Here is a 56,174-nt window from a genome sequence, read left to right as displayed (position 1 = left end):
TTTCGGGAGTGGGGGCGGGCGGGGGCACTACGGCGGTAGCAACCGAGTTGCTGGTAGGGCGCTCTTTTTCGGTGGTGGCGGTGGCGCAGCTAGTGGCAAAAGCTAGCCCGGCCAAAGCGGCGGGTGCTAAATAAGGAAGAAGTGATTTCATCAACGTAAATAAGGAGAACGGTATAAGTGCCGGTAAAGATAAAAGCCAGCGTCTTTTACGGCGCAAGCCCGAACGGTGGTTGCCAGCTCGTTGTTAAGAGATAGTTAGCGGGGCGCCCCGCTGGGCCCTAGACCGGTTCCGGGGCTAGCACCTGCGCCGCCGGTTGGCCTATCTTTGCAAGCCCGGCCTGGCCGGTAGTTCTCTTTCTGTTTATTTCCCGACGTTTTTCTCATGGCATTGCAATTTGACCTGGTAGTAATTGGTTCAGGGCCCGGTGGTTACGTGGCTGCTATTCGCGCCGCGCAGCTTGGGCTGAAAGTGGGCGTAGTGGAGCGCGAGTCGCTGGGTGGCATCTGCCTCAACTGGGGCTGCATTCCCACCAAGGCTCTGCTCAAGAGCGCTCAGGTGTATGAGTACCTCCAGCACGCTCAGGACTACGGCCTGACGGTAAAGGAAGCTGGTTTCGACTTTCCCGCCGTGATTAAGCGCAGCCGGGGCGTGGCCGATGGCATGAGCAAGGGCATCAACTTCTTGTTCAAGAAGAATAAAATTGAGGTTGTAAACGGCACCGGTAAGCTCCTGGCTCCCGGCAAAGTAGAAGTGACCAAGGCCGACGGCACCAAGGAAACCGTGGAGGCCAAGAGCATCATCCTGGCCACCGGCGCCCGCGCCCGCCAGCTGCCCAACCTACCCATCGACGACCAGAAAATCATCGGCTACCGCAAGGCCATGACCCCCGACAGCCTGCCCAAGAGTATGGTCATCGTGGGCTCGGGCGCCATCGGCGTCGAGTTCGCGTACTTCTACCGCTCCATGGGTACCGAGGTCACCATCGTGGAGTTTCTGCCCCGCATCGTGCCGGTGGAAGACGAGGAGATTTCGCGCCAGATGGAGAAATCCTACAAAAAGCTGGGCATCAACATTCTCACCAATGCCGAAGTAACCAAAGTAGACACCAGCGGCACGGGCTGCACCGTGTTTATCAAAACCCAGAAGGACGAGCAGCAGATTGCCTGCGACGTGGTACTGAGCGCCGTGGGCGTGCAAACCAACCTCGAAAACATCGGCCTTGAAGAGCTCGGTATCAAAACTGAGCGCGGCCGCGTGCTGGTCGATGACTTCTACCAGACCAATGTGCCCGGCATTTTCGCCATCGGCGACATCATTCCGGGCCCGGCGCTGGCGCACGTGGCGTCGGCTGAAGGCATCATCTGCGTGGAGAAAATCACGGGCCACAACCCCGAGCCGCTCAACTACACCAACATCCCCGGCTGCACCTACGCCCAACCCGAAATTGCCAGCGTCGGCTACACCGAGGCGGAGGCCAAGGCCAAAGGCTACGAAATCCGGGTGGGCAAATTTCCGTTCTCGGCCTCAGGCAAAGCGGCCGCAGGCGGCGTGAAGGACGGCTTCGTCAAAGTAATTTTCGACGCCAAATACGGCGAGTGGCTCGGCGCCCACATGATTGGGGCCAACGTGACCGAGATGATTGCCGAAGTGGTAGTAGCGCGCAAGCTCGAAACCACCGGCCACGAGATTATCAAGTCGGTGCACCCCCACCCCACCATGAGCGAAGCCATCATGGAAGCCGCCGCAGCGGCCTACGATGAGGTGATTCACCTATAAGATATAAACTTTAGCTGAAAAGCCGACCTAGCTGCTAGGTCGGCTTTTTTCGTGCTCTATATTTGACCGCACTTATTCATTAACTTATCATTTTTACATGAAACAACAAATTACTCGTTCGTTAGCGGCTTTTCTCACGGGCTGCACTTTACTAGGCAGCGGCTGCGCGGGTTCTTATACCCCTATCCGTCCTGACCGCATCGCCACCTACCAATCCTCACCGGCGGGGGCACCGCTTCAGCTTGGCTATCAGTTTGATGCGCTGCGCACTCACGGCCGCAACAAGAAGTACGTCAAGAAGGAGCAGAAGAAAGGCTACCACGTAGTTGCCGTCCAAATTAAGAATAATACCGGCGCCGAAATCAACTTCTCGCGCGACGCCGTTTTGTACTATGGCGACCGCCCTATTGTACCCGTGTCGGCCGCCATCGCCGCCCAAGACATGAAGCAGGGCGTGGCTATTTACCTGCTCTACGTGCTGCTCAATTTCAACGTGGGGGCTACTACTACCACTACCAACGGCTACGTTACCTCCACCTCATCGGGTACTTTCATCCCGACTGGGCCTTTCATTGCGGGGGGCAACATGCTGGGCGCGTCGATGGCCAATGGCAATTTTCGCCGCGAGCTCCAGCAGTTTGACCTTACCAACCGCAACATCGCCCCCGGCGAAACGGTGTATGGCCTGATAAGCGTGCGCGAATTCAACGTGGCGCCGCTGCGGCTAGAACTGCGCTCGGTGGCCTCGACTACGCCGCAGCCGGCCGCTCCTACCCTACCGCCCGCCAGCGCCCCTAGGTCCATTACCAACTAAGTATCAATTAGTAATCCTGCAAAGCCAGTAAGGAATTCCGGATGCGCGGGGTTTTTTACTGGCTTTTAGCTGGTCTTATTTCTATGAAAATTATCTATCCTATTGCGCTATTACTAATTTTCAGCTCACTATCGGCCTGCACCTCTATTACCGAAGAAGCTGGCTTTAAGGCCGTGGCGGACTTCTACGGCGGCAATGTATCCATGAAAAAAGGTACCGGCATCTCAACTACTGCCACGGAGCCGCAGGGCAGCTACCTGGAAGTGGACTTGACCACGCCGGGCATTGGCAAGTATTACCGCGATATGCAGCTGCCGGCTTCTAACTGCGCGTATCTGGTGTACAAACACCTAAGGCCTAGGGAGCGCGCGGGCTACAATTATTTTAAGGTCGTCATCCAGGATTCTGCCGCGGCTCATAGCTATACCTTTTCTCCAGCCGACCTTGAGCTGGCTACTCAATCCATTGAGAACTTCAACATGCTAATGTTCAAGCTGCAAGCAGCAGATTACCCGGCCGTGCTAAGGCATCTTGACGCCGCCGCCCTAGGTACGATGAGCCACGATAGCGTAACGGCCAACCTGCGCAGAATCAGCAAGGGACTCGCCCCGTTCAGCAGCTACTTGGTGCAGGGCTTCGAGGTGAAGCAAACACCGCTGGCCGGCCAAGCAATACCCATAGTACGCTTCTCTGTTTCGGTGTCGCGGGTGCAGAAAAGCACCGTGCCGCTCTTCGTTTACATCAATCCCAAGCCTCAAACGCCACAGTTTTTGTGCGGCTTACGGCTGTTGTAAGCCTGGCCTTTGCGGGCCAATAAAAAAAGCCACCCCTGGTACGGGGTGGCTTTTTCATTCGCTAGACCTGATTCAGCTATTGCTTGGCAATAACGTTGAAGGTCAGCGTAAACTCGTCGTTGATGGCTTTGTCGCCGATGCTGTCGAAGAAAGTCTTCGAGCCGTACTTCAAACCAAACTTGGTGCGGTCGATGGTCACTTTGCCGGTGGCGGCGGCTACGCCGTTTTTCACGCCTACTTTGGCCGGGAAGCTGATTTGCTGCGTCACGCCCTTGATGGTCATGTCGCCCGTGATGGTAGCGTTATCGGCATCAGCTTTAGCACCGGCGATGGGGGCTACGCTCTTGATTTTGAAAACTGAAGTGGGGTAAGCCGGCGCGTCGAAGAAGTCGCCGCTGCTCATGTGGCCCACAAATTTGGCTTGGTTTTCGGCGTCGGTGATGTCGGTGGCCTTCATCGTCTTCATGTCCACAGTCACGGTGCCGCCAGTTACCATGTTGTTGCGCACTTGCAGGTCACCGCCCGTGAACTGCATCGTACCGTTGTGGCCGTGCGTCACTGCTTTACCTTCCCAGCCCAGGGTGCTTAGCTGCGGCTGCACCTTGTAGGCAGCCACGGCTGCCGTAGCAGTTTTAGCAACGGATTTCTGAGCGAAAGCGGCCGGCGCAGCCAGCAAAGCAGCCCCTAGGAGGGCGGGAAACAAAATGTTTTTCATGGTTGAAAAAAGGTAAGAAAGTTTGAGTGATGGGCCGGATAAACAACTATCAGGCCCGGATTTTATCGAGTAAATTGTTGAGCTGGCGCAGTTCGGCGGGCGTCAGTTTATCGAGGCTGTTGCGGGCGGGGTTAGCCTGCTCATCTTCATCTATCTGCCGCAGCAGGCGCAAGCCGGCTTCGGTGATGCGAATGTCGACTGCGCGGCGGTTGGCGGGGCACACGGTGCGGGTCACCAGCTTTTTTTCCTCCAGCTTGTCGACTATGCGCGAGGCGTTGCTGGTTTTGTCGAGCATGCGCTCGATGAGCAGCGCCACCGTGGCTGGCAGCGGGTGCTGCCCGCGCAAAATACGCAGCACGTTGAACTGCGGCAGCGTGAGGTCGTAGGGCTTGAAGGCGGCCGTTTGGCGCTGCCCCAGCCAGCCAGCCGTGTACACTACATTGAGGTAAGCCTTGTGGACTTCACTCTGAAAAGTAGGCTGCTTGATTTCGTCTTCCAGGCGCATGGGGGAATTGATTACGGGTGCAAATTTAGTGTACCTACATTTAATGTTGCAACATTATTCATAACTTTTTTTCTATTTATTTTTACCTAGGTAATCTCGCCCGATTTTTGCCCGTAAACACGCACCTTTCTCACTTTTCACCTTCTTTCTTTCTATGCGCCTTATTCACTTAGCAGCCAGCATGCTCCTCGGGGCGAGCCTGGCTGCGGCCCCTCGCCTCAGCGTGGCCCAGCCCAGCGGCGGCCAGCCGGTGCGCCCCGGCCGCACCACGCAGTATTTATTTACCCGCGGTGCCGTGGTGCAGCGCACCGGTAGCCAGACTACCGCCCTCACCCAAAACGTGCGCCTGCCCAACGGCACCAAAATCAACGTGCGCAGCGGCATTGTAGAGCTGCCGACCGGCAAAATTACGACCCTGCGCGAGGGCGACTACGTGAATGCCGAAGGAGGCATCGTGTTTGGCACGCCCGCCAGCGCCGCCGCCGCCCGTGGCGATACCACGGTAGCGGCCAACGCGAAGTTTGACCCCTACGTGCACGTGGGCACGGCGCCCGCCCGCGTACTTGGCGACGCCCCTACCGAGCGCGAGCAGCTGCTGATGCGCAAGATTGAGCTGCTCAGCCGCAAAGTGGCCCTGTACGGCCAGACCGCCACGAACCTGCCCAACACCGATGCCGTGGACAAGCAGCTGCAAGAGCTTGACGCGCAGCTCAAAACGGCCAAGCGCGACTAGCTGCCACCCAACCAAAACAGCGTGCCCGCTGAGGTGCTCCTTTACCGGGGCGGCCTTGGTTGGCACGCTGCTTGTCTAGGGTGCGGCATGGCTTACTACTCCGTTCTCCTGTTCAACGCAAATACCTATAACCCTTTTTTCACCGGGCTGGGGCTGCTGCTGGCAGCCGTGGCCATCGGGCTGGGCTACGGGGCCGTAAAGCTGCTGGGCAGCGTGGGGGCCGACACCAATACCGGGGGCAAAGCCTTCAACTTCGCGGCCGGCATAGCTCTGGTGGGGGGCGCGGCTATTGTGCTGGGGCTGGCGGCCCTCTGCGCCACGTGGGTGGCGGGCTAGGTAGCCGCCAGCAGTCCGCCCTCTTCTTGCACGAGGCCGAAGGGCTCGTCGCGCACGATGAGCAGGCCATCGAGGTCGTGCACTTCGGCCAAGGCGCTGATTTGCAGGGCCGACCAAATACCGAGCGAGGTTTCGACCATGCAGCCCAGCATAGGTACCAAGCCGTGGGCGCGGGTGCGGCGCAGCAGGTCGATGCCGCGCTGGTAGCCACCCGCTTTCATGAGTTTGACATTGACGCCGTGAAACTGCCGGGCGATTTCCGTAAAATCGGCCGCATCGGTCACCGACTCGTCGGCCAGCAGCGGCACGGTTGTGCGCGGGCGCAGGTAGCGATAGTCATCACCTAGGGCGGCGGGCAGGGGCTGCTCCAGCAGGTGCAGCACGAGGCCCGGCACGACGGCCGCCTGCTCCAGAAAGCGCAGCAGGCTGTCGGCATCGGGCCAGGCCTCGTTGCCATCCACGAGCAGCGGCTGGCCAGGACAGGCCGCCGCCACGGCGCGTAGCAGGTCGAGGCCCTCAGCCTGGTTTACCTTAATTTTTAAAAGACTGAAGCGCCGAGCCCGCTGCTGCTCGATGAAGCCGGCCACCTCGCCCGGCGCCATGATGGGCAACGAAAAAGCCGTGGGCACGCGCTCGGCTGGCCGCGGCACGCCTAGGTACTGCCACACCGCCTGCCCGGCCCGGGCGGCCAGGCAGTGCGTAAGGGCCGCCTCCAGCGCAAAACCCAGGGCGTGGGCCACGGGCTGCGCGGCGAGTAGCGCCGCGAGTTCCAGCAGCGTCGTGACCTGGGGCAGCCCCGCCGCGAGCAAGCCCGCAAACTGCTGATGCAGCAACTCGGGCGATTCGCCGTAGCGCACGTTGGGCGCGGCCTCGCCCCGCCCTACCCCGCCGGGCTTCGTGGCCTGCACCACGAGGTTGGTTTTGGTGGTAGAGGCATTGCGCGCGATTTTCCAGGTGTAGCGCAGCGGCAGCTCGTACGCCGTTAGGGTCCAGGTAGTCAGCATAAGGGATAAAGAAGGTCTATCAGAGCCTAAGCGCGATGCCCGCGCCTATGCTTTGCCAAACGCAAGCAAAACTACCTACGGCCGCCGCCCACTCTGCGCCGCGCTACGCAAGCAGTAGCTACGCCCAGTCGAACGCGGCAGGTCCAGCGGCCCCGAGATAGGCGGTGACGCTAGCGGCCCAACCATAAAAAAGCCCGCTTGCTCCTTATAGATACGGAGGCATTAAGGGGCTGACCTAGGGAGCGGGCAGCGGTTTCGGCCCGCCGGCCCGTTCTTTATAGCCTCAATTTTGCTTCTTATTTACCTACGCATGAAGTTTTCGCGTCTTTCCGGGCTGGCTATTGGTTTGATTTTGCTGGCGTTAGCGCTCACGGTGCTGGTCGCTTACGGCCTCGTGCACCTGCCCAGCGCCGTGCCGGCCACCGCGCGCTGGCTGGCGCTGGCCGCCCTGGGGGCGGCGCTCGCCCCCAAGCGCTCCCTCACCCTCTGGATAGTGCTGAGTATGCTGGCGGGCATCGAACTCGGCTACGATGCCCCCGGCGTGGCCGTGCCGCTCAAGGTGCTCAGCGACGCATTTCTGCGCCTGGTCAAAACCATTATCGCCCCGCTCGTTTTTGCGACGCTCGTGGTGGGCATCGCTGGCCACGCCAACCTCAAGCAGGTGGGCCGCATGGGCATCAAGGCCCTAGTGTATTTTGAGATTGTCACCACGTTTGCGCTGTTTATCGGCCTAGCCGCCATCAACTTGACCAAAGCGGGCGTGGGTGTGGCCAAGGTACTGCCGGCGGCTGGCGAGGCGGATACCCTGCAACCCGCCGCGCACCAAACGGCAGCCGATATTATTCTGCACATCTTTCCCGAAAACATCGCTAAGTCGGTGGCCGAAGGGCAAGTGCTGCAAGTGGTTATCTTCGCCATCATCTTTGCTATCGGCCTGGCGCTCAGCCCCGAAAAGCCCCGCCGGGTGATGCTCGACTTCTGCGAAAGCCTCTCAGAAGTCATGTTCAAGTTCACCAACGTGGTGATGTATTTTGCCCCCCTAGGGGTGGGCGGCGCCCTCGCCTACACGGTGGGCAAGATGGGCCTGGCGCCGCTCAAAAACGCGGCGTATCTGCTCTTTACGCTCTACGGGGCGCTGGTGGCCTTCGTGCTGCTGGTGCTGCTGCCGGTGCTGCTGCTGGCGCGCCTGCCCCTGCGGCGCTTCGTGGCGGCGGTGGCCGAGCCGGTGAGCATCGCGTTTGCCACTACCAGCAGCGAGGCGGCCCTACCCCGCGCTATGGAGGCCATGGAAGGCATCGGAGTGCCGCGCCGCATCGTGGCCTTCGTGATGCCCACCGGCTACTCCTTTAATCTGGATGGCACCACGCTTTACCTATCGCTGGCGGCCGTGTTCGTGGCCCAGGCGGCGGGCGTGCCGCTCAGCTTTGGGCAGCAGCTACTTATGGTGTTCACCCTGATGCTCACCAGCAAAGGCGTGGCGGGCGTACCTAGGGCCTCGCTCGTGATACTATTGGCCACGGTGGCTTCGTTTAACCTGCCCGCTTGGCCCGTATTTATTATCCTAGGCATTGATGCGCTGATGGATATGGCGCGCACGGCGGTGAACGTGCTGGGCAACTGTTTGGCCTCTGCGGTGGTTGCACGTTGGGAAGGTGAATTTATCGACGACTACGTGGCGCCGCCCGACTTGCTCACCGTAGAGCCAGCGGCGGCCTCCCACTAGCACGGATAAAGCATCTGTCCAGCCCTAGGTCTATTTTTTATTTGAATCAGGCTACGACTGATAAACTTGATTAAAGACTATTTTTGGTAGATAGGCGAGCATGTAGTACTTTAGGGCATGGATAAATTTTATTCAATAAAAAGGCGTTAATTCTCTAAAATACCCTCATAAAGTACAAATTTAGCTTTTATCATTCCACTATGAAATTGTACTCCTTCGTTGCGCGGCCGGCTTTAGTAGCCGCCGTGGTTTTATCGGGCCTGAGCGCTTGCATGTCGGTTAAGGGTAGCTTCTCGCACACCCCGACGGCGGTTATCACCAAGCGCCTGCCTCCGATGGAAATTACGGCCGACCCCGGCCCGCTGGCCATGAACGACGGCGCCCTGCCCGACGACCCGCTGCGCCTGTTCAAATCGGAGCTACAGCACAACGTAGTGGAAGCCACCGATACGGCCACCTACGGCTACATCCGCCTGGTAGTCACTAAGGTGCACACCGTCCGCAAGGGCCGCAGCCTGCAGGCTGCGCAGGTAGTTACTATGCTGGTGCCCAGTATATTCGGTGCGCCCCTAGAGTGGTACAATACGGACCTCGAAGCCGAAGTGCAGGTAATGGACGCCAGCGGCCAGCTCCTAGGTACGTACACGGGCAAGGGCTCGTCCAACGTGAAAGTGGCCATGTACCACGGCTACTCACAAACCGACGCCCCGCGCCTGGCCGACGTGATAGCCCTGCGCGAAGCCCTGAACAAAGTGCGGCCCCAGCTCGACACGGCCGCTACCCGCCTCAGCCCGCTACTGATGGCCGGCGGCCCCGTCAACAACCCTACGCTGCCTTCCTCAGCCAGCAGCAAGTAGCCCCGGCGCGCGCCCTAATTTTTTGGGGCCGCTCAACAATAATCCGCGGCTTTCGGACCTTTGTAGCCCGGCCCGGTGGTTTGCGTTTGGCAAGCCCCGGCGCCGGGCTCTCTTTTTAGCTGTGTTGATGAAAAAAATTCTGTGCTCTATTCCGGGGCTGCTACTGCTGTTGGCCCTGGCCGGCTGCTGCGCCAACGACATCTGTAATTGCCCCGACACGGGACTAGCCGATGCGCTGCAATTCAAGTTCAACTACACCACGCACCGGCAAACGAGCGGGGGCAGATTTATCAGCTTCAATGCCAGCGACGTAGATACCCTCAGAATTTATCGTACTTCGTTCAATACCAATAACAACCCTAATTTCGCAGCTACTACTGACTCGGTAACGATAGGCCGCCCGCTTGTGATAACTGCTGCCGGTGACACCCTGATTTCGGACACTCTACGGGTTACTTCCTCCAACGGGGAGATTCGTAAAATGCCTGGCCAGAGCATCGTGGTTATCAACAATGCCACGCCCTTCCCAGCTAGTGGCGGGGCCAAGCTCAATTCTTATACGTATCGCATCAGCTTACTTAGAAACAGCGCTAGAAATCGTAAGCCTACGTACTCCTATTATCTGACAAATATCTTCCTGGATGGAAAGGATGAGGCCAATGGCTGCTGCTCGTGCTACCGCAACCTAGGCAAGGCATTTACTCTCGGCGTAGGCACTCCTAGCAACACAACCCGCGTAACGGTAGTGGCCTACGACACGGCCAACGTGAAGGAGCTTACCCGCTTGCGGCGGCCTATTTAAGGCAAACCAAGCTTGCCGGCGTCCTCGTAGCTGCGTATACCTCTTTTCTGCTAAATTCTGCCGCTCATGCCTGCCCCCGACCTGCTCACGCTCGCCCCCGACGAAACCCTGGCGCCCATCGACCTCACCGAGGCGGTGGCTGTGGAGCCCGCGCCGGCTGTGCCCCCTGGCTTTCCCTTCTCCACGGAGCTTAGCCTAGAGCCGCTCATTGCCTACTGGCACGCGCGCGAAAGTGACCCCAACCCCGGCGTGGCGCGCCTGGCCCGCACGGTGGGAGAGGAAGTGCAGCAACACGCCGCGTGCCGCGGCACGCTGCACACTATCGAGCAGCTCGACGGCATTCAGGACCTGATTGATATGCTCATGCTGGCCGTGTTTCCGCCGGCGGCGGCTACCACGGCCATCATGGGGGCCATTCCGCCCTTTCAGCGGCGCAGCTTTTACTACACCGGACGCTTTGCCGAGGTGATGATGAGCCGCGACCGCACCATCAAGCAGCCGCTCAACATCGACTACGCCACCATGGAGCAGCACATGACCCAGATGGCGTATTTGCTCATCCTAGGTCGGGAATACGGCGCCGAAATACCCGAAACGCAGGGCGGCCTCATTTTTACGGTGCCCGACTACAGCATCGGGCTTTATCGGCACTACGGGGTCAATTTCGACTCGTCGTTTGTGCGGGTGCGGGTGGTGGGCGAGAAGCCCGAGCTGAGCCCCGAGCAGGTGCAGCACCTGCTGCACAACCGCCACCGCCTTGAGCTGTGGTACCACCTGCTGCCGCCCGAGCGCTTTATGCTGGAGGGCTTCAACCTGTTGCAACTGGTCGATGTCACGACCCAGGAAATCTTGTCGGAGCTAAAATACGACCTGCTGGAGCGCGACGTGCTGCAGGCGTCGGACCGGCTCGAGCAGATTCAGGAGAAGCTGCGGGTGCTCTTTGCCCGGCCGGCTTTGCAACTCGGCATTGCGGCGTATGACGAGCGCAAGAAGGCCTTCGTGGATTTTGGCCGCAAAATCAACCACAGCTTTCTCACCAAGCAGATGCAGAGCCAGACCGGCGCGCTCGGCTTTCAGCAGCTGTATGCGCGCCTGCTAGCCGACCGCCAGCCGCTGGTGCTCGAAGACGTGACCACTGCGCCCGAGCTGCCCGAGGACATGCGCCAGCAGATTTTGAAACTGGGCATCCGCTCGGCCATTCTGGCGCTGCTGCCCTACGGCCCCGACACGGTGGGCCTGCTCGAGCTAGGCTCGCCGGAGCCGGGCGCGCTCGACGAGTTTGACATGGAGCTGGTGAAGCAGTTTGTGCCGCTGTTTGCGGTGGCCGTGAAGCGCAACGCCGAAGACTTAGAAACGCGCATTCAAACCGTTATCAAGGAGAAATTCACGGCCATCCACCCTACCATGGAGTGGCGCTTTAATGACGCGGCCCGGCGCCTGCTGGCCCAGCACGAAGACGGCAACCGCTCGGCCGAGATGGAGCCCATCGTGTTTGAGGACGTGTACCCGCTGCACGGCTCCTGCGACATTCGGGGCAGCAGCGTGGCCCGCAACGAAGCCGTGCAGGCCGACCTCATCGAGCACCTTACCCTGGCGGGCCGGGTGCTGCGCAAGGCATCGGAGTACCAGGCGCTACCCATTCTGGACGAGCTTAAATTCTACGTTACCAAGAACTTGCGGCGGCTGCGCCAGGGCATCATCAGCGGCGATGAAGTCAGCATCTACGATTCGCTGCGCACGCAGGTCGAGCCGCTGTTTGAGTACCTAGCCCAGAATATCACTGAGCTGCGCCCCACCATTGCCGACTACTGGCAGCACATCGACCCGCGCCTAGGTATCCTGTATAACCGCCGCCGGGCCTTTGAGGAGAGCGTGACGCGCATCAACGACACCGTTAGCGACTACCTCGACCAGGAGGAAGCCAAGGCGCAGCAGATGTTCCCGCATTACTTCCAGCGCTTCAAAACCGATGGCGTTGAGTTCAACATCTACGTGGGCGGCAGCCTGGTGCAGGACAAGCCGTTTGACCTGATTTTTCTGAAGAACCTGCGCCTGTGGCAACTGCTGGTGATGGTCGAAATCACGCGCCGCACCCACGCCCTCAAGGCCGAGCTGGCCGTGCCGCTCGACACCACCCAACTCATTCTTATCCACGCGCAGTCGCTGAGCATCCGCTTTCGGCAAGACGAGCGGCAGTTCGACGTAGACGGTGCGTATAATATTCGCTACGAGATAATTAAGAAGCGTATCGACAAGGCCACGGTGCTCGGCACCGGCGAGCGCCTCACCCAGCCCGGCTACTTGGCCCTGGTGTATGCGCAACCCCGCGAGGCGGCCGAGTACGTCGAGTACATCGACTATTTACAGGACCGCAATCTGCTGGAGCCCGACGTGGAGGAGTTGGAGCTGGAAGAGTTGCAAGGCGTGAAAGGCCTGCTGGCGCTCCGCGTCAAAATAAAGCTGTAGGGTGCGGGGCTTGTCCCCACCCAGCATTAGTAAGCAAGCATACTAACAGCGGGCGGGGGCAAGCCCCGCCCCTACTCAGTCACTGTAGCTTCTTCGCCGGGCACTAGCTTTTCCTTACAGAACAGCCGGATGCCCGTGCGCAGCAACACCAGCCAAACCGCCCCACCCGCAAACCCAGCCACCACGTCGGTAGGATAGTGCACGTGCAGGTACACGCGGGTGAGCCCGATGAGCAAGGCAAAGAATATCAGAGCAATGGCCGCGCCCCAGTGGCGGCCGTGCTGCACCGCTAGCCAGGCCAGGCAGCCATAAAAGCACATGCTCAGCATGGCGTGCCCGCTCGGAAAGCTCAGGCCATACTGGTAGATGAGGGCCGTGGTGGGCCGGTCGCGGTGAAAGTAGAACTTCAGCAACTCGTTGAGCACTACGCCCCCGCCCATCGACAGGAGCAGTTCGGCAGCGTAGCGGCCGTAGCCACGCCGCCGCAGCATGAATGGCACGAGCAGGCTGGCCGGCACAAAAAACTTGACCGAGCCGAAAAAGGTCAGAAAGTCAACTACGGCGCGCGTCCAGGGCCGAGCGGCCCGCAGGCGGTCCATTTGGGCAAAGCCCCAGTCGTCGAACACCTGCGAGTGCTCGCGAAAAACTACCCGCGTGAGGTAAAAAAATAGCCCGAACGCCCCCACAAACAGCACGATACCAAAAATAGCTTCGGCCGTGAGCAAGCCTGCCAGCCCCGCCGCCCGGGCGGCGGGAACGGTGGATAGCCTAGGTGGTATAACGGGGGTGGGCATGGCAGCAACTACGTAAAAACTACGTTGAACGGAATTTTAACAGAATTGGCTGACGGCCGCCTAAGCCCGTATCCGCAACCAACAGGCAACAAAAAAGCCAGCCCTGGTAGGGGCTGGCTTTTTCACTATTAATACGTGCGCTCGGGGAGACTCGAACTCCCACACCTTGCGGAACTGCCGCCTGAAGACAGCGCGTCTACCAATTTCGCCACAAGCGCAGGTAAGCGTCAAACGCTGGCCACCCGGTTGGTGGGGCTGTTTGATGGTGCAAAGATACGGAATCGTTAACTCCCGGCGCAACCCTAGGGCTACTTTTTTCGGTTCAGCCCACCCAGCGAAAGCGCCCAAAAATTGTAGCTCAGCCACTTGCCCTCGCTTTTTTTTGTGCATTGGCCCGGTGAAAGTGCGTATCGCTACCAGTTTCACTCGTTAATTGGCCTCTCCACCCTGCCCATTATGGCTTCTTCCGATGCTTCTCGCCCTCGCCCAGGGGCCGATTTCAGCCGCGTGGCGCGCGTCTACGACGCGCTGGCCAGCGTGGTGTTTGGGCGGGCGCAGCGGCGGGCGCAGCAGGCGGCCTTGCAAGCGGGCCTGCCCCTGGTAGGCGCCGCGCCGCGGGTGCTGGTGCTGGGCGGCGGCAGCGGCTGGGTGCTCACCGAGCTGCTGCGCCACTGCCCGGCGGCACGAGTGCTCTACCTCGAAACCGCGGGCACAATGCTGGCGCTGGCCCAGGCCCGGCTGCGGCGACTGGCGCCCGGCGCCGCGGCGCAGGTGGAGTTTCGGCTGGGCAGCGAGCAAGCCCTAGGTCCGGCCGAGCAGTTCGACGTTATCGTGACCTTTTTCGTGCTCGACTGCTTTACGCTGACGGAGTTTCCGGCCGCGCTGGCGCGCCTGCAGGCCGCCCGCCGACCTAGGGCGCTGTGGTTGGTGGCTGATTTTCGGCCGCCCCGCACGTGGTGGCAGCGGGCGCTGCTGCGCACGATGTATTTATTTTTCGGCATCACGGTGGGGCTGCGGGCGCGGCAGTTGCCGCCCTGGCCAGCGGCCCTAGCCGCCCTAGGGCTGCAAAATCGCTACCAAGCGAGCTACTACGGCCATTTTATTTTGTGCCAGGTACTGCAATAGCTGGCCGCCTAGTGCTCAGCAAAAAGCTCGACCAGTGGCGAGGCCGGATTTTTACTATTAATTTGCATCATTCAAATCAATTCCGGGCTCAAACCGGGCATTTTAGCTATTAAGTAGGATTTTTATTATGAAAAGAATTCTTCCCGCTTTCTATTTGGGAGTATTAGGTAGCATTAGTTTAGCCACCACGGCAGTTGCGCAGGGCGCGCAACCCACTGCACCCGCCAAGCCGGCGCCAGTTAAACCAGCCGCGGCCAAACCGGCTGTCGCTCCGGCGGCCAAACCAGCAGTTGCACCGGTAGCTAGGCCGGCGGTAGCTAAGCCGGCAGCTGCGCCAGCCCCCAAGCCAGCCGCCGCCAAACCGGCAGTTGTGCCCGCCGCCAAGCCAGCGGCTGCACCCATCGCTAAGCCAGCAACTGTACCCACTGCCCCGGCACCCGCCGGAGCGCCGGCAGCAAAGCCAGCGGCAGTTGCTCCGGCTCTTGCCCCAGCCCCAGTGGCTGCCGAGCCAGCGCCAGCGGCACCGGGCCGGCAGCCGGCCACTGGCCCAGCGGTGCGCTACACGGTAGCGTTTCCTAATGCGGTGCACCACGAGGCGCGCGTTACGGCCACGTTTGCGGGGCTCACGCCGGGCAAAGCGCTGGTGGTACGCATGGCGCGTTCGTCGCCGGGCCGCTACGCGCTGCACGAGTTTATCAAGAACGTGTACTACCCGGTGGCCACCGATGGCGCCGGCAAGCTGCTGAGCCTGAAGCGGCCCGACCCCTACTCCTGGGAGGTGCGGCCGGCCGCCGATGGCACGGTGCAGTTCAGCTACACGCTATACGGCGACCGCACCGATGGCACCTACGCGGGTATTGACCAGCAGCACGCCCACCTTAACCTGCCAGCCACGCTCTGCTACGCGCAGGGCCTGGAGGGCCGGGCGGCCGAGGTGAAGTTTGAAATGCCCGCGGGCTGGAAAGCCGCCACCCAGCTGCGGCCCACCGGCGAAGACCGCACCACCTTCACCGCGCCCAACCTGCAGTACCTCATGGACAGCCCCGTGGTGCTGGGTACCCAGCAGACCCTGCACACCTGGCAAGACGGGGGCCGCACCTTCGAGATAGCCACCTACTATCCCGGCCCGGCCACTGAGGTAGAGGCCCTGGTGAAAAAGACCCAGCAAATAGTGCGCGAAGCGGCCGGCGTATTCGGCGGCGAGGTCCCGGCCTTCGACTTTGGCCGCTACACCTTCCTGGCCGACTACCTGCCTCAGGCCAGCGGCGATGGTATGGAGCACCGCAACTCGACCTCGCTCACCAGCCCGCTGCCCTTGCAGGGCGAAGGCGCCATGCGCAACCTAGGCACCGTATCGCACGAGTATTTCCACGCCTACAACACCGAGCGCCTGCGCAGCAAAGGCCTAGAACCCTTCGACTTTCAGCGCGTGAACATGAGCGACGCGCTGTGGTTTGGCGAGGGCTTTACGCAGTATTACGGCGAGCTGCTGCTGCGCCGCGCTGGCTACTACGACGACGAGCAGTTTTTCGAGAAGGTAAGCCAGTGGGTAAACGTGCGCCTCAACTCGCCGGGCGCCCGCTACGCCTCGGCCGTGGACATGAGCCAGCAGGCCGGCTTCGTGGATGCCGCTACCAGCGTTGACCCCAACAACCGCGTCAATACCTACCTCTCGTACTACTACCAGGGCGCGGGCCTGGCCCTGGCCCTCGATTTGCAGTTGCGCCAGCGCTACCGCACCTCGCTCGACAAGTACATGCAGGCGCTGTGGCAGGAATTTGGCAAGCCCCAAACCCCTGGCCTAGCGCCCGCCAAGCCCTACACCCTGCCCGACTTGCAGCGCGTGCTGGGCACGGTGGCCAAGGACACGGCCTTTGCGGGCACGTTCTTCCGGCGCTACATCTACGGCCACGACACGCCGCGCTTTGCCGAAAACCTGGCGCTGGCGGGCCTGGCCGTGGTGCCGACCAAGGTGTTAGGCGCGGCTCTGCCTAGGCAGGTAGAGTTCGACGAAGAAGGCCGCTGCATCTTGTCGCGCAACACCACGATGGGCTCGGGCCTCTACAAGGCGGGCATCGACCGGGGCGACCAGATTGTGACGCTCGACGGCGAGAAAATCGACAACATGACGACCCTCGAAGCCATTATGCGCCGCCACACGCCCGCCGACCTCGTGCCGGTGCGCGTGCGCAACCGCGCCGGCATCGAGCGCACCACGCAGGTCGTGCTCACCGAAGACCCCAACGTGCAGGTGCAGCCCATGGAAAGTGTGGAGAAAATGACCGCTACCCAGGCTCAAAAGGACATGCGCGCCGCCTGGCTCGCCAGCGCCGCTGCCATCAAGCCCTAAGGTAGCTGGGCGTTCTAAACATAGAAAAAGCCCCACTGAGTACTCAGTGGGGCTTTTTCTATGTTTATCCAGAGCCTTACCTTACCGGCGGCTACCGGTGAAGCGCAGCAGGAATAGAAAGAGGTTAATAAAATCGAGATACAGTGTGAGGGCACCCAGGATAGACGCTTTGTAGCTTACTTCCTCGCCCTCAGTGACACCGATAAAGGCGATTTGCTTGAGCTTCTGCGTATCGTAGGCGGCCAGGGCCGTGAAGATGATGACGCCTGCAAAAGAAATGAGTAGGTTCAATACCGAGTTGGCCCAGAACATATTGACCAGCAAAGCGATGAACAGGCCAATAACGGCCATGCTCAACAGCTTGCCCCAGCCCGACAAATCGGACTTGGTGAAGTAGCCAAAGGCACTCATCACACCGAACATGATGGCCGTGGTAAAGAAGGTAGAGGCGATGGAGCTAGCGGTGTAAGCTAGAAATATTACGCTCAGCGTAAGGCCATTGAGCAGCGCATAGCCCACAAACGCGGCCTTAGCCTGAGTCAGGCTCCACTGAAAAATGCGGGCCGATAGAAACCCTACGATTACCAGCTCCAGAATGATGAGGCCGAAGAACGTGATGCGCGAGCCAAAGATGAACTGCTGCAAAGCGGGCGACGATGCCGCAAATAGCGCCATGCCGCCGGTCAGAGCCAGGCCCACGGCCATCCAACCATATACCTGGGCGAAGAAGCCCGCCTGAATCCGGGCGGCGTCTTCCTCCGTCAGTTGGTGGGCCCGGACTTGGCCCGACAGATTTTGATTATCACTCATAGTAAAAGGCAAATAGAAACAAAGTGAAGGGTTGTGTTGGTCAAGGTACGAACTTTGGCCAGCGACGACGGTACTATAACAACTTTGTGGCCAATTAGTGGCCCTCGTTCCAAGTATATTCCATGCCTACCCCCGCCCACTACCGCCGCAACGAGGCGCTCCGCACCATCCGCCCCGGCTACGCCGGCAACAAGCTTATTGGTAAGGAGTTTTGCAATGGCGAGGTGCTATACGAGCCCACCTTCGGCACGGCCCTGCGCTGGCAGCTGACGGCCAACCCGCAGAAGGAGGAAAAGAAGCGCGATACCTGGGTGCCCCAGGTAGTGCCCTGCGCCGAGGCCTTTTTTTCGACCGAAGACATGCTGGTGTGGCTGGGGCACGCCAGCTTTTTGCTGCGGGTGCAGGGCGTGAGCTTATTATTTGACCCCGTGTTGTTTAGTTCGGTGGGCCTGCGCCACCGCCACGCCCTCCCCTGCCGGCCCGAAGACGTGCGCGGCATCGACTACCTGCTGCTCTCGCACGGCCACCGCGACCACCTCGACGAGCGCAGCATCAAACTGCTGGCCCAGCAAAACCCTACGATGCAGGTGCTGACCTCGCTGGGCATGGGCAAGCTGCTGGGCGGCATGGCCCCCGGCCTGCTGGTGCAGGAGGCCGGCTGGTGGCAGCAGTACGACCTAGGGCCGGCCGCGCCCTTCGAGCTGTACTACCTGCCCGCCAGCCACTGGCACCGCCGCGGGCTCTTTGACCTCAACGAGGTACTGTGGGGCAGCTTTCTGATTAAGACCGAGGACCGGCTCCTCTATTTCGCGGGCGACACCAGCTACGGCGACCACTTCGACCTAATCGAGCAAACCTTTGGCCCGCTGGATATTGTATTCCTGCCCATCGGGGCCTACAAGCCGCCCTTTATGATGCACATGAGCCACGTGAACCCGCACGAGGCCGCCAAGGCGGCCAACGTGCTGCGCGCCGGCCACCTCGTGCCCATGCACTACGGCACCTTCGACCTCTCCGACGAGCCCGCCTCGGAGCCGCTGCGGCTGCTGACGGAGGTGGCGGCCGGCGGCTTGCTGCGCGGCGTGCTGCACGCCCCCGCCGTGGGCGAAGTGCTCGACTGGACGAAGTGGGAATAGCCTTTTGAGTGGCTAGCCGCGCCGGCTCGCGGCCGGTTGCAGCCGCTGGGTGTTCGTTGCAGCGGCCTAGGGCCGTAGTTTTGCTTGTCTGTTGCCCTAGCCCAAAAAAGCTACCAGCTACTAGCCAAAAGCTAACAGCCTCAAAAAATGTCGCCTACCCTCGTTCTAAGCCTCATTGCGGGCTACTTTGCCGTTCTCGTCATCATTGCGCTGCTCACCTCGCGCAAGGCCACCAGCGAAAGCTTTTTCGTGGCCAACCGCAACGCGCCGTGGTACATGGTAGCGTTTGCCATGATTGGCACCTCGCTCTCGGGCGTCACCTTCATCTCGGTGCCGGGCAACGTGTACGGCAAAAGCTGGAGCTACCTGGCCGTGGTGGCGGGCTACGTGGCCGGCTACGTGGTCATCGGCACAGTGCTAATGCCGCTTTACTACCGGCTCCAGCTAGTCTCCATTTACACCTATTTGGAGCAGCGCTTCGGCTACTGGAGCTATAAAACGGGCGCTCTATTTTTCTTGATTTCCCGGGCCCTAGGGTCGGGTTTGCGGCTCTACTTGGTGGCGGGCGTGTTGCAGCTGGCGGTGTTCGATGCGATGGGCGTGCCCTTTGCCGTGACGGTAGTAGTCAGCATCTTGTTCATTTACCTCTACACTTTCAAGGGCGGGCTCAAAACCATTCTCTGGACCGATACCTTCCAAACGCTGGCCATGCTGAGCTGCGTGGCGCTGAGCATCTACTTCATCTCGTCGGAGCTGAATTTGGGCTTTAAGCAGCTCGTGAGCACGGTGCGCGCGAGCAGCATGTCGCAGGTATACTTCTCCAATTTCAGCGACGATAAGTACTTCTGGAAGCAGTTTGCCTCGGGCATGTTCATCACCATCGTGATGACCGGCCTCGACCAGGACCTGATGCAGAAAAACCTGAGCTGCCGCAGCCTCGCCGACGCCCAAAAAAACTTGTTCTGGTTTACGCCCGTCATCGTGGGCGTCAACGTGCTGTTTCTGACCCTAGGCGTACTTCTCTACCAATACGCCGCCGCCAAAGGCCTGCACCTGAACGAGTTGCCGCAGCTGCTCAAAGCCAACAAAACGCTCGATACCGACCTGGTATTTCCGTACCTGGCCACCACGCAGTTCACGCTGTTTGCGGGCGTGGTGTTCATTCTGGGCCTCATCGCCATCACCTACGCCTCGGCCGACTCGGCCCTGACGGCGCTCACCACGTCGTTTTGCGTCGATTTTCTCAACATCAAGCAGTACCCCGAAGCCCAGCAGACGCGCCTACGGCAGCTCACGCACCTAGGCTGGTCGGTTGCGCTGATTTTCATTATTCTCGCCTTCCGGCTCATCAACGAGCAGAGCCTGATTGATGCCGTGTTCAAAACGGCGGGCTACACCTATGGGCCGCTGCTGGCACTCTACAGCTTCGGCATTTTCACGCGGCGCCGCCTGCGCGAGCCGCTGGTGCTGCCGGTGTGCGTGGCGGGGCCGCTGCTTACGCTGCTCATCGTCACGCACTCGGTCGAGTGGCTGGGCGGCTACAAGTTTGGCTTCGAAATTTTGCTGCTTAATGGCGCCCTCACCTTCCTGGGCTTACTCTTGATATCGCGCCCCGACGACCGAACGGAAGCGGCGGCGGTTTTGTCTTAAATTGAATGAGTGAATGGGTAAATGGCTGGATTATTGACCTGTTGAGTTGCCGCTAAAAAGCGGGTCAGTTGTTTAACAATCCACCTATCCAATAACTCAACAGTTACTTCCTATGCGCCTTACTTACCTTACGTTACTACTCGCCGCGCCGCTGGCGGCTATCGCCCAAACCAAGCCCGTGCCAGCCAAGGCGCCCGTGGTACTTGCCCCCGGCAACATGCAGCTGCAAGCCGGCGGCGGCGCCGAAAACCGGCCCGACAAAGCGCCTAGCTTCCCCGGCGGCGAAGAAGCGATGGGCGATTTCTTCACCCAGAACGTGCAGGTGCCCAACAAAGCCAAGCAGGCCCGCGTGACCGGCGATGTCCTTATCACGGCCACCGTGGGCACCGATGGCAAGCTCATAAACCCAAAAGTTGCCAAGGGACTCACCCCCGAGTGCAATGCCGAGGCCCTGCGCGTGGTGCAGCTGCTACCCGCCTGGCAGCCTGCTACCCGGCGCGGCGTGCCGGTGCCCGTACTGGTGCAGGTGCCCGTGCCGTTCGACAACGCAGGCGTTACCAAATTTGAGCTCGACCGCAAAGTACCCCGCTCGGCCAAGGACGCGCCGGGCCTGAATTAAGCGTACCGTGAACCCTGCGGGTCTGCGTGGGGGTAGTATACCAAGCGTGATTACCCCACGCGGACCCGCAGGACCCACGGTACTTCCAGTTTTTCCGCAAGTGGCGCAAAATACCCGCCTCCCGTTTGCGTCTAGTACACAAGTAGGCCGGCCCCCAGCCGGCCGTATTGAATTATGGCCCGTAGTGGATTGAATACCAGCGGCAACGACCTCACGGCCGACCTGCCCAAACCGAAAGTAAACAAAGAGTCGCTGCGGCGCGGCCTACGGATATTCCGCTACGTGCTGCCCTACCGTGCCAAGTTCATCGTGGGCATGGTGCTGCTGGTGCTCAGCAGCCTCAGCACCATGTCGTTTCCCTGGATAGCGGGCAAGCTCGTGAACGTGGCCACCGGCGAGCTGCTACGGCTGCCCGGCGGCCTGGTGCTCGATATCAATAAAGTGGCCCTAGGGCTGTTTGTGGTCACGGTGCTGCAAGGTATCTTCTCGTTTGGGCGCATCTGGTTTTTCACGCAGGTAAGCGAGTTTACGGTGCGCGACATTCGGCAGGCGCTCTACGCCAAGTTCGTGCAGCTGCCCATTCCGTTTTTCGAGCAGAACCGCGTGGGGGCCATCACTTCGCGCATTACCAGCGACGTGGGCCAGATTCAGGACTCGTTTTCGCTGACCTTGGCCGAGCTATTCCGGCAGGTATTTACGCTGGTGGGCGGCATCGCCTTTATCATGGTCGTGTCGTGGAAGCTGTCGCTGTTTATGCTGCTCACCTTCCCGCCCATCGTACTGGCGGCGGGGCTATTTGGCCGCAAAATCCGCGTTCTGTCGAAAACCGTGCAACAAGAGCTGGCGCATACCAATACCATTGTGGAGGAGACGCTGCAAGCCATCAATTCGGTGAAGGCATTTACCAACGAGCGGTTTGAAACGAACCGCTACAACTCCTCGCTCAGCAAAGTGGTGCGGGCCGCATTGCAAAGCAACTTGTACCGCGGCGGCTTCGTGTCGTTCGTGATTATCGGCTTGTTTGGCGGCATCATCCTGGTGTTGTGGCGCGGGGCCACGCTGGTTCACACGCCCGTCACCGACCCCAACCACCTCCAAATCGGCGACCTTACGGCCTTTATCATCTACACGGCCTTCATCGGCGCATCGGTGGCCGGCCTAGGCGAGATTTACGGCAAGGTGCAAAGCACCCTAGGGGCCAGCGAGCGCATCCTCGAAATCCTGGACGAGACGCCTGAGCCGACCCTACTGGAGCCCGCCGTGGGCCTCGTGCCCGCCAAGATTCAGGGCGACATTCGCTACGAGCATGTGGCCTTCCGCTACCCCACCCGGCCCGACGTGCCAGTGCTGCAAGACATTGATTTCCACATTGCGGCGGGCGAAAAAATCGCACTCGTCGGCCCCAGCGGCGCGGGCAAAAGCACCATCGCGGGCCTGCTCATGCAGTTTTACCCGCTCAGCGGCGGCCGCATCGTGGTCGATGGCCACAACGTGGCCGACTACGACCTCACGGCGCTGCGCAGCCACATCGGTATCGTGCCGCAGGAAACGCTGCTCTTCGGCGGCACCATCCGCGACAATATCGCCTACGGCAAGCCCGGCGCCACCGACCAGGAAATCATCGAAGCCGCCCAGCGGGCCAATACCTGGCAGTTCATTTCGGCCTTTCCCGAGGGCCTCGACACGGTGGTCGGCGACCGCGGCATCAAGCTCTCGGGCGGGCAGCGCCAGCGCGTGGCCATCGCCCGCGCCATCCTGAAAAACCCTGCCATCCTCATCCTCGACGAAGCCACTTCCTCGCTCGATAGCGAAAGCGAAAAACTGGTGCAGGGCGCGCTGGATGAGCTCATGCAAAACCGCACCAGCCTCATCATCGCCCACCGCCTTTCGACTATCCGCAAGGTCGATAAAATCCTGGTTATCGACGGCGGCCGCATCGTAGAAGCCGGCTCGCACGACGAGCTAAGCGAGCGCCCAGGCGGACTGTACGCCAACTTACTGAGGTTGCAGTTTGAGTTGGCGTAGGTAGCCTCTACTCATTACAGAGCAGAATTTATAACTCTAGTTCCTGAGTAATAATCTCCACTTAAAGAATAAAGACTGCTTCTTGGTTGCAATGCATTTGTTACACTTCCGAATGTAACACTATGACCACCTTCTTTTTCAAAATATACCTTGTAATAATATACCACAAGTATATGTAACGCGCCAACAGCATGCATAGCATTACGCAAGTTTGCATCCTTAAAATGCGTATTTCTGTGATGCTTAACCTTATTATTAGCAGTCCACCAAGTTGGGGGATTATTTGGCAAAGATAAGTTTTCCCAAGGTTTCAGCTCTATATTATACTGCCTAGCATAAACGGACTCATTAATTAGTTTCGGGCTGTAATTAATAATTATAAGTTGATACTTATTTATTGAATCTGCTTTAGCATTACTATCCAATAAATGGCATAACTGTTTTAATAAAACATCAGCCTCAGATGAAGCAGACAATAAAATTCTTGCAAACTCAATTGAATACGTTTCAGCATTTTCAGTCGAGAACTCCACATATCTAGCAGTATCTCTAAGCTGCTCTTCGATAGCTAAGTAATAGCTCCAATGGTGGCTATAATCTCCAAAAGTCATCATTGATTCGCATATCTTATGCGACTAAGATACATGTTTCAACTGTGCGCTCCTCCTTCAACGAACGCTAGTACCCCATAACCGTTTAAATAAGCTCTGTCGGCTAGGCTTACCTCCCCCACCGGCGGCTGCTTATGACCAAGCTCCTGTCGTTTCTATCGCTCCTCGCTGCTGCCACAGCCTGCGGCGACTGCGAGCCCGTGAACCTGACGCCCGACGAGCGCGCCTGGGTCAGCGCTTACCAGCCCGGGCAGCGCCTCACGTTTCGCAGCAACCGGGGCGCCACCAACGTGCTTACGGCCCAGCCTCTCAAGAACTTTCACGACAACCAGGATTGCAACCAGCTGGAATCTGGTAAATACCAAGCCATTCGCTCGACGCTGGTGCTGACGTCGGCCACAGCGTACAGCAGCGACTCTCCAGGTTTTTCGCTGCTGGCTTACAAAACCCACCCCGACCACCCGGCCATGCTAACGTTCACGCTGGCGGGCTTACTGTGCCAGGCCTCCGACCCGCCCGGCAGCCCCAATCCCCGGCTGGTAAAACTGGCCCCCGAGGCCATTACGCTAACCAACGGCCACCGCTATCCGATGGCCCAGCTTATGCGCAGTGGCCAGCACGGTACTATTCACATGGGCAACAGTCAGTTGCGGGCTGCCTGGTGGGACCAGCGAGCCGGCCTGCTGCGCTATGAGCTGGTTAGCGGCGAATTATTTGACTTGGTTGCTGAGTGACGAAAGCCTAGGAGGTTGCCCCTGTCTAGCAGTGACAAAAGCAGTTGATATCTTGTACTTCAGGGCCAACCATATGAAGATTTAATGAGTATGCAGGAGTAAGCCCAGCGCCTTTCGACTACGGAGCCTAGGCGCGCAGCTTTTCCACGCTTCTCATTCGCTTCTATGTCCGTCACCAACGACCTGCTGAATACCGTCCTGCGCCACGCGGGTCAGGAAGTATCGCGTAAGGAATTTCTCAATCTGGCCGGGCGCGGGCTGGCGGCCAGTGTGGCGGCAGGCACCTTAGCCGCTTGCCAAGATAAATCGGCGGCGGGCTTAACTGCCACTACGCCTACCACCGGTACGCCGGCCGCGCAGGTCGATGCCAGCACGGTGTACGCCGCGCCCGGCGGGCCGCAAGTGCCATCGTCGGAGGCGGTGTCGCCGCCCGCCAAGGTGCCCGCGGCGGGCGACCACCCTATTGAGCTAGAAGCCTGGAAATCGGCGGTGGACCCTAAGTCGCCGCCCACGCCGACCCCGTTGCCGCCCGACCAGCGCGTGGGCTACGCGTTGGTAGGCCTAGGTCACCTCACCCTGGAAGAATTGCTGCCCGCGTTCGGGGCGTGCAAGAAGTCGAAGCCGGTGGCGCTGGTCAGCGGCTCGCCCGAAAAAATGGCTAAAGTAGCTAAGCAGTATGGTATTAAGCCCACGAGCTGCTACTCCTACGCCGACTACGACAAGCTGAAGGACAACCCCGAGGTACAGGCCATCTACATCGTGCTACCCAATTCGATGCACGCCGAATACGTCATCCGGGGGGCCAAAACGGGCAAGCACATTCTCTGCGAGAAGCCGATGGCCAACTCGGTGCGTGAGTGCGAGTTGATGATTGCCGCCTGCAAAGAGGCTAAGGTGAAGCTCATGATAGCCTACCGCATTCAGTACGAGCCCTACAACCGCCTGGTGCGCGACATGGTGCGCGGTCAGAAGTTTGGCAAAGTCAAATACATTCAAGCTCAGAATAGCCAGAGCTCGGCCAACGTGGACCACTGGCGGCACAAAAAGGCGCTGGCCGGCGGCGGCGCGCTGCCCGACATCGGCCTGTATTGCCTCAATACCAGTCGCTTCCTTCTAGGTACCGAGCCCACCGAAGTATTCGGCTACATGCACAGCACGCCCGGCAACCCACTTTTTAAGGAGGTAGAAGAGATGATGAGCTGGCAGATGCGCTTCCCCGACGGCGTGCTGGTGAGCGCCATCACGCACTACGATACCCACGATTCGCGCTTCTACCGCGTGAACGCCGAGCGCGGCTGGCTGCACCTCGACAACGGCTACGCCTACCGCGGCCAGCAGTTGCAAACCTCGCACGCCGAAGGCCCGGCCAGGATGCAAAACCAGATTACCATCGGGGCCAACAACCAGTTTGCGGCCGAGATGGACCACTTTTCGGCGTGCATTCTGGAGAACAAGCCGCCCCACACGCCCGGCGAGGAAGGCCTGCAAGACCAGCGCATTATGGAAGCCATTTACCAGTCGGCCCGCGAGGGCCGGCCGGTGAAGCTGCCACCCGTGAGCGGCACCGACGTGTTTCGCGGGCCAGAGCCCAAGCTGGGCTAGGTGGGTTATTACGATTTTATCAACTGCACCAGATACGTCTGTCATGCAGAACGCAGCGCAGCATCTTACGTGACGTAGTAATCAAGGTGTAAAGATTGCTGCACCACGCAAGATGCTGCGCTGCGCTCTGCATGGTTACCGGGTTCTTCCGGTTCTTAATTCGGAAGAGCGTTCCAATCTCAAAACCGCTATTTCCCAATCCATAGCGCGGACTCACAGAGTCCACGGTACTTGTTATGACTGAGAACGAACGCCTGCAACAGCAAGACAACGACGAGCAGAAACGGCTACAATGGGGCCCTTACCTTAGTGAGCGCCAGTGGGGTACGGTACGTGAGGATTACAGCGAGGGCGGCGAGTCGTGGAGCTCGCTCTCGCACGAAGACGCGCCCGCCCGCACCTACCGCTGGGGCGAAGACGGCCTAGCCGGCATCTCCGACGACACCCAGACGCTGTGCTTCGCCGTGACCTTGTGGAACGGGCAGGACGACCGCCTGAAAGAGCGCCTGTTTGGCCTTACCAATGAGGAAGGCAACCACGGCGAAGACGTGAAGAAATTGTATTATTACCTGGATAACACACCCACCCACAGCTACCAGAAATTCCTCTACAAGTACCCGCAGGCCGCTTTTCCATACCAGCAGCTGCGTGATGTCAACGCCGGGCGCGAGCCTACCGAGCCCGAATTTGAGTTGCTCGATACGGGTATTTTTGATGAAAACCGCTACTTCGACGTGGTGGCCGAGTACGCCAAGGCCAGCCCCACCGACTTGCTGGTGCGCCTCACGGTATCGAACCGGGGCCCCGAAACGGCGCCGCTGCACCTGCTGCCCACGCTCTGGTTTCGCAACCGCTGGAGCTTCGGCGCGGAGGGCGGCCAGCCGACAATAACGCGCCAGGCGCCGGCCGGCGAGCACCAAGCCGTACTCGCGCACCACGACCGCCTAGGCGACTACACGCTGTGCTTTCCAACTACCGATACGCTATTACTCACTCATAACGAGACGAATACTGAGCGTCTGTTTGGCACACCTAACGCGACGGGCGCGCTGGTGAAAGACGCCTTCCACGCGGCGCTGCTGCCGGGCGGCGATGCCCACCACGCCAGCCGCACGGCTGAGGCGGGCACCAAAGCGGCGCCGGTTTACGCGCTCCATATCGGGCCGGGCGAGTCGGTGGAAGTGCGCCTGCGCCTGAGCACCGACGCGGGGCTAACTGCTCCCCTAGGGGAGGATTTTACCAACGTATTCGCGGACCGGCTGCGCGAGGCCGACGAGTTTTACGCGCCCCTGCTGGCCGGCAGCACTCCCGAGGAGGCCGCCGTGAAACGCCAGGCCTGGGCCGGTGTACTCTGGAGCAAACAGTATTATAACTATGACGTGACCCGCTGGCTGCAAGGTGACCCCGGCCAGCCTACGCCGCCCGCCAACCGCGGAGAGTTGCGCAACGGCGACTGGCCCGATTTCAAGGCCGAGCACATTATTCTAATGCCCGATAAGTGGGAATACCCTTGGTTTGCGGCCTGGGACCTAGTGTTTCACTGCCTCGCGCTGGCGCCCGTCGATTTGAAGCTGGCCAAGGAGCAGTGCTTGTTACTGGCCGCCACGCCCCACTTTGCCAAGCCCGATGGCTGGATACCTAGCTACGAGTTCGACTTTTCGAATACCAACCCGCCCGTGCAGGGGCAGTCGGCGTGGCTGCTGTATGAGTACGGTAAAAATGAGCTAGGTGAGTGCGACCTGGATTTTTTGCGGGAAGCACTGCGCGAGTTTTTGCCCAACCACCACTGGTGGATGGAACGCTTCCACCGCCACCCCGAGGAGAGCTTCAAGGGTAGCTTCCTAGGGCTTGATAATGCCAGCATTCTCAACCGCGAGGAGGTGCCGGGCGGCGGCTACCTCAAGCAGGTCGATAGCCTGTCGTGGCTGGCAGGCTACACGCTTTACCTCATGCGCGCCGCCCTGGAGCTGGCCCCTGAAGACCCGGACTGCGAGCAGCTGGCCATTAAGCTCTTCCATGATTTTGAAGAAATCGGCGGCTCGCTGGCCGAGCTGGCCGCCGAGTGCCACGACGACCCCGAGCTGAGCAAAACCGGCTTTCACTACGATATGCTGGTGGAGCCCGACGGCCGGCGCCGCCCGGTGCCCATGCGCTCGATTCTGGGCTTGGCGCCGCTATTCGGCAAGCTCGTGCTGGAGCGCCACACGCTGGCCCACGTGCCAGCCTTCGTGGATGTAGTGGAGCAGCACCTCACCAACGTGTGGGCCGCGCCGCGCTACCCCGCCGTGGTGCAGTCGGAAGATGGTGCGCGCTGGCTGTTCAGCCTCATGCCCCGCCAGAAGCTGGAGCAGGTCATCCCGTACCTGTTCAGCGAAGATGAAATGCTGGCCCCCAGTGGCTTTCGTTCGCTCTCGAAGGCTCACCTGGCCCAGCCCGCCGCGATGGAAGTGGCCGGCGAAACCCACACCGCCACCTACACGCCCGGTGAGTCGGACACCAACGTGATGGGCGGCAACTCTAATTGGCGCGGCCCGGTGTGGCTGCCGCTCAACTTCGTGCTGCTGCTGGCCCTGGACCGGCTCTGCCGGTTCTATGGCGACGCCCTAGGGCCCGTGGAGCTGCCCACCGGCTCAGGCCACCGGGTATCGCTGCACGACGCGGTGGCCGAAATAGCCCGCCGCATGCAATCGCCTTTTTTGCCCGATGCCGAAGGCCGTCGCCCGGCGCACGGCAACGACCTGCGCTACGCCACCGACCCGCACTTCCGCGACCTGCTGCTCTTCCACGAGTACTTCGACGGCGACACCGGCCGCGGCTGCGGCGCCAGCCACCAAACTGGCTGGACGGCGCTAGTAACGCTGCTGGGGTATTTCACCAAGTAGCTCTAGACTACATGACGACTGAGTCGATATCATCAATTTGGATTTCCCCCGGTATAACCAGTGGCGAGACCCCAGAAACGCATTACAATGTTGGCAACACAGATGTAATAGTTTATTTCTCAGACAATTCTAGTTACGTCGCCACCTTTTTTACTTATAAAAACATTGATAGAATAGTAAAGAATTATCAGCAGACAGGAGAAGGTTTGAGTGGCAAATATTTCTGGGCAAGTGATATGCTTCTTGTCGATAAAATAGATAGAGCCTCGATTGAAGCAGTAGTCTACGACTTGCTGGAAGAAGGTTCTTTCCTGAATGTTTTTAGGCGTGTGGTTTAGCGGGGGCAGCGCTATTCCCCCGCATCAAAGCCAGATACAGGCCGCCCGCCACAAAAAAGCCCACGAACCACGCGTAGTTGTAAACTTCTAGCAGCCAAGGCCACACGGCCGCTTTGTCAACTGCGCCGATGGCCGCCAAGAAGCCCGGCACGCACGGCAGCACGCCCAGCACCAGCGCCACCAGGGCCACCGGGTTGAAGCCGCGCCGGTAGGTATACTGGCCTTCGTACTGGTACAAGTCATTCACGTTCAACACCTGGCCGCGCAGCACGTAATAATCAACGATGAGGATGCCGCCGATGGGCCCCAGCAGCGCCGAATAACCCACGAGCCACGTAAAAATGAAGCCGCTAGGGTCAGCAATAAGCTTCCAGGGGAAGATGAGCAGGCCGACCACGCCCGTGAAGTACCCGCCGGCCCGGAAGCTGATGCGCTGGGGCACCAGGTTGGCGAAGTCGTTGGCAGGGCTCACGATGTTGGCCGCAATGTTGGTGGCCAGCGTAGAGAGGGCCACCGCCAGCATGGCCCCGGTCACGAGCCAGCGGCCTTCGAAACGGCCGGCCAGCACCACCGGGTCCCAGATGGTGGTGCCGTAGATGAGGAGCGTGGCCGACGTAACGACCACGCCTACAAATGAAAACAACGTCATGGGCAGCGGCAGGCCCAGCGCCTGGCCCACCTGCTGGGCGCGCTGACTGGTGGCGTAGCGCGTGAAATCGGGAATGTTGAGCGAGAGCGTAGCCCAAAAGCCCACCATGCCCGTGAGCGAGGGAAAGAAGAATTTCCAAAACCCGCCCGGCGTAGTAAAATGCGCCGGCTGCGCCAGAATTGGCCCTAGGCCGTGCCCGGCCCAAATGGCCCAGGCCAGCAGCGCCAGCGCCGCCACCGGCAAGAAAAAAGCCTTGAACACCAACAGCTTGCGGATGCTATCGACGCCTAGGTACACCACGTACATATTGAGCAGCCAAAACAGGAAGAACAAAATGGCCGGCCCCGTAGCCAAGCCCCAGCTGGCCGGAAACACCGCCGGCAGCGTGCCCAGCGCCGGCCACCAGCGCACCGCCGCCTGGTAGAGTGCGTAGCCGCCAATCCAGGTTTGGATGCCGAACCAGCCGCAGGCGATAACGGCCCGCAGCAGCGCCGGCACATTGGCTCCCAGCACCCCAAAGCTGGCCCGCGCAAACACCGGAAACGGAATGCCGTAGCGCGCGCCGGCCCGGCCATTCAATAGCATGGGAATGAGCACGATGGCATTGCCCAGAAAAATCGTGAGCAGCGCCTGCCACCAGTTCATGCCGCCCTGAATGAGGGAGCTGGCCAGCATGTAGGTCGGAATGCACAAACTCATGCTAATCCAGAGCGCGGCGTAGTTCCAGGTGCCCCAGGTGCGGGCGGCGGCCGGCGTCGGGGCCAGGTCGTCGCTGGTGAGGCCGGCGGCGGCCACGGCCTCCTCCACGCTAGTCGAATACGGAGTTGCCATGCGCTAACGCGGTCGCCGGGAAGGGTTTAGCCGGGCCGCTCGCGCAAGCTACGCGGCGGGGCGCACGTGGGCAAGCCCCTTTGGCTGCCACCAAAGGCAGCCGCCAGCCGGCACCTAGGTACTTGGGTTGCTGGCCCTACGCAGCAACGAGTAGCCCACCTGCAACGCAGCCACCAACGCCAGGCCGATGGCGGCGCCAATGCCTCCCCAAACAACGTCGGCCAGGTCAAACCGACGGTAGGCCCGGAAATGCTGGCCGGCCTCGGCCAGTATCACCAGCACCAGCAGCAGCCCCCACGCCACCAGCCACTGCCACCACGGCCGGCGCTGCCAGGCAAGCTGCCCGCCCACAATAAGGCCCAGCGCCACCAGCGGCACGGCCGTGCGGATGGTATCGTTTTCCTGCTTATCGGCCCACTGGGCCACCGACGGCGGAATAAACCACACGTAGCCCATCGAGGGGCTCGAACGCCAACTCAGGTACAGCACCAAGCCCGCCCCTATCGTCACTAGAAAATAATATAATAGCCGATTCATACATTCAATTGCTTAGCAATGCGCCGGCCGCTAACTACTAGCCTTCTTGCGGATAACCAATTATTTATCAGTTATTAAAGCACAGAGCTACCCGCAAACCACGCACAACATACCCCTCTAACGGCAGTAGCTACCCTAGGTTGGCGGCCCGGCCGCCCGCGCGCGGAGCCTAGCTCGGCGGCTTGGGCAGCTGCGGAAATTCGCCGACCAAGAACGTGTGCTTGCCTTTTTCCGCGATTTTAGTGATGGTTTCCATAAACTGGAAGAAGCGAATATTCTCATCGCCTTTCATTAGCTCGGAGGCGTTTTTGAGGGCGCGGGCGGTGGCCACGGCCGTGCGGGCGTTCTCCAGGTCGGCCTTAGCCCTGATTTTGGCTTCGAGGTGGCGGGCAAACAGGTCTTGAATATTTTTCGGAAACGTAAGGTCGCGCAGTTGCACCTGCTCCAGGGCCAGGCCCAGCGCGGCGGCTTGCGCAGCCAGGGCTTCGCTGCCCAGGTCGGTGAGCTCAGCACGGCGCTCGGCTAGCTCCTCGCTACCTAGGGCCCCGATTTGGGTGCGGGCGGCCAGCTGCACGGCCGTGGCAAGCCGCTGCTCGGCATCGGCCAGGGCGGGCAGGGTGCCCCGGCCGATGTCGAAGCTACCGGCGAAGCGCAGCGCATCGGCCACGCGGTAGAGCACCACGCACGAAAAGCGCAGCGCAATGCTGTCGCGGGTCAGCACCTCCTGGTTGGTGATGAGCAGCTGGCGCGAAGTGGTGGGCAGGGCCAGCAGCTGGGTGCGCCCAAGCAGGTCGAGCACCTCATAGCGGCCGGGCGGCAGCTCCTTCTCCAGCACGTTGTTGCGGTAGAGCAGGCCCACGCTATTGGGGCGCACCTGGTAAGTTTTGGTAAGAATACCCATTCGCGGAACTACTATTTTGCCTTGGAAAACCGAAAGAGCACCCGCTGGCCGGGGGCCGGGCGTGAGCCGGCGGGCGAGGCCCGGCGGCGGTATCTGCCCGGCCGCAAGCGGCCGATGGGCTTGGGCCGGGGCCCGGCTCCTTCGGCTTTCACGCAGCAGCTGTTTAAGCTCTACTTTCCATACGAAAGCTAAACTCCATCCAGGACTGACTGAGGGGAATCGAACCCCCTACCGGCCCGCCCCGCAATACCCTGCCTCTAAGCGAGCCGGCGAGTGAAACAGGTAGCGGTTGGGGGCGAAGGTAAGCGCCGGCTACCCACACTGCGTGCCCTTTGCCACCGTCAGCGGTCACTTACTGCTTGTAAAATAGCTAGCTAAGCTCCCTATTGCCAGCAAAGCGCCCGCCGTCGCTGCTATCCACCAGGTGTAAGACCAATCATAGTTTGGATGCAGCGCCGCCCGGTAATACAGAATTCCGTCGTAACGCACCACTTCTATTTCATCGCCGATTTCCAACAAGCGACTGTTGCTCTCCGCGTATTTGAGGCGTTCAAATACCAGTTCTCCTTTCGCGTTCATATACACGACATATGGGTAGTCGAGCCAATTCCAGCTACCCGCAACCCGCACGTATTCTTTTCGATAGCTCCTAACGATAGCTACAGCGTGATAGCCTAATTTTTCAATAGTGCTGGCCAATTTCTGCGTATAACAGTGCCACCAGTATAGCAAGCAAAGGCATACAAGTACGAACGCCAATACACTAGCACTCATAGTTACAAGCTAGCTAAATTTAGTATTTAACAACCCCTCGGCCAGCGCCCGGTCATTACCCAGCCTAGGTACTTTGTTTTGCCCGCCCAGCTTGCCCACGCTTTTCATGTAGCGCTGGAAAGCGCCGGGGGCCAGCGGCGTCAGCAGCAGCGGCACCAGGATGTGGCCCTGGCGCAGGTCGTCGTAGTAGGCGTTGCGCTGGCGCAGGGCGGTGTCGAGCACGGCGGCGAAGGCGGCGGTATCGCGCGGCGGCTGGGCAAACTCGATGAGCCACTCGTGGCGCGAGGGCTGCGTGCGGTCCTCACTCACGAGCGGGGCCACGGTAAACTCGGTGACTTCGGCCTCAGGGTGCTGGCGCACGGCCTCGCGCAGGGCAGCTTCCACTTCCTCGCCAATGACATGCTCGCCAAAGGCCGACAAAAAGTGCTTGATGCGGCCCGTGACTACCACCCGGTGCGGCTGCAAATCGACGAAGCGCACGGTGTCGCCGAGCGAGTAGGCCCAGAGGCCGGCATTGGAGGTGAGCACGAGGGCGTACTGCTTACCTAGCTCGACCTCGCCGATGGTGAGGCGGGGCGGATTCTCTTCAAAAAACCGCTCGGCGGGCACAAATTCGAAGAAGATACCACTATCGAGGCGCAACAGCAGGCCGGGGTTGCCGGGCTGGTCCTGGAAGGCCAGGAAGCCTTCGGAGGCCGGAAACAGCTCGATAGTATCGACGGGCCGGCCAATGCTTTCGAGTAGGCGGGCGCGGTAGGGCTCCATGCTCACGCCGCCCGACACGAAGAGGTCGAACTCAGGGAAAACCTCGCCCACCGGCCGGCCAGTGCGGGCCACAAGGCGGTCGAAATACATTTGGACCCAGGGCGGAATACCCGAAATGAGCGTCATCTCTTGCCCTAGGGTCTCGCCCACGATGGCGTCGAGCTTGGTTTCCCAGTCCTCGATGCAATTGGTGGCGTAGCTCGGCAGCTGGTTGCGGCGCAGGTAGGCCGGCACGTGATGGTTGACGATGCCCGAGAGGCGGCCGGTCGGGATGCCGCCCACCGGCTCCAGCTCGGGCGAGCCGGACAGGAAAATCAGCTTGCCATCCAGGAACCTAGGCCGGCCGGTGGCGGCCACGTAGTGCAGCAGCGCATCCTTGGCCCCGTTGATGTGGTTGGAAATGCTGGCCTGGGTAATCGGGATGTACTTGGCGCCGCTGGTGGTGCCGCTGGTTTTGGCCAGGTACAGCGGCCGGCCGGGCCACAGCACGTCGGGCGCGCCCGTTTTTACGCGGTCGAAATACGGTTTCAGGCCTTCGTAATCGCGCACGGGCACGCGGGCGGCCAAGTCGGCGGGCGTGCGCACGGCCCCTAGGTCGTGGTCGTGGCCAAAGGCGGTGCGCGCGGCGGTGCGCGCCAACGTGCGCAGCAAACGCAGTTGGGCCGCGGCGGGGTCGCGCTGCCACTGCTGGTAGCGGTGCACAGTGTAGGCCGCCAGCGGCCGGCTCAGGGCGGCTTTGATTCCCATAGCTAGGCAGAAAAGTCGAGCAGATTGACCACAAAGGTCAGGCCCTAGGTGCCAATAATGGTGGTGAGGCCGGGCAGGCGCTCCCTTGCTGCTGCTAGCGCCCGTAAGTTGGCTGGCCTCGCCACCTTCTTTGGGTGTTTAATAACCAGCTATTATTTCTTGGACAATATCATAACGCCACAGTTGCACGTATGCGGCCTGCGGGCCTAGCGGCCCACGTTCATACTCCCCATTTTTTCCTTATTACCATGATTAATCAACGCGGCAAAGCTGTTTGGAACGGCGACATGAAAGGCCACGGCAACATCACGACCCAGAGCGGCGTGGTAGATGCCCAGTACTCGGTAGGCTCACGCTTTGAAGGCCAGAAGGGCACCAACCCCGAAGAGCTCATTGGCGCGGCCCACGCCGGCTGCTACACCATGTTCCTGACCAATGTGCTCGGGCAGCACGGCCACACGGTCGAAACCATCACCACGACCTCGACCGTGACGCTGGACCCCAGCCAGAACCCGCCCAAAATCACCAAAATCCACGTGAGCACCGAAGGCAAAGTGACTGGCGGCAACATCACGCCCGAGGATTTTCAGAAGCACGCCGAGTTTGCCAAGGCCAACTGCCCCGTATCGCAGTTGCTGAGCGCCGTGCCCGAAATGACGCTGGAAGCCAAATTGAGTTAAGAGTTGAGAGCTAGGAGTTAAGAGTTAGCAAACAGGCTTTTACTTATCCCAACGGCCAACTCTTAACTCTTAACTCTCAACTCTTAACTAATTTCACGCCATGCCCACTGGTACTACCCGCATTCGCCTACGCCCCGCCAACTCCTCGCGCCTCTCGTTCGGGGTGCAGGTTTCGCTCGTTCTTTTTGCCATTGCCTACGCGTCGCTGATGCTGCGCAACGCTCCTGATGGGCACGAGTACTACTGGCTGCACTATGTCTTTCTGACGATTTGCGCCCTGTACCTAGGGTTCATTCTGGTGCACAATGCGCCGGTATTTGGCACCCAAAGCTATTTCGAGTTTGCGCCCGGCTACCTGGTGCACAAGGCCGGTTTGTTCCGCGCCAAGCAGGTTTTTGCGGCCGAAAACATGAGCCAGCTCGAGCTGCTCTCGCGCCAGCTGCGCGTGCGCCTCAAGGATGGCGACATCCACGTGCTGAACATGCGCGAGGTGCGCGGCACCCGCCGCCGCGCCATGTTGCGCGGCCAGCTCGAAGCCTTTGCCCAGCGCTACGGCGTGCAGCTGCGCGAAGACGTGCCGGCCACTACTCCTACTCACAAACCTAGGCCAGCTTAGCGGCCTACGTGCTGCATGGCATTGTTGCCGCAGAAGTCTTTGTGTACCATGCGCTACCAGCGCATGGTTTTTTTTTGCACTAACCAGACCACCTTCCAAAGGCACAGTTACCTGTAGCTTATCGCTATTCATTTATCTGGTGTCCTTGTCATCAGCCATCTTTTGCTCTAAGTAGTCAGAACGACCCTAACTAATGGCTAAATATTTTTTTATTAATAAAAAAATATTTATATAATATATTAATTATTTAATCTCATATTTGTCCCGTTCTTTTATCTCGCTAACTATCTGTGGACTTGTGGCCTAAGAGTGAGACTGGCAATTTCCCCCGTTCCTTGAGTAAGCCCAGCATTAGTGTCTGGGCTCGCCAGACGCGCACCTGGCATAAACACTACTTAGCTACGCTAAAGCCACTTCTACACAGTAGGCAGTTCGGCAACGGGCTACCTCTATCGCACCTAGGTGCAGCAGCACCTAGTACTTACTGCTGGCGTAGCCCGAGGCGTGGCATTTAGCACCTGCCTTGGCCTCTACGCTCGGCAGCGCTGCTTGGTCTGGCAGGTTAGTCCACTCCGCAGGAGTTGCAGCCGCCGGTGAGGTTTCGGCTACCTACTCATTTTTTCACTCTCTCTTTTCCACCTATGCACACTTTAGCTACCCGCTGGCTGTGCGCCGCCTTGTGCGTCGCGCTTACACTTACTTTTGGCCACGTTGCCCGTGCCCAACAAGCGCCCCCTGCCGCGCCCCACGTCATAAACCCCGAGGACAATGACCCCGACTACGCCGCTCGCAAGCTGCTGGGTGCTCCAAAGCAGACCCCTACCGGCCGGCTGGCACCTGCCCACAAACCCGCTGGAGCGGGCACGGCGCTGGCCCGCCCGGCCTGCTTCGAGGCAATAGATACGTCAGCCACGGGCAATGGCGTTTTGCTGCCGCGCAACGATGATGGCTCATTTGGACCGGTGGCGCTGGGCTGGAATTTCTCGCTCTTCGGCACGGTATATAACCAAGTGTATATCAACACCAACGGCAACATCACGTTTGATGCGCCGCTCTCGACGTTTAGTGCTTCTGGGTTTCCGATTGGTATACCCATGGTTGCTCCCTTCTGGGCCGATGTGGACACCCGCGGCTCGGGCAGTGGGCGAATAGCCTATGCGCTCTACCCCGACCGACTGGTCGTAAGCTGGAACAGGGTGGGATATTTCGGCAGTCATTTCGACAGAAAAAATACGTTCCAGCTGATTATTAGGGCTAATACGGCGCCTTCGTTTACTGGCAACGACATCCTCTTCGCCTACGACGATATGCAGTGGACGACGGGCGACGCCTCCAGCGGCACCGCTGGCTTTGGCGGGGTGCCCGCCACGGTGGGGGCCAACCGGGGCAACAACATAAATTTTATTCAGACTGGGCGCTTCAACCTCAACAGTGCGCAGGCCCCCAATACGCCGACCGTGGGCACCCCGGGGGGGGTAGATTTTCTTGACAATCAGTGCCTGGGCTACCAGGTGCGCGGCGGAGGCAATGTGCCGCCCGCGGTGGCAGGCCTACCCTCGGGTAATACCATCACCGTAAACCAGGGCCAGACCCAAACGGTATCGCTGCAGTTTTCGGGTCCTGAAACTAACCAGACGGTCAGTGTTACGCCGAACCTGAATGGGCTTTGCAACGCCACGGCGGCCGTCACGAACAACAATACCACTAACCCTACGGTGGTCTTTGCGGTTACGGGCGGCTTGTGCAATACGGGTACGCGCACCGTGACGTTTACGGCCCTCGATAATGGCACGCCCCTACCAGCGCAGGCAGTATTTACGCTCACAGTCGTCGTGAACCCGCCCCTAGGTTTTAGCTGGACTGGGGCTATTAACACGGTCTATACCAATCCGGGCAACTGGAGCACTGGCACGGTGCCCACCGCCACCGACGATATCCTTATCCCCGTGGTGCCCAACCTACCGGTCCTAAGCACGCTCGGCACGGCCCGCACGGTAACCATTGCTAGTGGGGCCTCGCTCACGCTGGGCGCGCTGGGCAAGCTCGACCTCTATGGCAACCTCCTCAACAACGGTACGTGCAGTGGCCCGGGAACGCTAAGTACCCAAGGCACGGCGGCGCAAACCCTAGGGGGCAGCAATGGCATCGACATTGGTAGCCTGCTAGTGGGCCCCAGCGGGGCTTCGCTAACCACTACCATGACCTTGGCGCAGTTGCTTTCGCTGACGGGCAGCCTGACGGCCAGCGCCAACCTGACGCTGCTTTCTACCCCCACGGTCACGGCTTTGGTAGTCAACGAGGGGGGCGTCGTCATTGGCAGCGTAACGGTGCAGCGGGCTATCGACGGCACCCTTAACCCGGGCCTAGGGTACCGCCACTACAGCTCGCCTGTGGCGAACGCAACGGTAGCCGACCTTGCCACGGCAGGGCAATCGCCCGTGCTGAATGCTGACTACAACACCAGCCCCGCGCCGTTGAGCCTCGCACCCTTTCCTACGCTATTTGGCTACGACCAGGCCCGGCTATTGCTTCCCAACAATGCACCGGCCTTCGACAAAGGCTATTTCTCACCCACTGCCGCTACCGACCCGCTGCTGGTAGGCCGTGGGTACACCCTCAACATTGCGGCCTCGCAGCTGGTAGACTTTGTGGGCACGCTCAACAATGGCCCGTATACCCTAAACCTGGCTCGCAACGCCAGCGATACTCCTGACGCGGCCGATGCGGGCTGGCACCTGCTGGGCAACCCCTACCCTGCCCCCCTCGACTATAGCCGCGTCGAGGCCGCTGACCGCTCAAATCTGGAGCCCGCTATTTACATCGTCCAGAGCACCAGCCAGTACGGCAGCCAGTACCGCGCCTACACCAATGGCGTGGGTGGCAACCCCGTGCTGCCGGTGGGCCAGGGCTTTTTTGCGCGCGTGCAGGCTGGGCAAACCAGCGGCGCCCTAACCTTCCGCAACAGTCAGCGCCTGACTACCAACAACGGCACCACCTTCCAGCGTACGGCTGCCGATACGCGCCCGCAGGTGGAGCTAGCGCTCGACGGCAGCGCCGGCCTACCCGATTTGCTCAACGTGTACTTCGAGAGCGGCAGCACGCCGGGACTGGATGCCAGCTACGATGCGCGGAAACTACCCAACTCTACTGGTCTGAACTTGAGCAGCCTTACGGCCAAGGGCGAGGCCCTGGCCATCGACGGGCGGCCGCTGCCCACCGGTCAGCTCACGGTGCCCCTGCAAGTGCGCGTGCCGGCCACTGGCACCTATACCTTGCGAGCGGCGCAGCTAAAAAATCTGGCGGGCCTGCACGCTTACTTGCACGACGTGCAGCTAGGCACCCTCACTGACCTCGACCAACAGGCTAGCTATCGCTTCGCCCTCAATGGAGCCAACACCACTTCCCGCTTCGAGCTGGTCTTCTCGCCACAGCCACTGACTACCCTGGCCCCAGCTACCCTATCGCAGGAAATTGCGCTTTACCCCAGTCCCGCCCAAGACGTGGCCTTTCTGGAGCTGCCTGCCCGCCTAGGTAAGCAGAAGCTGCTGGTTTCGCTGGTCGATGCGCTGGGCCGGCAGGTGCGTACCTACACGCTGCCCACCGAGGGCCCGGTGGCGCATCAGCTTGGGCTGGCCGGCTTGCGTAGCGGCGTTTATACCGTGCGACTAGCTACTGCTACCGGCGTAGTCATCAAGCGGCTGGTTATTGAGTGAACACCACCGCAAACGGCCTATTGCCAGGTCCTCAAAAAACTAAACCTCTTTAGTAGCTAACCAGGGAAATTTTGGGGTGAGGTAGCTTTGTGAGTGCGGCCGCAGCTCCGTGAGATTCACACTTAACACAGAGGAACTTCAGCACGACCAATTTTAAGGCGTTGTTTCGGGCGTTAGCACGTGAGTGGGCGCCGCGCGGCAACTGATAAAATTCTGTCGGTTAAATTTTTATAGTCGACACCTCCAACATCTTGAGTAGCTTGCCGCGCCAGCAGTATTTTTGGGCGTAGCAAGCTACTTATTTGTTCTCTTAAACTAGATGCTGGCCAAATTTCTTCCGCTGCTGCTGCTTGTGGCACTAGCCGCGCCGCGGGCCCGCGCCCAAAGCGGCTGCCCCGACCCCCAGGCCACCAACTACAACCCCGCCGCCACCGCCAACGATGGCTCGTGCCAGTACGCGCCCACGACCAGCGCGCTCCCCCTCAAAACGCCGCTCGCCGACGCGGTGGCCGAGTCGTCGGGCCTGCTCTACACGGGCGGCAAGCTCTGGACGCTCAATGACAGCGGCAATACGCCCGAGCTGTTTCGCCTCGACTCGACCACCGGGCGCGTGGTGCAGCAAGTGCGCCTCACCAACGCCACCAACGTAGACTGGGAAGACCTTACCGCTAGTGCGCAGTACGTGTACGTGGGCGACTTTGGCAACAACACCGGCGACCGGCGCGACCTCCGCATCTTGCGGGTGGCCCAGGCCGACCTAGGGCCCGCCGCCACCACCGCCACGGCTGAAACCATCGCTTTCAGCTACCCCGACCAGACGGATTTCACGCCCCGCACCAACCAGCACAACTACGACTGCGAGGCGTTTTTCTTCGCCAACGACTCGCTGCACCTGTTCACCAAAAACTGGGCTGACCTGCAAACGCGCTACTACACGGTGCCCGCCCAGCCCGGCACCCACGTGGCGCATCTCAAGGGCACCTTCAATGTCAACGGGCTGGTGACCGCCGCCGCCCGCAACCCGGCCGGCACGGTCACGGGCCTGCTCGGCTACAACGCCCGCGATGGGGCCACGTTCGTGTGGCTGCTCTCGGGCTACCGCGGCACGGGGGTTTTGCAAGCCAATAAGCGCCGCATCGAGCTCCCCAACGCGCTACTTATCGGGCAGGCCGAAGGGCTGTGCTTCGTGGGCAACACCCGCGCGTTTGTGTCCAATGAGCGATTTAGCAACATATTAGTCAACATTCCGCCGCAGCTGTACACCTTGCGGCTCGGCAACTGGCTACCCGCCACCACGCTCGCCGCGAAGAATGCGGCGGCGGCCGGCAAGGTAATTTTTAGCGCCGTGCCCAACCCCACTACGCACCTGCTGCGCGTGACGCGCACCAGCAGCGAGGCGGCGCGCCTGGTAGTATACGACCTGCTGGGCCGGGTCGTGCTCACCGAGTCGTTGCCCGCCGGGCGCCTCACCAGCAACCTGGACCTAGGCGCCGTGGGCGCCGGGCAGTACTCGCTGCAGCTCGAATCGGCCCGGGGCGTGTTCTCGCAAAAAGTCGTGGTGCAATAGCGGCCCGGTAGCCACTGGGCTGGCTTGCTTTCGCCCAAACCTGTTTCCTTTACGGCCGTTTGTAGCCCTACTCACCCTACCTTCTTTCTTCATGTCCCTCTCCCCCGACGTTCAGCAGCGCCTCACCACCTGGCTCTCACCCGCCTACGACGCTGATACCCAAGCCGAAATCAAGCAGCTGCAAGCTACCGGCCAAGACGACACCCTCAACGATGCCTTCTACCGCTCGCTGGAGTTTGGCACCGGCGGCCTGCGCGGCGTCATGGGCGCCGGCTCTAACCGCATGAACCGCTACACGCTGGGCATGGCGACCCAGGGCTTGTGCAACTACCTGAAGCAGAGCTTCCCCGACCAGGAAATCAAAGTCGCCATCGCCCACGACTCGCGCAACAACTCGCGCAAGTTTGCCGAGATTGTCGCCGGCGTTTTTTCGGGCAATGGCATTACCGTGTATCTGTTTGAAGACCTACGGCCCACGCCCGAGCTGTCGTTTGCCATTCGGCACCTAGGGTGCCAGAGCGGCTGCGTTATCACGGCCTCGCACAACCCCAAGGAGTACAACGGCTTTAAGGTGTACTGGAACGACGGCGCGCAAATAGTGGCGCCGCACGACGAGAACATTATCGGGGAAGTCAATAAAATCACCGACGTGAATGAGGTGAACTTCAATGCCGACCAGAGCCGCATCCACCTCGTGGGCCAAGAGATAGATGAGGCGTACCTGGCCCAGGTTAAGCAGCTGAGCATCAACCCCGCCGCTATTCAGCAGCAGCACGACCTAGGTATCGTGTACACGCCCATTCACGGCTCGGGCATCAAGCTGGTACCGCCGGCGCTGGCCGCCTTCGGCTTCACTAATGTGAGCGTGGTAGAGGCCCAGGCCACGCCCGATGGCAACTTCCCCACCGTGCAGTCGCCCAACCCCGAGGAGAAATCGGCCATGCAGCTGGCCCTCGACCAGGCCAAGGCGCAAAACGCCGACATCGTGCTGGCTACCGACCCCGACGCCGACCGCGTGGGCGTGGGCGTGAAAAACAGCAAGGGCGAGTGGGTATTGCTGAACGGCAACCAAACCGCCGCGCTGCTGACGAACTACATCTTGTCGGCCCGCGAAAAAGCCGGCAAGCGCACGCCCAACGACTTCATCGTGTACACCATCGTGACCAGCGAAATTCTGGGCGACATTGCGCACCGCTACGGCGTGACGTACTACCGCACGCTCACGGGCTTCAAGTACATCGCGGGTCTCATCCGGGAGCTGGGCGCCGAGCAGAACTACATCTGCGGCGGCGAGGAAAGCTACGGTTTCCTCATCGGCGATTTCGTGCGCGACAAAGACGCCGTATCGGCCTGCGCGCTGGTGGCCGAAATGGCCGCCGTGGCCAAGGGCCAGGGCCGCTCGCTCTACGAAGAAATGGAGCGAATGTACGCCGAGTACGGCCTCTACACCGAAGACCTTATCTCCTTGACCAAGAAAGGCCAGCGCGGCGCCGAAGAGATTAAGGAGATGATGGTGGAGCTGCGCAAAAACCCGCCCGCCACCCTCGCCGGCTCGCCCGTGGTAGAAGTACGTGACTACCAGACCGGTCAAATTAAGAACCTGCGCACCGGCGTGGAGGAAAGCACCGGCGTCGAAAGCTCCAACGTGCTCCAGTTCATCACCGAAGCGGGCGACAAGATTTCGGCCCGCCCCAGCGGCACCGAGCCCAAAATCAAGTTCTACTTCAGCGTGAAAGAGCCGCTGGCCTCGGTAGCCGACTTCGAGCCGACGCAAAAACGCGCTCACGAAAAAATCCAGCGCATCATCGACGAGATGAAGCTGAAATAAACGTGAGTCAGGCACCTGGCTGCTTCAGCAAGAGCAGCTAGGTGCACCTAGGGTGCAATACCAAACAAAAGAGCCTCCAGCAGTGTGCTGGAGGCTCTTTTGTTTGGGTAAACCCACTCTTATTTCAGGATTTTTCAAGTGCCGCCGGCACCCTAGGCGCGCTGCAGCTGCATGGTTTTCACCTGCTGGGTGAGGTCCATCACCAGGCCGGCCAGGTGCTCAAGCGACACACCGCCGATGGGGAACGTGTTGCTGATGTAGCTCTTGGCTTCCCAGATTTCGAGCACGTCCTCGGCCTTGAGGTCATAGGGCGTGTAGCTGGGGTTATCGGAATGCAAGCCAAACAAGGCATTCTGCTTCAGCTTGTTGTACAGGCGCTTGAACACGATGCCGTCTTTCTGGCTCACCACGATGCAGGGCGTGCCATCCTTGATGGTGGCCCAATCATCGACGTAGCGACCCACGATGGTGGTGCCGCTGGCGAGGGGCAGCATCGAGTCGCCAGCAATTTCAAAGGCGCGGTAGGTGCCGGTGCTCGGCAGCATGGGCAGCCGAAAGCGGGGCAGCTCCTCGATGAATTCGCGGTCGGCGTAGCCGTTGAGGTAGCCGGCAGCCGCTTTCAGCGGCACTAATTCAATATTTTCCTTTTCGTCGATGCCCACCGTGAAGGCGAGTACACGCAAAGGCTTTTCTTCCAGGTCAGTTTCGGCTAGGGGGCCCGCTTCGCGCAGGGCCGCCGCAGTTTTGGCGTTCTTCTTTTTGGTAAAGTCGGTAGTGGCCAGCGAGTCGAGCGGGATGTTGAACAGGCGCGCCATATTGACGAGCGTGGCCAAGCGCGGCTCGGCGCGGCCTTCTTCATAAGCGCCTACTAGTGAGCGCTTAATGCTTAGCTTATCGGCTAGCTGGGCCTGCGTCAAGCCTAGCTCGCGCCGCCAGAATTTAAGGTTAGTATTAATCATGATAGAAGAAAGGCTAAGAGAGTTCGGCCCAACGCGACGGGCAATCGACGCACACATTTCGGCAACACAGGGCGCAAGTTACTAATTCCATTAGACTTGGCAACGCTAATGAGGTGGGAATTATTCACTCGCCCTCTTTTAGCTGATTATCCCTCGCACGTAACAACGGCCGAACAGTACCTTGCCTTGGCAATTTACCCTCTCCTCATGTTCAAGCCCACAACACTTCGCATAGCGGCGGTTATCGCTATGCTATTGTCCGTCTTTGGCCTACTCATTAGCCTGTTTATAGCTAGGCAGTCGGGGTCGGGTATGTTTGCCCTAGGAGCCATTTCCTGGCTCTTCTTACTAGCAGCCAGCTACTTCGGCTTCAAGCTAGCGGGGTATAAGCTGTACGAGGAAGAATACAAGAAGGTGGGCCTCCGCATCTACCTGATAATCGGCTCGTTTGGGTTATTTCTTCTCGTCGGAGTAATCCTTGGGCTGGTATTGTCGGTGGCTTTACTAGGTGCCCTGTGGGGCCTGAAGCGCAACTACGATGAATGGGAACCATCTGGCGAAGAGTCAGAAGCTGAATAGGTTACCCTAGAGCTTACCGCCCGCGCTGCGCCCGGATGCTCGCCAGCCGCAGTTGGAAGTAGTCGTACTTCTCGCGCAGGTGGTCGAAAAGGTCGCGCAGGCCGGCTTCGGCGCCGAGCTGGGCGCGGGCGGCGGCGATGGCGGCCAGGTCCGAGTCGCTCAGAAACTCTTCGAGGCGCAGGTCGCGGCCCTTGCTGTAGGCGCGCTCCAGGTGCTGGCGCATGGTGCCCACGGCCAGGCCCCGGTGCTGGGCAATCTCCTCGACGCTCAGGCCCTGACGGTGCAGCTTGAAGGTTTGCTCTTCGGTGTCGTTGAGGTCGCGGTCGGCAGCTTTTTGGGCGGTGGTGCGGGACGCGGGCGCAAAGTCGTCGCTGAAGGGCGGCACGTTGGGCTGCTCGTCGGCCTCATCTTCGGCGGGCACGGCGCGGGGGGTACCGTGCTGCAAAATGGCCTCGATGAAGGCCTCGCCGTAGGTCTCGAATTTCTTCATGCCCACGCCCGAAACCGAAAGCATGGCCACCCGGCTGGTGGGCTGCTCGCGGGCCATTTCCTGCAGGGTGGTGTCGGTGAAGACCACGTAGGGCGGCACACCCTGCTCGTCGGCAATGTGCTTGCGCAGCTGGCGCAGGCGCTCGAAAAGGCGCGCTTCGGGGGTGCCAGCGCCGGCCGCGGCGGCCTCTGCGGCCGCTTTTTTGCTGGCGCGGGTGCTCTTGTCGGCCTTTTCGGCGGGCTGGAATTTCTTGAGCGACACGGGCAACTGGCCCTTCAGCACCTGCTGGCCGCGCTCGGTGATTTTCAGCGAATACCCTTCTTCGTAGGCGATGTAAAACAGGCCGTCGTTGAGCATCTGGTGCACGTAGCTGTACCAGTCGAGGTAGGGCAAATCTTGGCCCGCGCCGTAGGTTTTGAGCTGGTCGTAGCCGTGTTGCAGCACCGCCTGGTTGCGCATACCGCGCAGAATATCAATGAGCAGGTTTATGGCTACGCGCTGCTGGGTGCGAGCGCTGGCCGAGAGGGCCTTCTGGGCCAGCAGCGTGCCATCGAAGGTGATGGGCGGGTTGCGGCAGATGTCGCAGTTGCCGCAGTCGTGCCCTAGGTCCTCCGAGAAGTAGTGCAGCAGGATGCGGCGGCGGCAGCTGGCGGCCTCCGCAAATTGCTGCATCCGCTCGAGCTTGGCCTGGTTGAGTTGGGCCTGGCGCGGGGGCACGTCTTTGGTCACCATTTCGCGCATCGACATGACATCGGCGAAGCTGTAGAAGAGCAGCGCGGTGGCGTCGGTGCCGTCGCGGCCGGCGCGGCCGATTTCCTGGTAGTAGCCCTCGATGTTTTTGGGCAGGTTATAGTGCATCACCCAGCGCACGTTGCTCTTGTCGATGCCCATGCCGAAGGCAATGGTGGCGACAATGACTTGCAGGTCGTCTTGCAGGAATTTTTCCTGGGCTTCGCCGCGCTGGTTGGGCGTCATGCCGGCGTGGTAGTAGCCGGCCTTAATGCCTTTTTGCTGAAGCTTTTGGGCTACCGTCTCGCAGGTTTTGCGCGAGAGGCAGTAGATGATACCCGCATCGTTGGGGTTCCGGCCGATGAAGTCCAGAATCTGCCCTAGGCGGTCCTGGCCGGGGCGCACCACGAGGTTGATATTGGGCCGGTCGAAGCTCGACAGGAAAACCTTGGGCTCGTGCAGGTTGAGCTGGGTCTTGATGTCGCGCTGCGTGAGGCGGTCGGCCGTGGCCGTAAGGGCGATGATGGGAATGCTCGGAAACTGCGTGCGCAGCACGCCGAGCTGCGTGTACTCGGGCCGAAAATCGTGGCCCCAGGAGGAAATACAGTGCGCCTCGTCGATGGCAAACATGCTGACATTCACCCGCGTCAGGAACTGCAAAAAGCCCTCGCTCAGCAGCTTCTCGGGGCTCACGTAGAGCAGCTTGAGGTGGCCGCTGAGGGCGGCCCGCGTGATGTCGCTGGCCTCGCTCTGACTGACGCTGCTGTTGATGTAGGCCGCCACGATGCCGTTGGCTTTCAGGGCCTCCACCTGGTCTTTCATGAGGGCGATGAGCGGCGACACCACCACGCACACGCCCTCGCTCACTACGGCCGGAATCTGAAAACATACGCTTTTGCCGCCGCCGGTGGGCATGAGCACCACCGTATCCTGGCCCCCCAAGATGCTCTGAATAATATCGCCCTGCATGGGGCGAAAATTATCGTAGCCGTAGTAGCGCTTGAGGGCTTGGCGGGCGGCGGTGAGGGCGGGGGCAGAGGCAGTAGCAGCAGACATAAGGCACTTCGGTCGAAAGATTAAAATAACAATCGCCCACACGAAGTTCCAAAGAATTTAGCCAACGTAAGCCCGGCCAGGCGCTAGCATCGCCCTAGGTAGCCGATGAGCCCTTAGAAGCAGCCTTCTGCTCAGGGAAAAAGCGCTCATCAAATATTTTTGGCGACTGCCTGCCAAGGCCCTTGTCGCAGCCATTGCTTATCTTAGCGAAGCACCAGTTTTTCGACAACTCGCAGCTAGTAAGCCTTTTCCCTTCCCCAGACTCATGCAGCCGGCCCATCGTTCCTCCGCCCAGTCGCACCTAGCCTTGTTGGCCGCCTGCTTGTTGCTAGCCGCCTACCTCCCTACCTGGCAAAAGTTGTGGTTCGTAGCCGAAAGCGGCCATTATGGGGGCAGTAACGTCTGGGTGTGGCTGCTGCTGCTAGGCTTGTACCGCCGCTGGCGGCCGGCGCGGGCGCTTACTTACGTATACTTGCTGCTCCAGCTGCTTGTGGCGGGCTCCATTTTGTCCTACAACATCACTGCGGGCGGCCCCATCCTGGGCTTCGCGCTCACCGGCAGCCTTGGCCTGATTGGGCTACTCGTCCTTTATTATTCGAGCGCTATCCGGCGCTATTTGGACGGCCCGCTGCATACGCTGCTTTAAGTGCGAGCGCGGCGCCTCACCCCCCGGCCCCCTCTCCGAAAAGGAGAGGGGGAGCCTGACGCCGAATAGCGTCTGCCTACATCTGCATACGATAGGCTCCCCCTCTCCTTTTCGGAGAAGGGGCCGGGGGGTGAGGCGCTACGGGCGGGTGGCGCCTCAAAAGCAACCAAAAAAAGGCGGCACCCTCTCGGGTACCGCCTTCTTCTAAACTACTCAAAAACGAGTCGTTTATTTCAGCGCGCTCTTCAAGCCCTCAACCGCGAAGGCTTGCGCCTCCTTGGCTTCGGGCACCACGGCGGCCATGCCGAAAAATTCGTGGGTTACGCCCTCGTAGTTCTTGTATTTCACGGTTACGCCGGCTTTTTGCAGGTTGTCGGCCAGCATTTTGCCTTCGCTCATCAGGGGGTCGTACTGGGCCGTGACGATGGTGGCGGCGGGCAGGCCCTTGAGGTTGGCGTGCACGAGGTCAATCATTGGGCTCTTACCATCGGCGGGGGTGCGCAGGTAGTACTTGAAGAACCAGGCCATCAGGTCTTTATTGAGGGGCTTGGTCTGGGTGTTGGCCAGGTAGGACGGCGTGTTCAGGTCGTAGCCCGCGATGGGGTACACGATGAGCTGGTATTTAGGCATCGCCACTTTTTTGTCGCGGGCCATCATGCTCACGGCGCAGGCCAGGTTGCCACCGGCGCTCTCGCCGGCTACGGCGATGCGCTTGGCATCACCCTTGAGCTCGGCGGTGTGGGCCAGCGCCCACTGGTAGGCGGCGAAGCTGTCGTTATGAGCGGTCGGGAATTTAAACTCCGGGCCCTGGCGGTAGGCCACCGACACCACCACGGCGCCCGTCTGCTCGCTGAGCGAGCGCACCGAGGCGTCGTAGGTATCGAGGTTAGCAATGACCCAGCCGCCGCCGTGGTAATACACGATAACGGGGTAGGGCGCCGTGCCCGACTTGGGCGTGTATACGCGCACCTTCACACCGGGGGCCACAGTGCGGCTCATGGTATCGGCGGTGGCGGGCGAGGTCGGGATATTGAATTTCTTCATCGTGGCCATGGCGGCATCGGCGGCGCTGGGGGCTTTACGGGCCTCCTGGGGCGTCAGCTTAGCCATCGGCGTGGGGCCGCTCAGAGCTTCGAGCTGCTCGATAACAGCCTGCATCTCGGGGTGAATGCCGGGGGCCCAGGTGGGCTTGGGCTTGCTGGGCGCTACGGGCTGCGGCGCGGTGCCGGCCGTGGCAGCCGAGTCGGGCCGGGCCGCGTTGGCGCTGGTCGAATCGGCTTTGGCGGTGGCAGAAGCGGTATCGGTGGTGGTTTGGCTGTTGCTGCACGAGGCCAGCAGGCCCAGGGCTGCTACGGGCGCACCCCAGCGCGCCGAGGCGCTTTTCCAGGATTGAAACATAAGAAGAATCTGTAAATTTTAAGAATATCTCCTTACGGAATACTTGCCTAAAAAACTGAAAAGTGGCTGAAAACAAGTCAATTCCTGACTAGCTTTCAGCCACCTACTCTTTGCCACGCAGTGCGGCGGTCCCTAAGTCAGCCCGTGCTTACTCGGCCGCCGGAACGGGCGCGCGGCGCGACCCGCGATACAGCTCATACTTCAGCAGCCGGCAATCAATCGGCCCGTTGAAGAGCGGAATCCGCCGCGACACCTTGAGTCCGATGGCCTTCGCCGCCTCCAGGTTCCCGGTAAAAACGAACGCCTCGTAGCCCTGAAAATTAGTTTTCAGCGCGTCGCCAATCGTTTTATACAGCGCGTCCATCTGCGTCTCCTCCCCTATCCGCTCGCCGTAGGGCGGGTTCGTGATGACGAGGCCGGGCCCTAGGTCCTTGGGCGGCTGCGCGTCGCGCACATCGCGCACCGAGATGCGGATGCACTCGTCGAGACCGGCGGCTTCGATATTGGCGGCGGCCTGGTCAATTACCCTAGGGTCAAGGTCGGAGCCGGCCAGGTAGGCCTGCGGCTCTTCGATGCGCTGGGCTTCGGCCTCCCGGCGCACCTCTTGCCAGAGGTCGGCGTCGAAGTCGGGCCAGTTTTCAAACCCAAACTTACCCTGGTGAAACAGGCCGGGCGCAATGCGCTGGGCCAGCAGCCCCGCCTCGGTGAGGATGGTGGCCGAGCCGCACATGGGGTCGATGAGCGGGCTTTTCTTATCCCAGCCACTCAGCAAAATGAGGCCGGCGGCCAGCACCTCGTTGAGGGGCGCCTCATTGGTGCCCTGGCGGTAGCCGCGGCGGTGCAGCGAGTCGCCGGCCGCGTCGAGGCTCAAGATGACTTCGTTTTCGAGCATGCGCAGGTGAATGCGGATGTCGGGATTGCGGGTGTCGATGCTGGGGCGTTCGCCGGTGCGCTCCCGAAACTGGTCCACGATGGCGTCTTTGGTGAGCTGGGCCACGTAGAGCGAGTGCTCAAAGCTCGACTTATTGACCACGGCCGTGATGGCAAACGTCTGGCCCGGGGCGATGTAGCGGCTCCAGTCAATATCGCTCACTTGGTCATAGAGACCCTGCTCGTCGGGGGCGTAGAAGTCGGCGAAGGGGCGCAGCAGGCGCATGGCCGTGCGGCTCCAAAGGATGGTGTTGTAAAGCAGCTTTTTGTCGCCGCTAAATTCGACGGCGCGGCTGCCCACGTGGTCGATGGTGGCGCCAAGCTGGCTCAATTCCTCAGCCAGAATCTCTTCGAGGCCAAATTGGGTGGTGGCGGTAAGGTACATGGCGCAAAGGTCGGGACGAACCGAAGCTCCCGCACGCCCTGCCCCAAGCAAATACGGCCGTTATCTTTCAGCGGGCATCCCAGCACATTTGGTTGCGCTCCTAAATACTCAGCCATGCCGGATAAGAATTTATACATCATCGCGGGCTGTAACGGGGCCGGCAAAACCACGGCCTCGTTCACCATCCTGCCCGAAATGCTGGACTGCCGCGAGTTTGTCAACGCCGATGAAATCGCCCGCGGCCTCTCACCCTTTCAACCCGACACCGTGGCGATGGAAGCCGGCCGCATCATGCTAAATCGCCTCGATTACCTACTGACTAAGGGCAACACCTTCGCGCTCGAAACTACACTAGCCACCAAAATCTATCAGCAAAGAATCAGGGCCGCCCAGCAGCAAGGTTACACCACGACGCTGCTGTATTTTTGGCTAAGCAGCCCAGACCTAGCGCAAGCGCGCGTAAAAACGCGGGTAGCGGAGGGTGGCCACTACATTGCGCCCGAAGTCATCGAGCGCCGGTATTTGCAGGGACTACGCTTGCTGTTCGACGCCTACCTGCCGCTCGTCGATGAAGCCTGGCTGTTCGATAATTCGTACGGCGAGCACGTTTTAATAGCGCAGAAGCTGGTCGGCGGCTTTGGCATCAGCAATGACACCTTGTATCAGCAATTAAAAAAGCAGTATGAATCCGCAAAAGCAGCTTGAGCGTCAGGAAAAGATTGTCGCTGGTTTGAAAATCGCCTATGCGCGGATGCTGGAATTTAAGCGACAGAAGAATAGCGAGGTGGTGGTAATGCAAGATATTGAGGTTGTGCGGGTGAAGCCATAATAATTTAGATACTAGAACGCAGTATTGCCATTCAGTACATGGAACTTAATAGTTCTCTAGACTTTCTAGAAAAAGCAAAAACCTTGTGCAGCGCTGTCTGCTTAGTAGTCTACGAAAGGCTAGCGGATACTAATTGGGAATCGTCTGTTTTTGAGCATATACCAATTCATGAGGTATCGTTAGAGGCATTCAAAAAGTCTCTTATTGAAATTAGTAACAGTATACTTGCTCGTGACATTTTAACTACGCTATTGCACCAAGACCTTGCTTACAGTGTAGAAATAATGCCAATTGAAGAGGCTAGTTTGTTTGCTGAAAAATTTTGCTTTCTATTCAGTGACCAAGCTATTTATTATTCGAATTCAACTTGGAATAATAAAGAGTATACTAATTCAGCCGGAGATTTTGAATTAGGCTTAAGCTCTTGGGCATCTTTGACTGCGGCAACGTTTGATTCAGGTATTATTATTTGTGACAGTGATAAAATAGGAATCGCTTGGTTTCAGGCCGAAGATTAATGATAGATAAAAATCAGTAACTATTCAATCTCTGCCGGTCCTTCGTGGCCGGCTTTTTTGTACCTTCCGCCCCGTATGGCTACTCCTATTACTACTGCATCGACGGTTTCTTCCGCTGCTCCAGCCCGCTCCTACGCCGGGCCGATGGTGCTCATGACCTGCTTATTCTTCCTGTTTGGGGCGGTCACCAATTTCAACGACGTGCTCATGCCCTACCTCAAGGACGTGTGCCAGCTCACTGATTTTCAGTCCACGGCCGTGCAGTCGGCTTTTTTTGGGGCGTATTTTCTGATGTCGCTGCCGGCGGGGCTAGTGCTCAAGAAGCTGGGCTACCAGCGCGGCATCGTGGTGGGGTTGCTCGTGATGGCGGGCGGGGCACTGCTGTTCATTCCGGCGGCCAACTCGCGCGAGTTTGGGCTGTTTCTCACGGCGCTGGCGGTCCTAGGCGCGGGCATTACGCTGCTGCAAGTAGCGGCCAATCCCTACGTGAGCGTGCTGGGGCCAGCCCGCGGCGCGGCAGCGCGCGTAAGCGTGGTGGGCGTGGCCAACAACTTCGGCGGCAGCCTCTCGCCGCTGGTGGGCGCGCTGGTGCTGTTTGGCGGCTCGGTGGCCCTCAAGGCGCGGCTGGCGGCCCTGCCGCTGGCCGAGCGCCTAGCCGAAGAGTCGCAGCTCGTGAAAGCGCCCTACCTCGGGCTGGCCGCGTTTCTGGTGGTGCTGGCGGCCGTGTTCTTCTTTCTGAAGCTGCCCGACATCGACAGCATCCCGGAGGAGCAGGCCGAGGAGGCCCGGCCACTGGCGGCGGCGCGCAGCTCGGCACTCAGCTTTCCGCATCTGGTGCTGGGCATCGGGGCCATTTTTGTATACGTGGGCGTGGAAGTCGGCCTAGGGTCCTTCCTCATTCGCTACGGCGAAAGCCAGGGTATTACCCAGTTGTCAGGCTTCACCCAGAGCCTGGTGCGGGGCCTGAACGTGGCCACTAACTTCGCCGGGGCGCTGTTTGGCCAGAGTCCGGCGCCGATTGACACATCAGCGGGCTTCACCAAAGCGGTAGGCGCGGTGCTAGTGTCGTCGTACTGGTTTGGCTCGTTGCTGGGGCGCGTGGTGGGCATCCCGCTGCTACTCAAGTTTCACAACCGGGTATTGCTGGTAGCGGTGTGCGCGGCGGGTGTTTCGCTAGTGGGCGCGTCGGTGCTCAGCCAGGGCGAAACGGCGCTGTGGCTCATCGTGCTCTGCGGCCTGTGCAACTCCATTATGTGGCCGATTATCTTCCCGCTGGCCATCACGGGCCTAGGTCACTTCACCAAGCAAGGCTCGTCGTATCTCATTATGGCCATCGTGGGCGGAGCGCTGCTGCCGCCGCTCATGGGCTTTTTAGCCACGCACGGTGGTGGGCTGCGGGTGGCGTTTGCGGTACCGGCGTTTTGCTACGCCTACTTGCTGTACTATGCCCTGAGCGGCTACCGGGTGCGGTAGCAACGTGGCACCTAGGTTACACTCATCCGCTCCTAGTGAGTTCATGAATACCCCGCCTAGGGTATTTATGAACTCATTAGGGGCAGCTTAATTGTAATTGCGGTGAACAAGCCCTGTTGCGTATCGACAGAGATACTTCCCTTATGCGCCCTGATGATATCTTGGCTTACAAATAAACCCAGTCCCGTTCCTTCCGAGGTAGGTTTGGTTGTAAAGAAAGGCGAAAAGAGCTGCTTCCTGTCAACGTCCGAAATACCCTTGCCATTATCCCGAATTTTTATTTCCACACACGACTCCTGGAAAGAAGTCTCGATTATAAGCTCCGGCTTGAAATCTTTATCCAGCGAAGACTTTTCATGCAAAGAGTAGGTAGCATTATCCAACAAGCTGACAAAAACGGAATTCATTTCCGCCGGCAGTATACTAACGGAGCTATTCTGATAATCACTACCCTTAATCAAGGAAAAGTCAATGGCAGCATCTGCATGCTCATGCTCTTTCTTATATTTAAGAAACTGGCTTTCCATGTAAGAATTCACAGCGACTTCTATAAAAGTATCGGATTTAGCCTTTAGCAGCTTATCCATACTTCTTACTATTCGGGTAAGGCTAAAGCTATGCTCTTCTATCTTACCTGTGTTAGCCTCAATCATATCGAATAGCGGCAGCAACTCTGTCTGAAGATAATCGTCCGCTGCATACGTATTAGCATCCAAAACTTCTCTGCCTTCTTTGAGCAATTCTATGGATAAAGCAGCAAAGTTAGTAACATAATTCAAAGGATTAAGCAGCCTGTCAACCAAGCCTTTTGTTAACTGCCCAATAGAAGCCAGCTTTTCCTGACGAATAAGTTGTTCCTGAGTTGCCTTCAAGTCGATAAGGGTTTTCTTGAGGTCTTCGAGTAACTCATCGGATTTTTTCTTTTCTATTACTAGCTCGCGCGTTCTATCTTCCACTTCTTTACGAGCCATTGCTAAATCCCCAACCATTTTATTAAACGCCGTACCAAGCTCCCCAATCTCATCCCGGGATTTATTGAATACTCGTTGGGTCAGGTCTCCCCTACCCACTCTAGTAGCGGCGTCTCGTAGCTCCAGCACCGGAACAGAAATATTCTTAGCCAAGAAGAAACCAATAAGTATTCCTATACTGAAAACCAAGAAACTAAAAAGCAGCGAGGTAATACGAATTTGCTTCTTACTCTGAATAATATCCTTGGTAGACGAGGCTATTACAATCTCGCCCTTCATCATTGGCGTACTAAAGGGAGCTCTCTTAATAACTACCGAATCAGTTGATTCAGCATTAACATCTATTTTTTTCTTTTCGGGATAGGTTTTAAAAATGCTGCGGTTTACTTTAAGCTTAGAGTGATTTTTATTCCAAGTAGTATCAGTTTGTAGTAAGCTTACCGATTGTAGTAGCGGGTCTTTCTTAACAAAATCCATGGCAGTCTGAACACCCTGAAAATTTTGCTCCGTCATCGCAATTTTCACCCCTAGGGCAACGGTATTAGCATGGTTTTGAACTTCTTTGTTAAAGTTACTAAGCAAATACTTTTCCTGAATAGCTGGCAGATAGAACAGTACAAAGAAAGAAAACAGGAGAACGATGCTGGTCACCGTCATCCAGATTTTAGTCTTGAGGGTGATGCGGGCGCGCCTTATGCTCTGCGAAAGCAACAATTTATTCAACATGTGGGAGGCGTTACTATCAGAGCAATGTAAATATGTAAAAAGCGTTTACAAAGACGTTTTTCCATCAATCAATATAGTTTTATTACTAGCAGCTGGTTGATTAACAACCCCAATGGCACCCTTGGTCTGAGCAATAAAATCTTCAAGCTCTGCTTCAGAATTAAAAAAATTAGGAGCATCTGCTTTTCCTTGAAAGACTAATGCGAGCCAATATTTATTTAATTCATTTGAGCTCATATTATACACCTTTTTACTTGTGCTCACGCCAATGGGCGTGTTGCTTTTCATAAGTGCTATACTAACCTTAGTACCATCTGGCCAGCGCAGCTTTTCGCCTTTCATCACCGAGTTAAGCTGCGCTGCTTTCATTTCCGATGGCGCTCCTTTACCGTTAGCAATTACCACCAGCTTCATGTCCTGCGCCATGGCTGGCAGGTAAAACCACATACTAAGTAAGAATACCTTGAGAAAAAGTCGGCAAATCCAAGTCATAAAAATTTTATTTAAAAGCCAACTGCTACTTGAAACGTTACTCTGTCTGAATCGCTGGCCTTATGGTCCTTTATATGCTGATATTCGAGCTTAAGAACGGCCAGATAACTCAATTCGTAGCGCAGCCCGCCGATAAATGATTGAATATTGTGGTCTGAAAAATATACTTCGCTGTTTCTGTAGCGAATGTCATCAACCCTGATATAAGGAACTAACTTATCGGTGACCCGTAGCCCCGCGTAGACATAAGAAGCTAGCGCGTATTGCGTACCTAGGCTATCCGATTTATTGGTTACCATGCTGCTTTCTGCCAGCAGCTCAAACTTTTTAGAGCCTATCGAATCGTTATAAGCCAGTGAGCCCGTCGTAATAGTTTGGTTTATTCTGGTAAGCGCTATGGTGCTAACCCCGCTGTAGTGATTATGCACCACGCTGCCTTTTGAAAGAACATCGTGGTACATGGATGCTCCAATACGTAAGCCATCTTTGGGCTTTACGTGAACAGCTACCGTCAATGATTTGAACCTGTTGTTATCGGCGGCATCTCCCGAGCCCAACCCATTACCAAGCATTACATCGTAGCCAAAGCGGATGCTACCTAGGTTTTGCCCCTGCAAACTGATTCCGGTGGTATGGAGCGGAATAATGCCTTGAGAAAATATTAATGGCCGGTCAATCGTTGGAAAAAACACTCTGCCATGATGGTAAGTATCGTTCCAGTAATTGACTGGCGTATGGTGCTTGCCTATTAAAATACTGTGATTACCTGCGTAGTTGTATTTCATAATCAAACGCTCGATACTGATATCAAAATCAGTAGGAGATTCGAAAGAATACTTAAAAACGGTTTCTCCCAAAAATGACAGCCGCTCGGTTATCTCGGAGGTGATAAATAAATCCTGCTCCCCAAAACTGAAGTTCAGCTTACCGCCTTGGTAGTAAGTGTAGGCATCGGCAAATCCCCTGATTTGGGTTCGCTGCGCCATAGCCCGCTGGAGCGACCCTAGGAGCAGGCCAACAATTGCTAAAATAATACTAGTGTATCGCTTATTTTTCATACGCAATGAGCAAGACGGGATGGGAGCCAGCGCTGCTGGCTCAGCTAGAGTGGGAAATAGGGCCAGCGAAGCATTGAAAGACAGCGTTTTGGGTAAAACCCTGCACCAGCACCTTTTTTGGGCCA

The 56,174-nt window shown here is 59.1% G+C and carries 50 protein-coding genes and 1 tRNA gene (1 of these 51 only partly in view); 31 read left to right on the top strand and 20 right to left on the bottom strand.

Annotated features, from left to right (window positions below):
* On the bottom strand, positions 1–151 hold the 5' portion of the coding sequence (locus ACFSDX_RS19875) for a tetratricopeptide repeat protein (protein ID WP_382316745.1). 683 nt of this gene lie to the left of the window's left edge; 151 of the gene's 834 nt are visible here — the first part of the coding sequence; it begins with the start codon at positions 149–151; its stop codon lies beyond the left edge, outside the window.
* 231 nt (positions 152–382) lie between these two features.
* Between ACFSDX_RS19875 and lpdA the strand changes: the two genes are divergently transcribed.
* The 3 genes from lpdA (at position 383) to ACFSDX_RS19860 (ending at position 3,385) form a co-directional block, all read left to right on the top strand.
* The gene (lpdA, locus tag ACFSDX_RS19870; protein WP_382316743.1) at positions 383–1,777 is read left to right on the top strand and encodes a dihydrolipoyl dehydrogenase; all 1,395 of its coding nucleotides are present in this window, start codon (positions 383–385) and stop codon (positions 1,775–1,777) included.
* A 97-nt stretch (positions 1,778–1,874) separates the two neighbouring features.
* On the top strand, positions 1,875–2,591 hold the full coding sequence (locus tag ACFSDX_RS19865) for a hypothetical protein (protein WP_382316742.1): 717 nt from the start codon (positions 1,875–1,877) through the stop codon (positions 2,589–2,591).
* An 83-nt stretch (positions 2,592–2,674) separates the two neighbouring features.
* Positions 2,675–3,385, top strand: coding sequence for a hypothetical protein (locus ACFSDX_RS19860; protein ID WP_382316740.1), 711 nt, complete (start codon positions 2,675–2,677; stop codon positions 3,383–3,385).
* A gap of 76 nt (positions 3,386–3,461) precedes the next feature.
* Here the strand turns inward: ACFSDX_RS19860 and ACFSDX_RS19855 are convergent, their stop codons facing one another.
* Together ACFSDX_RS19855 and ACFSDX_RS19850 are read right to left on the bottom strand one after the other, a co-directional pair.
* Positions 3,462–4,100 carry a YceI family protein gene (locus tag ACFSDX_RS19855; protein ID WP_382316738.1) on the bottom strand — a complete coding sequence of 213 codons (639 nt, stop codon included), beginning with the start codon at positions 4,098–4,100 and terminating at the stop codon, positions 3,462–3,464.
* A gap of 49 nt (positions 4,101–4,149) precedes the next feature.
* Positions 4,150–4,605, bottom strand: coding sequence for a MarR family winged helix-turn-helix transcriptional regulator (locus ACFSDX_RS19850; RefSeq protein ID WP_382316736.1), 456 nt, complete (start codon positions 4,603–4,605; stop codon positions 4,150–4,152).
* 154 nt (positions 4,606–4,759) lie between these two features.
* Here ACFSDX_RS19850 and ACFSDX_RS19845 point away from each other — a divergent pair, with 154 nt between their 5' ends.
* Together ACFSDX_RS19845 and ACFSDX_RS19840 are read left to right on the top strand one after the other, a co-directional pair.
* Complete coding sequence (locus ACFSDX_RS19845; RefSeq protein WP_382316734.1) at positions 4,760–5,338, top strand: DUF6799 domain-containing protein; 579 nt, start codon at positions 4,760–4,762, stop codon at positions 5,336–5,338.
* Positions 5,339–5,425: 87 nt separating this feature from the next.
* Entirely contained in the window at positions 5,426–5,674 is a 249-nt protein-coding gene (locus ACFSDX_RS19840) for a hypothetical protein (protein WP_382316733.1), read from the top strand.
* Here ACFSDX_RS19840 and ACFSDX_RS19835 read toward each other — a convergent pair.
* Entirely contained in the window at positions 5,671–6,678 is a 1,008-nt protein-coding gene (locus tag ACFSDX_RS19835; protein WP_382316731.1) for an enolase C-terminal domain-like protein, read from the bottom strand. The genes ACFSDX_RS19840 and ACFSDX_RS19835 overlap by 4 nt on opposite strands.
* Before the next feature lie 310 nt (positions 6,679–6,988).
* On the opposite strand from ACFSDX_RS19835, the gene ACFSDX_RS19830 reads away from it, so the two are divergent.
* From ACFSDX_RS19830 to ACFSDX_RS19815, 4 genes are all read left to right on the top strand, one after another.
* Positions 6,989–8,401 (top strand): dicarboxylate/amino acid:cation symporter, encoded by a 1,413-nt coding sequence (locus ACFSDX_RS19830; protein ID WP_382316729.1) that lies wholly within the window; start codon positions 6,989–6,991, stop codon positions 8,399–8,401.
* 200 nt (positions 8,402–8,601) lie between these two features.
* Complete coding sequence (locus ACFSDX_RS19825) at positions 8,602–9,258, top strand: hypothetical protein (RefSeq protein WP_382316727.1); 657 nt, start codon at positions 8,602–8,604, stop codon at positions 9,256–9,258.
* Positions 9,259–9,385: 127 nt separating this feature from the next.
* Positions 9,386–10,060, top strand: a complete 675-nt coding sequence (locus ACFSDX_RS19820) for a hypothetical protein (protein WP_382316725.1) — start codon at positions 9,386–9,388, stop codon at positions 10,058–10,060.
* Between the two features lie 66 nt (positions 10,061–10,126).
* Complete coding sequence (locus ACFSDX_RS19815; protein ID WP_382316723.1) at positions 10,127–12,526, top strand: GAF domain-containing protein; 2,400 nt, start codon at positions 10,127–10,129, stop codon at positions 12,524–12,526.
* Between the two features lie 71 nt (positions 12,527–12,597).
* Here ACFSDX_RS19815 and ACFSDX_RS19810 read toward each other — a convergent pair whose 3' ends face one another.
* Positions 12,598–13,320 (bottom strand): phosphatase PAP2 family protein, encoded by a 723-nt coding sequence (locus ACFSDX_RS19810; RefSeq protein WP_382316721.1) that lies wholly within the window; start codon positions 13,318–13,320, stop codon positions 12,598–12,600.
* A gap of 136 nt (positions 13,321–13,456) precedes the next feature.
* Positions 13,457–13,538, bottom strand: a tRNA-Leu gene (locus ACFSDX_RS19805).
* Positions 13,539–13,704: 166 nt separating this feature from the next.
* Between ACFSDX_RS19805 and ACFSDX_RS19800 the strand changes: the two genes are divergently transcribed.
* Positions 13,705–14,445 (top strand): class I SAM-dependent methyltransferase, encoded by a 741-nt coding sequence (locus tag ACFSDX_RS19800; protein ID WP_382316719.1) that lies wholly within the window; start codon positions 13,705–13,707, stop codon positions 14,443–14,445.
* A 496-nt stretch (positions 14,446–14,941) separates the two neighbouring features.
* The gene (locus ACFSDX_RS19795; protein WP_382316717.1) at positions 14,942–16,795 is read left to right on the top strand and encodes a M61 family metallopeptidase; all 1,854 of its coding nucleotides are present in this window, start codon (positions 14,942–14,944) and stop codon (positions 16,793–16,795) included.
* A gap of 81 nt (positions 16,796–16,876) precedes the next feature.
* Here the strand turns inward: ACFSDX_RS19795 and ACFSDX_RS19790 are convergent, their stop codons facing one another.
* Positions 16,877–17,605, bottom strand: coding sequence for a Bax inhibitor-1/YccA family protein (locus tag ACFSDX_RS19790; RefSeq protein WP_382316715.1), 729 nt, complete (start codon positions 17,603–17,605; stop codon positions 16,877–16,879).
* 122 nt (positions 17,606–17,727) lie between these two features.
* Here ACFSDX_RS19790 and ACFSDX_RS19785 point away from each other — a divergent pair, with 122 nt between their 5' ends.
* The 4 genes from ACFSDX_RS19785 to ACFSDX_RS19770 all read left to right on the top strand — a co-directional run bounded on the left by ACFSDX_RS19785 (position 17,728) and on the right by ACFSDX_RS19770 (position 23,035).
* The gene (locus tag ACFSDX_RS19785) at positions 17,728–18,741 is read left to right on the top strand and encodes an MBL fold metallo-hydrolase (protein ID WP_382316713.1); all 1,014 of its coding nucleotides are present in this window, start codon (positions 17,728–17,730) and stop codon (positions 18,739–18,741) included.
* Between the two features lie 147 nt (positions 18,742–18,888).
* Positions 18,889–20,391 (top strand): sodium:solute symporter, encoded by a 1,503-nt coding sequence (locus ACFSDX_RS19780; RefSeq protein WP_382316711.1) that lies wholly within the window; start codon positions 18,889–18,891, stop codon positions 20,389–20,391.
* Between the two features lie 112 nt (positions 20,392–20,503).
* Positions 20,504–21,010 carry an energy transducer TonB gene (locus tag ACFSDX_RS19775; protein ID WP_382316710.1) on the top strand — a complete coding sequence of 169 codons (507 nt, stop codon included), beginning with the start codon at positions 20,504–20,506 and terminating at the stop codon, positions 21,008–21,010.
* Between the two features lie 174 nt (positions 21,011–21,184).
* Positions 21,185–23,035, top strand: a complete 1,851-nt coding sequence (locus tag ACFSDX_RS19770; protein ID WP_382316708.1) for an ABC transporter ATP-binding protein — start codon at positions 21,185–21,187, stop codon at positions 23,033–23,035.
* Between the two features lie 14 nt (positions 23,036–23,049).
* Here ACFSDX_RS19770 and ACFSDX_RS19765 read toward each other — a convergent pair whose 3' ends face one another.
* Positions 23,050–23,649: a hypothetical protein gene (locus ACFSDX_RS19765; RefSeq protein ID WP_382316706.1), complete on the bottom strand. Its 600-nt coding sequence runs from the start codon at positions 23,647–23,649 to the stop codon at positions 23,050–23,052.
* A 131-nt stretch (positions 23,650–23,780) separates the two neighbouring features.
* Here ACFSDX_RS19765 and ACFSDX_RS19760 point away from each other — a divergent pair, with 131 nt between their 5' ends.
* The 4 genes from ACFSDX_RS19760 to ACFSDX_RS19745 all read left to right on the top strand — a co-directional run bounded on the left by ACFSDX_RS19760 (position 23,781) and on the right by ACFSDX_RS19745 (position 29,202).
* Positions 23,781–24,380 carry a hypothetical protein gene (locus ACFSDX_RS19760; protein WP_382316704.1) on the top strand — a complete coding sequence of 200 codons (600 nt, stop codon included), beginning with the start codon at positions 23,781–23,783 and terminating at the stop codon, positions 24,378–24,380.
* A gap of 165 nt (positions 24,381–24,545) precedes the next feature.
* Positions 24,546–25,982 carry a Gfo/Idh/MocA family protein gene (locus tag ACFSDX_RS19755; protein WP_382316702.1) on the top strand — a complete coding sequence of 479 codons (1,437 nt, stop codon included), beginning with the start codon at positions 24,546–24,548 and terminating at the stop codon, positions 25,980–25,982.
* Between the two features lie 236 nt (positions 25,983–26,218).
* Positions 26,219–28,864: an MGH1-like glycoside hydrolase domain-containing protein gene (locus ACFSDX_RS19750; protein WP_382316700.1), complete on the top strand. Its 2,646-nt coding sequence runs from the start codon at positions 26,219–26,221 to the stop codon at positions 28,862–28,864.
* Positions 28,865–28,875: 11 nt separating this feature from the next.
* Positions 28,876–29,202: a hypothetical protein gene (locus ACFSDX_RS19745; RefSeq protein ID WP_382316698.1), complete on the top strand. Its 327-nt coding sequence runs from the start codon at positions 28,876–28,878 to the stop codon at positions 29,200–29,202.
* On the opposite strand, the gene ACFSDX_RS19740 is transcribed toward ACFSDX_RS19745, so the two are convergent.
* The 3 genes from ACFSDX_RS19740 to ACFSDX_RS19730 all read right to left on the bottom strand — a co-directional run bounded on the left by ACFSDX_RS19740 (position 29,186) and on the right by ACFSDX_RS19730 (position 32,120).
* Positions 29,186–30,682 (bottom strand): NCS1 family nucleobase:cation symporter-1, encoded by a 1,497-nt coding sequence (locus ACFSDX_RS19740; protein WP_382316696.1) that lies wholly within the window; start codon positions 30,680–30,682, stop codon positions 29,186–29,188. The two genes, ACFSDX_RS19745 and ACFSDX_RS19740, sit on opposite strands and share 17 nt — an antisense overlap.
* A 114-nt stretch (positions 30,683–30,796) precedes the next feature.
* Positions 30,797–31,219 carry a VanZ family protein gene (locus ACFSDX_RS19735; RefSeq protein WP_382316694.1) on the bottom strand — a complete coding sequence of 141 codons (423 nt, stop codon included), beginning with the start codon at positions 31,217–31,219 and terminating at the stop codon, positions 30,797–30,799.
* Between the two features lie 169 nt (positions 31,220–31,388).
* Entirely contained in the window at positions 31,389–32,120 is a 732-nt protein-coding gene (locus ACFSDX_RS19730; RefSeq protein WP_382316692.1) for an SPFH domain-containing protein, read from the bottom strand.
* Between the two features lie 21 nt (positions 32,121–32,141).
* Between ACFSDX_RS19730 and ACFSDX_RS19725 the strand changes: the two genes are divergently transcribed.
* Positions 32,142–32,312 (top strand): hypothetical protein, encoded by a 171-nt coding sequence (locus ACFSDX_RS19725; RefSeq protein WP_382316691.1) that lies wholly within the window; start codon positions 32,142–32,144, stop codon positions 32,310–32,312.
* Positions 32,313–32,468: 156 nt separating this feature from the next.
* Here the strand turns inward: ACFSDX_RS19725 and ACFSDX_RS19720 are convergent, their stop codons facing one another.
* Both ACFSDX_RS19720 and ACFSDX_RS19715 read right to left on the bottom strand, forming a co-directional pair.
* Positions 32,469–32,819 (bottom strand): hypothetical protein, encoded by a 351-nt coding sequence (locus tag ACFSDX_RS19720; RefSeq protein ID WP_382316689.1) that lies wholly within the window; start codon positions 32,817–32,819, stop codon positions 32,469–32,471.
* Positions 32,820–32,903: 84 nt separating this feature from the next.
* On the bottom strand, positions 32,904–34,406 hold the full coding sequence (locus tag ACFSDX_RS19715) for a GH3 auxin-responsive promoter family protein (RefSeq protein ID WP_382316687.1): 1,503 nt from the start codon (positions 34,404–34,406) through the stop codon (positions 32,904–32,906).
* Positions 34,407–34,654: 248 nt separating this feature from the next.
* Here ACFSDX_RS19715 and ACFSDX_RS19710 point away from each other — a divergent pair, with 248 nt between their 5' ends.
* The 5 genes from ACFSDX_RS19710 (at position 34,655) to ACFSDX_RS19690 (ending at position 42,810) form a co-directional block, all read left to right on the top strand.
* Positions 34,655–35,086 carry an OsmC family peroxiredoxin gene (locus ACFSDX_RS19710; RefSeq protein WP_382316685.1) on the top strand — a complete coding sequence of 144 codons (432 nt, stop codon included), beginning with the start codon at positions 34,655–34,657 and terminating at the stop codon, positions 35,084–35,086.
* A gap of 100 nt (positions 35,087–35,186) precedes the next feature.
* Positions 35,187–35,702, top strand: a complete 516-nt coding sequence (locus ACFSDX_RS19705) for a hypothetical protein (RefSeq protein ID WP_382316683.1) — start codon at positions 35,187–35,189, stop codon at positions 35,700–35,702.
* Positions 35,703–36,343: 641 nt separating this feature from the next.
* A complete protein-coding gene (locus ACFSDX_RS19700) occupies positions 36,344–39,415 on the top strand; it encodes a nidogen-like domain-containing protein (protein ID WP_382316681.1) in 3,072 nt (1,023 codons plus the stop codon).
* Between the two features lie 319 nt (positions 39,416–39,734).
* On the top strand, positions 39,735–40,982 hold the full coding sequence (locus tag ACFSDX_RS19695; protein WP_382316679.1) for a T9SS type A sorting domain-containing protein: 1,248 nt from the start codon (positions 39,735–39,737) through the stop codon (positions 40,980–40,982).
* A 91-nt stretch (positions 40,983–41,073) separates the two neighbouring features.
* Positions 41,074–42,810: a phospho-sugar mutase gene (locus ACFSDX_RS19690; RefSeq protein ID WP_382316676.1), complete on the top strand. Its 1,737-nt coding sequence runs from the start codon at positions 41,074–41,076 to the stop codon at positions 42,808–42,810.
* Positions 42,811–42,962: 152 nt separating this feature from the next.
* On the opposite strand, the gene ACFSDX_RS19685 is transcribed toward ACFSDX_RS19690, so the two are convergent.
* Positions 42,963–43,769, bottom strand: a complete 807-nt coding sequence (locus ACFSDX_RS19685; RefSeq protein ID WP_382316674.1) for a helix-turn-helix domain-containing protein — start codon at positions 43,767–43,769, stop codon at positions 42,963–42,965.
* A gap of 249 nt (positions 43,770–44,018) precedes the next feature.
* Here ACFSDX_RS19685 and ACFSDX_RS19680 point away from each other — a divergent pair, with 249 nt between their 5' ends.
* The gene (locus tag ACFSDX_RS19680; protein ID WP_382316673.1) at positions 44,019–44,348 is read left to right on the top strand and encodes a hypothetical protein; all 330 of its coding nucleotides are present in this window, start codon (positions 44,019–44,021) and stop codon (positions 44,346–44,348) included.
* Between the two features lie 13 nt (positions 44,349–44,361).
* On the opposite strand, the gene recQ is transcribed toward ACFSDX_RS19680, so the two are convergent.
* Entirely contained in the window at positions 44,362–46,623 is a 2,262-nt protein-coding gene (gene recQ, locus ACFSDX_RS19675; RefSeq protein ID WP_382316671.1) for a DNA helicase RecQ, read from the bottom strand.
* A gap of 265 nt (positions 46,624–46,888) precedes the next feature.
* Between recQ and ACFSDX_RS19670 the strand changes: the two genes are divergently transcribed.
* On the top strand, positions 46,889–47,269 hold the full coding sequence (locus tag ACFSDX_RS19670) for a hypothetical protein (RefSeq protein WP_382316669.1): 381 nt from the start codon (positions 46,889–46,891) through the stop codon (positions 47,267–47,269).
* 228 nt (positions 47,270–47,497) lie between these two features.
* Here the strand turns inward: ACFSDX_RS19670 and ACFSDX_RS19665 are convergent, their stop codons facing one another.
* Together ACFSDX_RS19665 and ACFSDX_RS19660 are read right to left on the bottom strand one after the other, a co-directional pair.
* Positions 47,498–48,667 (bottom strand): alpha/beta hydrolase, encoded by a 1,170-nt coding sequence (locus ACFSDX_RS19665; RefSeq protein ID WP_382316667.1) that lies wholly within the window; start codon positions 48,665–48,667, stop codon positions 47,498–47,500.
* A gap of 148 nt (positions 48,668–48,815) precedes the next feature.
* Positions 48,816–49,982, bottom strand: coding sequence for a THUMP domain-containing class I SAM-dependent RNA methyltransferase (locus ACFSDX_RS19660; protein ID WP_382316665.1), 1,167 nt, complete (start codon positions 49,980–49,982; stop codon positions 48,816–48,818).
* 114 nt (positions 49,983–50,096) lie between these two features.
* On the opposite strand from ACFSDX_RS19660, the gene ACFSDX_RS19655 reads away from it, so the two are divergent.
* From ACFSDX_RS19655 to ACFSDX_RS19640, 4 genes are all read left to right on the top strand, one after another.
* Positions 50,097–50,687 (top strand): zeta toxin family protein, encoded by a 591-nt coding sequence (locus ACFSDX_RS19655; protein WP_382316663.1) that lies wholly within the window; start codon positions 50,097–50,099, stop codon positions 50,685–50,687.
* Positions 50,665–50,811: a hypothetical protein gene (locus ACFSDX_RS19650; RefSeq protein WP_382316662.1), complete on the top strand. Its 147-nt coding sequence runs from the start codon at positions 50,665–50,667 to the stop codon at positions 50,809–50,811. Before ACFSDX_RS19655 ends, ACFSDX_RS19650 begins: the two co-directional genes overlap by 23 nt.
* 38 nt (positions 50,812–50,849) lie before the next feature.
* Positions 50,850–51,329 (top strand): hypothetical protein, encoded by a 480-nt coding sequence (locus ACFSDX_RS19645; protein WP_382316660.1) that lies wholly within the window; start codon positions 50,850–50,852, stop codon positions 51,327–51,329.
* Between the two features lie 75 nt (positions 51,330–51,404).
* Positions 51,405–52,802, top strand: a complete 1,398-nt coding sequence (locus tag ACFSDX_RS19640; protein WP_382316658.1) for a sugar MFS transporter — start codon at positions 51,405–51,407, stop codon at positions 52,800–52,802.
* A 65-nt stretch (positions 52,803–52,867) separates the two neighbouring features.
* On the opposite strand, the gene ACFSDX_RS19635 is transcribed toward ACFSDX_RS19640, so the two are convergent.
* The 3 genes from ACFSDX_RS19635 to ACFSDX_RS19625 are packed head-to-tail and all read right to left on the bottom strand — an operon-like array spanning position 52,868 to position 56,049.
* Positions 52,868–54,499, bottom strand: a complete 1,632-nt coding sequence (locus ACFSDX_RS19635; protein ID WP_382316656.1) for a sensor histidine kinase — start codon at positions 54,497–54,499, stop codon at positions 52,868–52,870.
* A gap of 45 nt (positions 54,500–54,544) precedes the next feature.
* On the bottom strand, positions 54,545–54,946 hold the full coding sequence (locus tag ACFSDX_RS19630) for a hypothetical protein (protein WP_382316654.1): 402 nt from the start codon (positions 54,944–54,946) through the stop codon (positions 54,545–54,547).
* Between the two features lie 56 nt (positions 54,947–55,002).
* Positions 55,003–56,049 (bottom strand): hypothetical protein, encoded by a 1,047-nt coding sequence (locus ACFSDX_RS19625; RefSeq protein WP_382316652.1) that lies wholly within the window; start codon positions 56,047–56,049, stop codon positions 55,003–55,005.
* Between the last annotated feature and the right edge of the window lie 125 nt (positions 56,050–56,174).

The sequence above is a fragment of the Hymenobacter bucti genome, assembly GCF_042681145.1.
In the GTDB taxonomy this organism is placed as follows: Bacteria; Bacteroidota; Bacteroidia; order Cytophagales; family Hymenobacteraceae; genus Hymenobacter; species Hymenobacter bucti.
This window is presented reverse-complemented; position numbering and strand designations above follow the sequence as displayed.

Excerpts from the sequence above, each read along its gene's own strand:
- recQ (WP_382316671.1), bottom strand. The coding sequence starts at position 46,623 with ATGTCTGCTGCTACTGCCTCTGCCCCCGCCCTCACCGCCGCCCGCCAA.
- ACFSDX_RS19705 (WP_382316683.1), top strand. The coding sequence starts at position 35,187 with ATGCCCACTGGTACTACCCGCATTCGCCTACGCCCCGCCAACTCCTCG.
- ACFSDX_RS19680 (WP_382316673.1), top strand. The coding sequence starts at position 44,019 with ATGCTATTGTCCGTCTTTGGCCTACTCATTAGCCTGTTTATAGCTAGG.
- ACFSDX_RS19665 (WP_382316667.1), bottom strand. The coding sequence starts at position 48,667 with ATGTTTCAATCCTGGAAAAGCGCCTCGGCGCGCTGGGGTGCGCCCGTA.
- ACFSDX_RS19855 (WP_382316738.1), bottom strand. The coding sequence starts at position 4,100 with ATGAAAAACATTTTGTTTCCCGCCCTCCTAGGGGCTGCTTTGCTGGCT.
- ACFSDX_RS19635 (WP_382316656.1), bottom strand. The coding sequence starts at position 54,499 with ATGTTGAATAAATTGTTGCTTTCGCAGAGCATAAGGCGCGCCCGCATC.
- ACFSDX_RS19780 (WP_382316711.1), top strand. The coding sequence starts at position 18,889 with ATGTCGCCTACCCTCGTTCTAAGCCTCATTGCGGGCTACTTTGCCGTT.
- ACFSDX_RS19690 (WP_382316676.1), top strand. The coding sequence starts at position 41,074 with ATGTCCCTCTCCCCCGACGTTCAGCAGCGCCTCACCACCTGGCTCTCA.
- ACFSDX_RS19660 (WP_382316665.1), bottom strand. The coding sequence starts at position 49,982 with ATGTACCTTACCGCCACCACCCAATTTGGCCTCGAAGAGATTCTGGCT.
- ACFSDX_RS19685 (WP_382316674.1), bottom strand. The coding sequence starts at position 43,769 with ATGATTAATACTAACCTTAAATTCTGGCGGCGCGAGCTAGGCTTGACG.
- ACFSDX_RS19740 (WP_382316696.1), bottom strand. The coding sequence starts at position 30,682 with ATGGCAACTCCGTATTCGACTAGCGTGGAGGAGGCCGTGGCCGCCGCC.
- ACFSDX_RS19835 (WP_382316731.1), bottom strand. The coding sequence starts at position 6,678 with ATGCTGACTACCTGGACCCTAACGGCGTACGAGCTGCCGCTGCGCTAC.
- lpdA (WP_382316743.1), top strand. The coding sequence starts at position 383 with ATGGCATTGCAATTTGACCTGGTAGTAATTGGTTCAGGGCCCGGTGGT.
- ACFSDX_RS19645 (WP_382316660.1), top strand. The coding sequence starts at position 50,850 with ATGGAACTTAATAGTTCTCTAGACTTTCTAGAAAAAGCAAAAACCTTG.
- ACFSDX_RS19860 (WP_382316740.1), top strand. The coding sequence starts at position 2,675 with ATGAAAATTATCTATCCTATTGCGCTATTACTAATTTTCAGCTCACTA.
- ACFSDX_RS19730 (WP_382316692.1), bottom strand. The coding sequence starts at position 32,120 with ATGGGTATTCTTACCAAAACTTACCAGGTGCGCCCCAATAGCGTGGGC.
- ACFSDX_RS19625 (WP_382316652.1), bottom strand. The coding sequence starts at position 56,049 with ATGAAAAATAAGCGATACACTAGTATTATTTTAGCAATTGTTGGCCTG.
- ACFSDX_RS19745 (WP_382316698.1), top strand. The coding sequence starts at position 28,876 with ATGACGACTGAGTCGATATCATCAATTTGGATTTCCCCCGGTATAACC.
- ACFSDX_RS19775 (WP_382316710.1), top strand. The coding sequence starts at position 20,504 with ATGCGCCTTACTTACCTTACGTTACTACTCGCCGCGCCGCTGGCGGCT.
- ACFSDX_RS19695 (WP_382316679.1), top strand. The coding sequence starts at position 39,735 with ATGCTGGCCAAATTTCTTCCGCTGCTGCTGCTTGTGGCACTAGCCGCG.
- ACFSDX_RS19790 (WP_382316715.1), bottom strand. The coding sequence starts at position 17,605 with ATGAGTGATAATCAAAATCTGTCGGGCCAAGTCCGGGCCCACCAACTG.
- ACFSDX_RS19845 (WP_382316734.1), top strand. The coding sequence starts at position 4,760 with ATGCGCCTTATTCACTTAGCAGCCAGCATGCTCCTCGGGGCGAGCCTG.
- ACFSDX_RS19755 (WP_382316702.1), top strand. The coding sequence starts at position 24,546 with ATGTCCGTCACCAACGACCTGCTGAATACCGTCCTGCGCCACGCGGGT.
- ACFSDX_RS19670 (WP_382316669.1), top strand. The coding sequence starts at position 46,889 with ATGCAGCCGGCCCATCGTTCCTCCGCCCAGTCGCACCTAGCCTTGTTG.
- ACFSDX_RS19640 (WP_382316658.1), top strand. The coding sequence starts at position 51,405 with ATGGCTACTCCTATTACTACTGCATCGACGGTTTCTTCCGCTGCTCCA.
- ACFSDX_RS19700 (WP_382316681.1), top strand. The coding sequence starts at position 36,344 with ATGCACACTTTAGCTACCCGCTGGCTGTGCGCCGCCTTGTGCGTCGCG.
- ACFSDX_RS19865 (WP_382316742.1), top strand. The coding sequence starts at position 1,875 with ATGAAACAACAAATTACTCGTTCGTTAGCGGCTTTTCTCACGGGCTGC.
- ACFSDX_RS19815 (WP_382316723.1), top strand. The coding sequence starts at position 10,127 with ATGCCTGCCCCCGACCTGCTCACGCTCGCCCCCGACGAAACCCTGGCG.
- ACFSDX_RS19715 (WP_382316687.1), bottom strand. The coding sequence starts at position 34,406 with ATGGGAATCAAAGCCGCCCTGAGCCGGCCGCTGGCGGCCTACACTGTG.
- ACFSDX_RS19765 (WP_382316706.1), bottom strand. The coding sequence starts at position 23,649 with ATGATGACTTTTGGAGATTATAGCCACCATTGGAGCTATTACTTAGCT.
- ACFSDX_RS19630 (WP_382316654.1), bottom strand. The coding sequence starts at position 54,946 with ATGTGGTTTTACCTGCCAGCCATGGCGCAGGACATGAAGCTGGTGGTA.
- ACFSDX_RS19785 (WP_382316713.1), top strand. The coding sequence starts at position 17,728 with ATGCCTACCCCCGCCCACTACCGCCGCAACGAGGCGCTCCGCACCATC.
- ACFSDX_RS19650 (WP_382316662.1), top strand. The coding sequence starts at position 50,665 with ATGAATCCGCAAAAGCAGCTTGAGCGTCAGGAAAAGATTGTCGCTGGT.
- ACFSDX_RS19750 (WP_382316700.1), top strand. The coding sequence starts at position 26,219 with ATGACTGAGAACGAACGCCTGCAACAGCAAGACAACGACGAGCAGAAA.
- ACFSDX_RS19655 (WP_382316663.1), top strand. The coding sequence starts at position 50,097 with ATGCCGGATAAGAATTTATACATCATCGCGGGCTGTAACGGGGCCGGC.
- ACFSDX_RS19820 (WP_382316725.1), top strand. The coding sequence starts at position 9,386 with ATGAAAAAAATTCTGTGCTCTATTCCGGGGCTGCTACTGCTGTTGGCC.
- ACFSDX_RS19825 (WP_382316727.1), top strand. The coding sequence starts at position 8,602 with ATGAAATTGTACTCCTTCGTTGCGCGGCCGGCTTTAGTAGCCGCCGTG.
- ACFSDX_RS19810 (WP_382316721.1), bottom strand. The coding sequence starts at position 13,320 with ATGCCCACCCCCGTTATACCACCTAGGCTATCCACCGTTCCCGCCGCC.
- ACFSDX_RS19830 (WP_382316729.1), top strand. The coding sequence starts at position 6,989 with ATGAAGTTTTCGCGTCTTTCCGGGCTGGCTATTGGTTTGATTTTGCTG.
- ACFSDX_RS19840 (WP_382316733.1), top strand. The coding sequence starts at position 5,426 with ATGGCTTACTACTCCGTTCTCCTGTTCAACGCAAATACCTATAACCCT.
- ACFSDX_RS19770 (WP_382316708.1), top strand. The coding sequence starts at position 21,185 with ATGGCCCGTAGTGGATTGAATACCAGCGGCAACGACCTCACGGCCGAC.
- ACFSDX_RS19735 (WP_382316694.1), bottom strand. The coding sequence starts at position 31,219 with ATGAATCGGCTATTATATTATTTTCTAGTGACGATAGGGGCGGGCTTG.
- ACFSDX_RS19760 (WP_382316704.1), top strand. The coding sequence starts at position 23,781 with ATGACCAAGCTCCTGTCGTTTCTATCGCTCCTCGCTGCTGCCACAGCC.
- ACFSDX_RS19710 (WP_382316685.1), top strand. The coding sequence starts at position 34,655 with ATGATTAATCAACGCGGCAAAGCTGTTTGGAACGGCGACATGAAAGGC.
- ACFSDX_RS19850 (WP_382316736.1), bottom strand. The coding sequence starts at position 4,605 with ATGCGCCTGGAAGACGAAATCAAGCAGCCTACTTTTCAGAGTGAAGTC.